Consider the following 55,440-nt stretch of genomic DNA (forward strand, 5'->3'; position numbering starts at 1 on the left):
GTTTAGTCGACGTTTCGGAAAGCGCGTGTGTAACGATCGGAAAGCGTGGGTGCAACGACCGTAAAGTGCTCGCTGCACCCACGCATGACCCTTGAGCTATACCTCAAGCCCGCTATCGATGCCAGTGACCGTGTGCCTACGCATGTTCGGGCCGGCCAACTGCACGATCTCTGCGTTCGACACGATCCGATTCAATATTGACTCCGCGACCACTGCATCATGAAGTGATTTGTACCAGTCCTCGGGATCGAACTGACTCGTCACCACGGTCGCGCCCCGGCCCTCCCTCGCGGCGAGAATATTGAGGACCTCGGCAGCGGTCTCACTACTGATCGGCGTCGTGAGAAAGTCATCCAGGACTAACGCGTCGCAGGCATGGAGGTCTTGTAAGAACTTCAACCTGGCTGGATCGGTGTGGTGATAGACCGCGAGCTGGTTCGCGAGGTCATCCAACCGGTAATACCTTGCCGTGTAATCACGGCGGCAGGCTGCATTCACCATTGCTTGCGCGAGGTATGATTTTCCCACGCTCGATGACCCGAGAATGACAAGGTTTGTGCAGTGATCTACCCATCTACATGCAGCAAGTCTGGCAATTACTTCACGGTGTAACGAGCGGCCGTCGAGGTAGTGGATGTCCTCGACACAGGCGGCAGGGTTCGGGGTGCGCGACGCTTTCAACAGTTTCAACATACGACGCTCACCCCGAGCCTCGGTCTCTTGATTCAGCGCGTGCCTGATCTTCTGCGAGAACGACCACTCATCAAACGAGGGATCGTTCGCGATGTTAATGACGGTTTCACCAAATGCTGTCAATCGCAGTTTGGTGAACAGGGGCATGTCGTCCTCAGTGAGGTGCTGCTCAAACATCGGCCCCCTCCGCTCCTGGCTGGATGCCGGTGAGTGCTTCGAGGCTGAACGCCCCGGGCCCTGCCAGATGCGCGCCGCTCGTGTCGCGGCCAGCGATTCGACGCGAGTGAGGAGATTCGGTCCCCGTTGTCCTCGCACCTGATCGTATGATTTGGGGGCGCTCGTCTTGCTCAGCTCTGACAACTGCCAGCGCGTGTTTCACGGCGGTATAACTGATCTGCCTGTGTGCGTCGTTATCGGTGAGCTGTTTGCAGGCGCGTTCGAGCTGCTGCCGGCTGCCCCGCTTCCCGAGATCGAGGATGTTCATGCATGACCGGAACCCTTGTGCCTCGATCTTCTTCCCATCGAGCAGCCTCGTGAGCGCGGCGACCGTTCCGGGCCCTACTTTCGCGGCCTGTCTGAGAAAATAGGCGCGCGTCCAGAGCCCCGCCGTTTCTTCCAGATAGGCGGGCGCATGTTCAGCATCGGTGACATACCCGTTCCGATGGCTGCCGCGCTGATGCGTCGCAATCACTGCGCCATCAGCAAGCACATCGAGTTGTTCGCCGACGATACGCACGTCGACGTTCAGGCCAGCGAACTCGTACGGAACTGAGTACTTGATGGTGTCGATCTGGACATGCCAGTCGCGATGTACTTTTGCTTTGCGCCACACCACCGGCTCCCATCTCTGAGCTGGCAACTCGAGGAGACCCGTCCTCTCGGCCTCCTCAAACCAGTCCATCCGGCTGCGCTGTTCACCCCGGAACGGGATCCTGCGGTTGATCCATTCCACACGCTCTGCGACTGCTCCGTTGAGATCATCGAGTGACGCGAACACTTGATCATTGAGGTAGTGAATGACCCAATTCGTGACGACTTTCACCCCAGCTTCGACGTTCCCTTTATCTCTTGGAGCAGCTGACCTCGTGGGAACAGCAGCGGTCCGGTAATGCTCGAGAAACTCCGCATAGGAGCCGTTCACGTCACGAGCACGCGAGGCCTTGCTGATCTGGTTCGATGCCGTCGAAGCGTTGTCGGGCACGACCAGCAGGGTGACACCGTTCACGTACTCGAATGCGCGTCGGTGAGCGTCATGCCAGGCAGGTTGTTTCTCATCGAGGTAGCCATACGCGAACACGAGTCCGGAGTACGGCAGTGACGCGACGAACACCGACACCGGGGTGGTTGCTCGACTGATCGGGTCGATGATCTGCATGCGGGTGCCCGCCCAATCGACTTGCATCGTATGCCCGGGCACATGCTTGATCGGGGCGGTGAGGTCTCTCACGCGTACATACTCAGCAATAATCTGGCAGAACCGCTCGTACCCGTAATGGCGTACCCCAGCAGGAGCATCTGTTTGCAGGTATTTGGCCCAGAGTACTTTCAACGGCGGTTTCTTCCGCCCTAACCTCGACTGGACCACCTTGTCGATGTCCACTGGCACAAACCCGTCCGCTGCGCTCTTGCGTCCGTCGGAGAAGAGCCCGTCGATTTCTTCCAGCGCCAACGCCGCAACCTGTTCACTGCCGACGAGTTGCTGCTCGTCGAGCACGCGGCGTACCTTAGCGATCGTGCGCTGCGAGCAGCCCAGCCGCGTAGCAATCTCCCGGTAAGAGCGTTTTTCTATCAAAAGCAGCATCAGCTGCCGATAATCCGTCATTAGAATTCCTCTCGCCCCAGCGAACACTCGTCGCCAGGGTAAGAGCCATCCTCAGCCAGAAGCCATCGAGAGCGCTACCCGATGCTTACATCAATGCTTTCCGATCGTTGCACACGCGCTTTCCGAAGCGCCTTCTAAACACAGGCCTTCTGCCTTCGTTCGGAACCGTCGGTGATGCGCTTGATAACGCGATGATGGAATCGTTCTGGTCCTCGATGCAGATCGAGCTGCTCAACCGGAAGAAATGGAGGACGCGGATTGAGCTCGCGAACGCGATATTCGAATACATCGAGGTGTTCTACAATCGGAAACGAAGGCATTCGTCGTTGGGATATCAAACGCCCACGGACTTCGATCTTGCCCTCTCGAAACAGTTCACATCCGCCTGAGGCTAGCGACCGGGACTGGAAACCAAACTGTGGGGCAGGTCAAGCTGTCACCTAAACGTGCATCAGACCCGCCTTGACTTCCAATACATCGGGCCTGAGAGTTAGCAAGGTGCTTCAAACTAGATTCTAGACACTGATGCGCTCCGAAGCTGGTGGGGTCTCAGAGCGCATCAGCAAATGAATTCAAGCAATAATACTCACAAAGAATGATCGGCAGAATCACCTAAAACTATATGCAAATACCTCAGCCATCTAAAGGCGTTGTAGCCTCCCACTGGGCTTCAAGCACAACAAGCCCAATTTTATTCACTGGTATGTAGGGCAGCGTTGAGCCTGGTTCAAGTAACTGTTTGGTCCCCTTGCGGCGCTTTGGCGGAGTCGCTTTGGCCTCAATCGTTCCATCATTCATCAACCAAAACCAATGATTATCAATTCGGAATCGAGCATGCCAACCTGTAAGTCTATTAACGCCAGCTTCAAACGGACTTTCCAGGATCACGCTTTCGCCATCATTGAGAAAGGTTGCGCCTACATACTCGCCTTGCAATGATCCTCTCAGAGTCGGTTTTGCTTCAAAGTCTCGATGTGCTGCCGCCCCAATTAGAGTCGCCTCAAACTTTGGGTTTCCCGAATGGAAAAGCACTCGGTACTTAATCTGTTTACGTTTCTTGTCAAACGGAGAGTGGTCAATGATACGTGCGGCTTCGACTTTGGCTTCAGACTCTTCGAGGGCACGCAGAATAAAACTCTCTGCATGAGCCTTCTCCATCGCCCATCTCTTCTTGACATCATCAAAGTCGATCTCATGTGAAAGCTCAGAGAGGAGAGTATGTCGGTTGAACCGTTGAGCTTCAAGCCCAAACGTTGTCAGAAAATTTGGCACCTTCGACCCATTACGCTCTCCCGCGAACACTTTCTTCTCAAAAATTACTGAGAAACAGCAGCCGTGAAATGAGTTGGTGAATACTGCCTCAGCATACTTAATGTAGCCCAGCCACTCTTCCATGCCGACGTCGTAGCGGGAAATACTTACTACATCCGGGTCAGCAACCAGTCCGTCCTTCATCGGTCGGTCTGATACTTCAATGATGACAAGACCATTTGCCTTCGCGTATTCCACTGCCATGCGAACCGTATCCGCGGCTCTTTCCATGACGTAATAAAGAAGAATAAAGTTCTGCTCTCGCGGCGGAACAACGAACCTATCCCAAAACTCGATGTCATGAAGCATTACTGGATCGACGACCGTCATTAGATCAGTTCGTGAACTGATCTGACCAATGTAGTCTTCGAAGTCGGCTTCTCGAACACTCACGTGATCAATATCGCCGAGATAATTCAAGAACTGCTCACGGTCCTCATTCGAGTAGTCCTTCGAGGCACCTCGGCTCGCAGCGTATGCGATCTTCGGCTTCCCCTCAAACGCCCTACTGCCGAGGAGGAAGCCCCGGTCGAACTGATGACGGTTGAGCGATTGCCAGATCACGTCTGTCACGCAAATATATGCGTCAAGGCCTGGATCTAAGATTTCAAGGCTATCGGAGTCATATTTTTGTTGAGTCAAATGTAGGTGCTCGTCCGCAAACTTTTTGAACTTGTCGTACCGAACCTCACGTTCAGTTCTGACCGACTCATATCCCTCCGAAAGCAGCTTCCATTTAGCAACTTCGGAATCTAGATTTGCATCCTTCGCTGAAGACTTCGCTGCTCGTTCAAGGGCGCGAGCATACTTAGAATTTACTGAATCTTGCGGATGGCGCATATCGAAATCTCCGAAATACACCGGTTTGTAGTCCAGAACCTTAACTGGATAGCCCCGTTGGACAAGGAACTCTTGGAATGCCAGTACATGCAAATCACAGGCAAAGTTAAGAAACTTTGCGTAAATATTGATCCCTATGAGACCAATGCTCATGTTTCTATGAGGAAGCTCCGCTTCAACGGTTTCTACTGGCGCTGGTTTGGCAAGCAGCGCCAGCTTGATCCGGCTCGTACCACGACGAACAATTGACCGCTTGTCCTGCATTTCTTGGCCTCCAAAAAAATCCACGAATCTAACCGAGTTAAGGGCCAGAAACCTATCATCGATACGACCAGGGGAACCGCGGAGCAGTTCTCAGCGTCCATCCCAATGACGACTTTCCCTAGCCCCCAGCTTAACCAGCTGTCAATTACCCAAGCGGCGCAACTTGCCCCGATCTATCTGGCGATGCACCGGTCCCATTCTATTTGGCTACCATGCCCGGGACGTTGCACTGACACGGTAGTCACCGCGCTGAGCTTCCCTCCACATACTTTTCAATCCGATTCAACTGCTTCTGATAACTCTCATACGTGCGCCGCAGCTTATTCCGAGCCTTGACTTGGTATTCCCGCGCACTCGTCCCCGCATATCGAGGCAGTGATGACTTCAGCTGTTCCGGGCTATAGGCTACGTACTTTGATTCGGGCGACAGAATTTTCTTTAGCCCTACAAAGAGAGTCCCATAAACACTGGACAGGAAGGCCTCATCCTTGACTACGCCTTCGCTCATTGCGGTTTCCAACGCCGGCAATATCTGATCAATATTCCATCTTGTAGCGTCGAATGCTCGTTCTCCGTAGCCCACTGATTCGTAAAAGAGAGGAACCTTTTCGTTCCAGTTCAGACCAATCGATGGGATCCCCAAGGCGTACGAGGTGATATTCGCGTGAAGGCGGAAGGCTATGACCCCGTCACAAGCAGACAGCTCCTTGATCAAGCCCTCTGGTGAGTTGATAACAACCGCAGCCTGCGAAGCAGGAATATTCTCGGCGCGGACAAGAGTATCTAAAAATACCTCATCCGCGAAGTGTCCAGTTGTAAAAATTCTGACATCGTAGCCTTCTTCCGCCAGCCTCGCCATCGTTTCAAGCCAGAATTGAGACTGAGCCTCTGCAGGAAAATCGATTCCATTGTCTTTGAAGATTCCCTCGCGCACGGCAACGAGGCCGATACGCTTTCTGCGTGGAGCTGCTTCTGCCGGAGTTGTCACTGGAGTCGGAACGTCTACGTTCTTGGTTGCCTGTATCAGGCTTCTCAGCTGAGCCTTGACTGGGGCCGGGATCGGCAACTGCCTCGCGGCGCTTTTGGCTCGAGACCTCAGCGTCTTCGGAGGAGCCGGCGCTGGTGCCGGTGGCTCCTTACGGAAAATAATGTCAGCGAGAACTACTGGGTCTGCAACATGTCCAATTGGAATGTTGCTTCCTTCAACGTACTTTTCCAGTGATGAAAAATCGTCGCGGGTCGTAATCTGGCGAACACAAGGGAGCTTAAGAGCCTCCTTCAGTTGCAAACATTTAGGGTTCTCTGGGTCAAACTCTTCGACCCCAATACTCGAAAAGATGACCGGAACATCATATTCTTGGGCGAGTTCAAGAGTCTTAATCGTCCTGAGATAGAAATTTTGGTATGAGTAGTTAAAGAGTGGCGAGCCACCAAAAATCAAGATATCAGCACTCGCGATAAGTTTGCGAGCTGGCTCAAGCAAAAGAGGATCTCTCGTCCTCATGTATTTCTTTGAGATGATGCCAGCCGCGCGGCTCTCGATCGAGTAATCGTTCTCCGCAATATCCAGGTTCTGCATGGCACCCTGGATCAGGGAAATTACGCTGGCCTCGATCAGTTGATCTCCGACGTTATCGGAGTCCCGATTCGTCAACAGCAGGATCTTGGTTTTTGACACGCTTTCTCCATCTATTGCGCCATCCACCGGCGATACCAATCAACACAAGCGTACCAGCGGCAAAAGAAAGCCTCCTGCGTAACGTTAAACGAGTGGGCCTTCCTCAAACGAGCGAATCGCCCTGTTCACACCCTCTGCAAGGGTTACCTCTGGCTGCCAGCCCAAGGCCATCAATCGACTTGCGTCAAGCCCGAGAGAAAGCACAGGAGAAAAAGCGCGGCTATCATCGGGGTTTACAAATTCAAGGGCAAGCTGCTTTTCCGGACGTGCATTTGCGAATGCTTCAGCCAGCTCTCGAATACTGATGTTGCCTAAGGGATCCGCGACATTGAACACTTCGACGTCTCCCAGCAGATGGGCAAAGAATGTTCCGCGGGTCGCGTCAGCCACATACGTATAGGTACGTGTCGCTGCTCCAGCACTCATCATTCGAATATTGCGGTGGTAGACCACATCTGCCAGAAAGTCTGCTTGCACACGGCCATCGTCGAGTGCCATTCCCGGTCCATAAATATGACCGAACCTCAAAACACGAGGTGAAATACCGTACTCTGCCTGATACGCAGCAAGAGCGGTTTCTGCGAGACGCTTGCCTTCAGAGTAGGCGGCACGTGGAGCAAAGTGCTGGAGCCCACCGAGTGCACTCTCAGAAATCAGTGAGTTTCCGGGTACTGCACCGTAAACCTCTGAGGACGACAAGATTACAAATGACCCGCCGCCAGAGGCAACCAGTGAGTCAAGCAAATTAATGGTTCCCAACACATTCGCTTTAAGCGTTGAAACCGGCGACTTACTGTGCAGCGAAGGTCGTGCAGGTGATGCTCCATGGAAAATGGTTGAGAAAGGGCCCACCGGGATGGTCGTGGAGTCGCTAACGTCCCCTACTTCAAGAGTAAACGCGGGATCTTCGAGCGCAGTTCCGAACCGAGATTCGGCTTTCGCGCGGTTGCGCACTAGGCCGGTGACGTGAAGATTTAGGTCATACCGCTCGTTCGCTGCGAGGAGGACTCCCGTAATATACATCGGGATCATCCCCGAGGCCCCGGTTACAAGGATGTTCGCATCTCGATACTTTTCCCACGGCAACGCCGCAGAAATAATCGAGGCGGTATCCTCCCGAAATACGGGCGAATCGAATAGCACTACATCATTATGCACCGAAAGCCTCGCGATCTTCTGCCAGTGTCATGAAGGTACGGCAGATGTAGTAATCAGACGCAGTTGTAATCTTGATATTTGTGCGTGGACCCTCTACTCGATGAAGATCATGTCCATAGTGCCGCATTAACGAACAAGAGTCGATTGAGTCATGTTCTCCGTCGGCGACAGCTTTGTCGTAAACGCCAAGGATCTCTCCGGAGCGAAAGCTCTGCGGGGCTTGAGCAGTCCAGAGTGGGTCTCTGGGAATGACTTCACCAATACCCGAACCCCGTTCAACGACAACGGTCTCGGTCATCTTGGTACAGGTGATAGCCGAACCATACTTTTGCACAGCGGCAATGTTCTTGGTCACAAGTTCTGCATCAATCAGCGGACGGACACCATCGTGAACGAGCACGACTGCGTCGGCGCCTTCGTCGGCGACCACGGCGCGCAGAGCATTGTGTCGTGATTCTTGCCCGGTGCTGCCACCGTCTACAATCCAGCGAACTTTGTCCAGTTCGTACCGTACAACCAAGCGCTCAAAATATTCATGCCACTCGGGCAGAATAGAAACCGCAATGCCGTCAATTTCTGGGTGCTGTTGAAACACTTCGAGAGTGTGCACGATAACCGGGCGGCCATGGATCTCAAGGAACTGCTTAGGGCGGGTACTGGACTTCATACGGGAGCCGACTCCACCCGCGAATACGACTGCAATGTTAGACATATTCTCATTCCCCCTGGTTGATTTTAGGGTCTGACAAGATTAGCTGATCGATCACTCGATCTGAATTCTTCGTATCTATGTAATCAAAGTTTTCATCAAGGAAAGCCTGGGCCTTGTCTATGGAAAGATTTGGCTCACGAAGTAGATCAAGCAATGTTGAAAAGTCCGTTGCTATATCACCTGGTGCTACTTCGCGATAGTCACGGTGCATGCCCCTGGTTGCGGAATATAGATCAAGATCGAAAGCAAAGAAGAGCATTGGGCGACGGAGCAAGGCAAACTCATAAATAATCGATGAGTAGTCAGTAATCAACACGTCCGTGAGCAACAATAGGTCATTCGTGTCAGGGAAGGAAGAGACGTCGATCAACCGGTCTCGAAGGTGTGAAGGGATTGGAGCCGGATCCGGTACGAAATGGTGCTGCCTGAACAGCACCACGGAGTGCTCACCACAAGCTTCGTAAAGCGCCTCGAAATCTATGTGTTCATACGGATAATGGGCGTCACCAGCCCCATGTCCGCGGAATGTCGGAGCAAAAAGAATCTTCCTCTTCCCAACTGCTGCTGGGAAATCCGCTTCGAAGCCCGGTCGAACTTCGTCGACCCGTCCCTCACGGAGAAAATTGTCAATGCGTGGTAGGCCCGTTGCAATGACGGCTTCGCGTTCAATACCAAACGCCTCACTATATACATCGCGAAGGTGCTGGGACCCGGCAATCGCATAGCTATACATCCGGTGTGAGTTGGTTAGGTGCGGTGAACCGTATTGCCCGAATCGGCTGTAGCCAATCGTTTTAAAACCGCTTCCGGCATGCCAGAGCTGGATGATTCGCTGGCTGGTCGTATCCGAAATATCCTTGAGGATCGCAAAGTAATCATCAATGAGTACGATGTCTGAGCGTCCGAGCTGCCACCCTAAATAGAAGGCAGATAATCTCGAAGTCGAGTGCAGTGTGCGGAATGAGTATCTAAACTCGAAGTCCTTATCAAGACCTCGTTCGACAAGCCGGTCATGCACGGCCTTCAAATTCCCCTGCATGTTCGGTCGGGCTTCAGACGCAAACAGGATCCGCGTCTCCTTCCCCTTCCTCGCACTCACTCCGGCTTGGAAGATCTTACGGAGCACTTTTCGTTTGGTCCGAGTCCAACGTTTACGAGCCTTGGCCTTGTTCTTCTGTAGCCAGCTACGCTTTTGGGGCCTATTGGAACGTCCAAATGCGTAGGTTCTCATCAAGAAGTCTGGAGACGTTTCATCATCGGAGATACCAAAAGTGACAGTGTATGAGGAGAAGTTTCCGTTGTAGAGGAACGCACGAGAGCGCTCCTCGAGCTCTTCGATCCGAGAAAGATCAAACTGTGCAACGAACTCATTGCCACCAGTTTCAGCACATACCAGCCAGGTTCCGTTGGGCACCTGTCGACGATTCTGGAACTGTGTGACGTTAATAGTCAGCTCAAAGCGCCCCTCTGCAACCTTTGTCGAATGCAAGAGCAGTGGCTCTTGATCCAGGTTGCGTTGGCTCCGCAGGAAGAACGAGACATCCTCTACTGCGTCCATCTTGACGTCGAACGTCAGGATGACCCTTTCCCAACGGATATCGACTATTTCAAGAATCTCGTTCAACCATTCACTCCGCGTTCCAAAGTTTGAAACACACCGTACATTTTGGGCCATTATGGCACTAGCAAGAACCTACCGAGCCTATCACCGGAAAAGCACATCGTTCCTGGCCGCGTCAACAAACAAACCGTCCGGCGGTGTTGTCGTGGCGTTCGCGAGCCTGTACTTTCTTACTTCCTCCCGCTGTTCACGTAGCGGATCCGTGATCAACAGTTTATCCAGCTGCGTACTCCAGGCCTCAGCATGTTCTGTAAATAGATACTGCCCGTCATCAAGGTGAGCATTACCCGCCGTAGCGGTAGGCACAAACAGTCCGAGTGGCTTGCCTGAATACAGGTAGTCGGTCACGACCGCTGAAACATCAGCAATCATCACATCACTTTGGTTGAAGCACTCTGTCAGGGATAATTTGCGTTCAGCCTTTTCACCAAATATGTGCGGAGTGCCGGTTTTCTCCGAGTGAGAGCGAAGGCGCTCCCTAATTCGCGCAGCCGCAGTAGCTGTTTCTGCATGCCTCAACGTAAAAGGATGCGGCCGAAAGATCAAGGTCACTTCCCTGTTGAGTAACAAATCGATGAGGCCTTCGGCAAAGGGAAGCGAACTGTGCGACGTATCAGCAAAGTCGCCCCACCAGGTCGGTGCATACAAGAGGGTTGGTGCTGCGATGGATCCAATTGGCTGTTTCGCCTGTGTGATACCTGAAACTTGAGGCCTGCCCACGCTTACAATCGTGGATTCATCCAGCTCAATTCCACTTGCATTGAAGCGATCGATACCAGCCTGACCCGAGACGTACACTCGGTCAAAAAGCCTAAAGGTACGCGTTGCGCTTGACGACTTATCGCTGTCCCCATGCCCCAATTGCACATGTTTAAAGCCTTCAAAGCGCAAGATCTGGTTGTTGCAGTCCGCATTATTCGCATAAAACACGGTCGTCGCCGAAGGTACGAGAAACTGTTCCATTTCTAACGGTGTTTGCGCCACAACAATCGGATCACCATTAACCACCTGCAGCACTCGCTCAAAACTTTCTGGATTCCGTAAAATGACCAAGAACGGAAGATCTAGTTTTTCCAGATACGGCAGCCAAGCCTCGAGTTGGTAAACAGACTCGCTCGAACCGTCCCAGTGAACCAAGAACCTAGGCTTATATGCGTTCACCGCGGCTACGGCGTTTTGGAACCCTTGTTGCAAAAGTTTCCGTTGGCGTCGATTTGAGCTCCTCACTCCCAAGATGAGTAAGAAGAACGCGCCCACTAGGAAAACAAGCACCAGTGAGCCGAACAACCCGAATGCCACAATTACAGCTGAAACAGAAATGCAGCCTAGCGCGACAACCAAAGCCGTCATTAATAGCGGTGCCACACCAGCTTTGTGACGGTTTTGGTTGCTCAGTTCACCCAGATGGGCAGTCTGCAACCGTTGGGGAGGCAACAAGACCGCTGCAATTAGAGCGAGTGCCTTTTCCGCACGAGTTCGGATGTTCACCTACCCAGCGTATCTTGAGCCACGAATTGGGTTCTCATGACGTATGGGCTCCGAGCGCTGAAGTCTTGGCCATCTTCTGTTCGAGCGGAGCCGTTAAAGAGGACGCAAAACTAGCTGTCATATGGTGCTTATCCCGGAAAACAACCATCCCGTTCTTGCTTGCATCGCACCGATCTAGCTTCGGGCAGAATGATTCCGTCATATCAATCACTTCAACGCCCTCCGTCTGTTTAGCTGCGAGCTTCTCAGGGTGCGGCACATTCAGCACCGCTTCTTCGAAGGAAGCGTTGCAGGCCCCAGGGTCATCCAGATGTTCCATAAGGCAAGCCGGCGTGTCTGAGCCGAGGTATGGAGTATCTATGATCACGACGACGTCGCTACCAACCCTCTGCAGGCTCTCCCAGGTGCGTTTGAGGCCCTCTGCGCGTACACGTTCATTAACTTCACCGTCAAGGACCGAACCCTCAACGACAACCTTTGCCCTCGAATAGTTGGATGCAATGACGACATCGTATTTCTTGTCCAGCAGCTGTTTCATCAAAGCGTCTGACCACTCCGTGCAGGCATCGTAGGCACCTTGATCACGGAATTTGGCGGTATTGTCTTCCAGGCTGCAGCCGCGCTTCCCAAAATAGGTCAGCTCCCAACCATTCTTCTCGGCAATGGCCTCTATTGGCGAAGACCAGTGCGCAGAATGAGAATCACCGACAAGAGCAACGGAGAACTCAGCACCACGATTAGTGCGAATACAGTCGTCCACTGTGCCTGCAGTTAGCACCGTGCTACTTTCACTGGCGTAGCAGTCAGATTCGTAGACCTCGGGCAGATCGTCACGTGATTGTTCGACCGCCTCAGCAGTTAACGGATCATTCCCAATCGAAAACAAACTGCTGGAGCACGCCGAAAGTGCAAGCAGTCCTGCCATCATCAGTGGAAGCAGGGTTCTCGTTGAGACAAAATATTGTCTTGGTTTGTTTCCCCTTGAAGCCTTGGTCACTAGTTCTTTATATGCGCTGAGACCTGAGAAACGGCCCATCTGCGATCTCTACAGAGTTGTTCCCCCAGAACTTGTCCCAAATTCTAGTCTGACGGTACCGCAGAATTCGGCCCAATTAGACCGTTTCAAAGGTGTCAACGGCATCAACCGGTAATGTCTACTTCTTATGCTTCAGCCGATATAGAAATGCCGCCATGGCCTGACGGGTAACCGTGCTTCCCGACTTGTACACACGTTTCCCCGGCCCATCGCTGTAACCCACCGAGATTCCAAACGATCGCATCCATGAGATTTCTCTATAGAACTGGTTTGTCTTCTTCACGTCAGTAAATGGTGAAACCGGCGGCTCCTGGTACGCCCCTGTTCCAGGAGTTAGCCGGAATAGAAACGCTGACATGGCGCCTCGGGTCACCGGAGCCATGGGCCGATACTCGTTCTTACTGCCGGGTTTCTTGTATCCGTTCGCCAGTCTCTTTTGATACATCCACACAATTTCCTTGTAAAAGGAATCGCCTCGCTTCACATCAGAGAATGGTGAATACTCTGGCAAAGTCACTTTTGGAGAACCCTCCATACGGTATAGGAACGCCGCCATCGCCCTTCGGGTCACGCCATTCATTGGTTCGAAAACTGTACTCTGCAGTTTCTCGGTACCTGTGCTGATCCCGCTCTTACCCATCCACTCGATTTCTTTGAAGTACTGGTGGCCCTCTGGCACGTCGGGAAACGTTACGTGCGTCGAGCCAAACCAGAGCTTATAGAACATATAGAAGTTTCGGTTGCCGTAGCTCGAGCACCTGTCGCCTTTACCCCACCCGGCGTTAAGCGCTGCTTGGTTGGGCCGGTATGGCGTATACGTGTACAAGCTCGCTGTAGCAAGGTTCTCGATGTAAACGTTTGACGTGCCACACTTCCGATCGGCCTTCTCATGCCATTGGATCGTATTTACTTGCTTCGGGTGATAATTCAACCCGTTGTTAGCGGCATACCACCGAAGCAGTTGACCAGCTTTATAAATTTGAACTGCAAACCCCTTTTGCTTCGGGTCGCAGTTCGCCGTGTTTCCCGGTCCCGAGTCAGGACAGTTAGCACCTGTTGCGTAATTCAGCTGACGAACGGTTGGCCAGCTGTCACCCACCAGGCTTTGTTCTTTCTCAACCATGACCAGCAGAACTTTGGGGCTGATCCCACAGGCCACACTTGTTTTCGCAATAATTTGTGCCGCGGATTCCCCTCGTGTTCCCCGGTATGGCTTACAGTATTGGCTAGTTTGGGTGGTGGTGTCGAGGCGCATATTTACTAGACAATGCGGGCCAACGATACCCACGACCATCCCGTTTTCAAGCACAGCCTTGGTCCCTGGCTTTCGTCCGGGGTCGCCGATCGTGCAGCGTGGCACCTTCTGATTGAGGAACTTCTGAATCTCAGAGACTGTCATCGCGCCGCTGTAATAGAAGTTTCCGTCAGAAATAATGTTTCCCGCTTTAAACCCGGCAATGAGCGGACTTGCAGCAGCTACGAACATGGCTGCACCGGCATCAGCGGCTTTAAGCCTTGCGCCTTCTTCCTCATCAATAAGTGGAATGTTTGTTGATCCGTTTTCTGCAGGAGCGTCAGGACCGGCGGGCCTGCTCGGTTTTTGGGAATCTGGGGCCTTGCTCGGCTCACCCTCAGCATTCGCTTGAGCAATCCCGATCACGTCATCCACTCCGGGCTCCTCAGCAATTTCGGAAGGAGGATTATCAGCCCCAGTACCGTCACCGGGGGCGCCCTCGGCCCCCGTTTGTGCGTCGGCGGCACTTGTTTCGGTGGCAAACGCTGGCTGCGCGACCGCGATCTGAGTGACCAGCCCCACAGTCAATGCGAACGCGAGAGTCGCAGAAGCGATAGTGCGGAGTGAGACAGACATGTGCTCTACCCTATGGGAGGGAACATATCGTCACCTCCCTGGGCCTGGTGCGCCTCCCAAAGCGTGCAATCGATAGACGCCCACCGTCCTTCAGGACTCAGCTGGTGGGTGTTGGCAATCGGGTCTCCAACCGGTACAAGAATGCCGCCATCGCTCCGCGTGAAACCGGGTCCTTGGGTTTATAGACCCGGCCCCCCGAGACCGACGTACCCGTCGACAGGTTTTGCGAATACATCCAAGAGATCTCTCGATAGAAGGGTGCCCCCAGACGCATGTCAAGAAATGGCGATTCCTTCGGCAGGCCGGCCTTCGCCCCCTCGAGCCGGTAAATGAATGCCGCCATCGCTGCCCGCGAGACTGCGGACGTCGGCTGATATGCGCGCCCGCCCTTCACTGAGGTCCCGTTCGAAAGTCCCGAGGTCGACATCCACGCAATCTCACGATAATACTTGTGCTTCATCGGCACGTCTACGAACGGCGAGGTCGTAGGAGGGGCGTAGTCCTTCGGCCCCGCGAGCCTGAAGAGGAACGCCGCCATCGCCGATCGAGACACCGCCGTCCGAGGCTGGTAGTGCACCTTACCGCTTGACTGCTTCACCCCTGTTGACAGTCCCGTCGTCGACATCCATGCAATCTCACGGTAGAACTTATCTCTGCTACCGACGTCATCGAACGGCTGACTCTGCGGAAGATCAGGAGTTCCGCGCAAGCGCAGCGGTGCCGAGGTACGCGACGCGGACTCGTAGGCGAGCTTCGTGCCCGTCACAGTTACCGTGATTCGGCGCCCCACATCCTCACGCACGAGCTGGTACTGCTGTTTCGTCGCGTTCCGGATCGGCTTGCCGCCCCGGTTCCACTGGTACGTCAGTGCTACATCGCCCGGGCCCCATGATCCGGCACTCGCCGTGAGCTTGGTGCCAAGCTTCGCGGTCCCTTGGATGGTGGGCACCGCGCTCGTCAGGCGTCCCTCGGCCACCTCGTGCGCAGTCGAACTGAGCGCTACTCCAGCAAACCCGGGTTTGCTCGCGCTCACTTTGAGGGCGATGTCGGTGCCAAGGTCGCTTGCGACGAGGGTGTAACTCGTGCTGCTGGCGCCCGAGATCGCCTTACCATCGCGGGTCCACTGCAGCTTGTGCGTTACGGGGGCAGGCTGCCAGGAACCAACACTTGCCGTGAGTTTCTCGCCCACACGCGCCGTGCCCTTTACCGCAGGGATAGGCCGTTTCGACAGGGTTTGCACCCCGATGCCGCGGGGGTGCTGTTCGACGCGCCAACCAGTTGCTTTGTAGCCAAACCTCTCGAGTTCAAGCTTTGACGCATTGAATCGTGACCCGCTGCTCAGTGCGGCCCTCACTCCCTCGTTGGCAAACCCCACGAGGTCGGCTCGGCCGTCACCGTTCACGTCGGTCACGTGACGAGGCTGCTGATCAGAGCGCCAGTTAGCAGACCCAAACTCGGTGCTCCACCTCGTGGACGCCTTAAAACTCGAGCCCGTACTGAGCGACACATCGGCACCCTTGGAGCTAAACCCAATGATGTCGGCTCGGCCGTCACCGTTCACATCCGCGAGCACTCGCGGGTGCACGCCAACCTTCCAACCACTCGCCACCCCGAATCCCGTCACCCACCTGGTCATCGGGCGCAGCCCGGTGCCCGAGTTAAGCATGACGTAGACGCCGCTGGCGGCGAACCCAACGACGTCTGGGAGGCCGTCACCGTTCACGTCAGCAAGCGTACGCGGGTGCTGGGTCGACCTCCAGCCGTTCGACACCCCAAAGTTGGCGGTCCAGTGGGCCGCCTGCGCAAACTTTGAGCCGTTACTCAGCGCCACATACACACCTGCGTCTGACATACCAACGACGTCGGCCTTGCCGTCACCGTTCATATCGGTGAGAAATCTTCGGGTTTTGTCAGGCGACCAACCGTTTGCGGTGCCAAACCCCTTCACCCACTGCTTGGCCTTCGCGAACGATTTGCCCGTATTTACCCCCACTTCGACGCCCCCGGCGCCAAAGCCAATCGCGTCGGGTAACCCGTCACCAGTCACGTCGGCGACCATACGCGGACGGTCTCGTACGGTGTAACCGTTTGCCGCCGCAAATTCGTTCGACCAACGCACCGGATCCTTGAATGTAGTGCCGGTGCTCAAGGAGACATTGATACCTACGGCTGCGAATCCGACGATGTCTGAGCGGCCGTCGCCGTTCACATCGATGAGTGCCCGGGGATGATCCAGGATGCTCCTCCACCCGTTGTTCACTCCATACCCGATGCCCCAGGCTTTCAAGGGCCCCAGCCCGGTACGGGTGCGTAGCGCCACCTGCGGGCCGCTGGGGTGGAAACCCACGACATCGGGTATGCCGTCGCCATTGACATCGGTATTCCAAGGCAAAAGCTCTTGAGTGTCATCGAGCCCGTTACCGTCAAGGTCGGGCATCAAGATCGTCGAGGTCGAAGCCGAACGCTTTGCGGGCGAAGTGAAACCCGCGCGAATTCCAGTCACTTCGACACTCAGATTCGCACCGATATCGGCCAACACCGGTGAGTAAGTCTTTTTCGTTGCCCCGCCTATCGCTTTACCGTTTCGCATCCACTGATACGTCATCTTCGTGGGAGCGGGCAACCAACCCGAGGTGTTCGCGGTGAGCTCGCTGTTCGCGCTGTGGGTCCCCGCAATCGTGGGCTGCGGTGACTTGGTGAAGGGCTTCGTCATGTCCTTAACGTGAATGTAACCCTGAAACTCGTTGGACTTGAGCGTGCGCGTGCCATAGCTGCCCGACCAGTTTGCGTTGTATTCCTCGATGACGATGTAGCCATTGTCGAGCACCCGCGATACCCACGCGACGTGACCGAACCCCGATGCGCCCTCGTAGAGCGGCCCGCTCCAGGCAATCGAACCGACCTCGGGCACGCTGTCGACACGAACGCCCACGCTGCGAGCCGAATTTGCCCATTGCCCCGCGTCACCCCACCTCACGAGCCCCATGTACTGATTCGAGAACTTCACGCCGTTGGCGTTGTTCATACGCCACGAGACGAAAGAAGTGCACTGCCGGTATGCAAAATTCCACTCGTCCCAGATGTTGTCGTTGACGTACGGCCACGGCAGGTTCCTGTATTTCGCGGGGTAGTCGTTGCCGAGCACCGAGCCACGCCCACCCGAGCTCATCGCCTGCACGAGTTCACGAAGCATAGCTTCTTCACCCGGCCAGGGCTTGGCGGTATCGGGCCCCGGCGAGTCCGAGGCGATTCCGCCGTTGGGGCCGCGCGGTTCCTCATCCGGCTTCGTAACCGGGGGCTGCTGAGGCGTCGGATCAGCTCCTGCGTCGGCCGCGCCGTTCACGGCGCTCTGTGCTGATGCGTCGGAGTCGGAGGCCGAGTTTGCGCTAACGCCAACCCCACCTGCCGAGCTGTCGTCGTTTCCGGAGCTATCGCTAGCAGCACCAGCAGTCTTGCCGGCGCTGTCGGTGTTACCGGCATTATCGGCACCATCGGCGTTCGCACCGGCAATCGAGTCAGCGGAACCTGAGCTGCCCGTTGATCCGGAGCCCGAGTCACCGGGAGATTCGATCGCTACCGGGCCGCGAACCTCAGCATTCGACACGAGGAGCGCTGCGGGCTGAACAACAGCGTGCGCAACGGGTGCGTTCGGCATCACCCCACAAACCATCGCTACCGCAACGATGGCCGCAACCCACGCCGTGCGGGCGCGACGGGCCCTGGCACTTCTTCGACCGACAACTGAAAATTGGCCCTGCACGTGACTCCCCCGAGTAATACGCCGCGAAGTTAGTTGACTCGCGGCTCCTGGGTCAATCTAACACTGCCGTGGCCCGGTACTGGAAGCTACGCCCGGTCTCCCGGAAGTCCCCTGCCCACGACCTCGCGAAACACGATCCTCTTCGCCCACGCCGGCATGAGCCGGTAGGCACCCTTGAGCACGACGTTTCGGAGGTACTGCCCGCGGGTGATGAAGCCCATCTTGAGCATCGCGCTCTGCAGCTTCCATTCGGTGCGCGCCTCGGTCCAGCCGCCGCGACGGGCGAAAGCCCCCGCGCCCACCCGGTATTTCACGAGCGGTTCGGCGATGTTCTCGACGCGCGCGCCTGACGCGATCACACGAATGCCCAACCAGTAGTCCTCCATCTTACCGAAGGGCTCGTACCGGCCCACCCGGTCGAGGGTGCTGCGGCGGTACATCATGGTGGGGTGGTTAAAGGGGTTGTGGCTGCGGGCGTGATCGCGAATGCGAGCCGCCCCCACCGGCGGAGTGCGCTGCGCGCCTGGCCGACCTGGGTCGCTGTCGAACTCGACCATACCGGTGCCCACGAGGTCATACCCCTCACTCATGAGCGCCCACTGTTTCTTAAAGCGACTCGGATCAGACACATCGTCGGCGTCCATCCGAGCAACGACGTCGTGCGTACACGCGTCGAGCCCCGCGTTGAGCGCGCGGGTCAGCCCGCCGTTCTCGGCGAGCTTCACGAGAGTGACCGGCACCGGGCTATAACGCTCGATGCGCGCAAGTTCTGCGGCGAGCGCGTCAGGCACTGGGCCGTCTTGCACGATCACCGCTGCAGCAGGGCGAAGCGTCTGCTCGGTCACCGAGCTCTCGAAGGCAAGGCGCAAGAAGTCGGCGCGGTCACCCGCGTACACTGGCAACAACAGGGTGAAATCGCCGCTGGGGGCGGGGGTAGTGCTTCGCTCAGACATTAGAGTTCCAGCCTACCCGCGTCGGCTATCGTTTTGAGGCGCGGTAACCTGCGGCTCGCGCTGCTCCCTCGCTGGCAAAGCACTCTTCTGGCTTCGTACGTGAATAGAAGGTGCCCGATGGCAGGTGATAGATCATGGAGCTTGCATTGCCTTTGATCGGAGCCCATGCTGGGCATGACCAGCCGCTGGGCGTGTACCGGCTGGGGTATCTCACCACGGCCGTGGCTTTTGCTGTGCGTGCTTCACTCGCGTACCCTGCCTTGGCTCCAGTCACCCTTACGGTGATGGATTTGCCAATGTCTGCGGACGCAAGCGAATAGGTCTTACCTGTTTTACCTGGCACTGCAGCACCGTTGCGGAACCACTGATACTTCAAGGCAACACCCTTCGGTCCCCAAAAGCCGGTTTTTACGATGAGTGTTTTGCCCCACTGTGTCGAGCCTGAGATCGCGGGAGTTGCAGCAGAGATTCTCCTGGGGATGGCCTTGGCTCCTGAGGTGCGTATCTCTGTGTAGTATCCGGATCGCACGCCGGTAACTTTCAAGGAAAGCCGTTTGCCAGCATCTGCAGAAGCGATCTTGTATGACGCCTTTGTAGCGCCTTTGATTGCGGCACCATCACGCAGCCACTGATAGCTAACCTTGACCGGGGCAGGCTTCCACGCAGCTGTCTTGGCCTTGACTGTGTACCCAATTTTCATGGTACCCGTGAACGATACTGAGTAACCCGAAATTACCCTTGGCACATTGCGCGACGTCGAAGTCTTTCCGACGGTCGTGTACCCCAATTTCTTGCCCGTTACCTTGACAGTGATTCTGGTTGCCGCATCTGCCGCCACGAGCTTGTAGCTGGATTTCATAGCGCCCTTGATTGCTCTTCCGTTGCGCAGCCACTGATACGTATGTGAGGTACCAGCCGTCCATTTGCCTGGATTTGCGGCGAGAGACATGCCGACCTTGACAGTGCCTGTCACAGTCGGGGTCTTTGTACTCAGCACTCCCGCTGCGATCTTCACTGTCGCCTTAGAATTCTGTGTTGCGGTGTCGTAGCCGTCTTGTTTACCAGTCACACGCACGGTGATCTGCGTGCCCAGGTCAGCAGCCACGAGCGTGTAGGACGCGCCGATGCCAACCCGAGTAATACCGTTGCGCAACCATTCGTAGCTCAGAGCAGTAATGCCGGGGCCCCACGCTTTCGTAGACACCGACAGCTTGCTTCCAACACGAGGGGTACCTGAGACAGTCGGCACGCTCTGCACCGTGAGGCTCCCCTTTGCGACGACAGTTGGTAGAGATTTCTGTTCTGCAGAAACGAAGCCATCCTTGACCGCAGTAACCGTAACGGATACCTGCTTCCCGGCGTCCATCGGCCGGGGCATAAACGTATTTGCGATCGCGCCGACAATGTCGCCACCGTTCATATGCCACTGATAGCTCAGCGCTAGACCATCAGTGACTGGTATCCCGCTCACGGCCCATGCACCGGTTTCAGCGGTGAGTTGGGCATCAACTCGAGCAGCACCAGCAATCGCGACGGGGGCCAGCGGTGCGTCAAACTCCAGCAACTCGGGCTGAGCCGATTCGCCCTGTTCTTCCTCGGCCCCATCTGAGTTGGACAAGCTTCCGGAGCCCTCATCGCCCGCAGAGCCTTCAGATTCCCCGAAGCCAGTAGTAGTGCCGTCGTCATTACCGGACTTTGTCGCGGCTTCCCCACTAGCAAGAGTCGCCTCAGTAAAGATAGGCCAAGCCTCCGCCCGAGCTGGCTCACTGGTACCGTCCAACGCCACATTCGTGAGCCCAAAGGCAACAACCAGCAGACCGACAAAAAACCGCTTCATTGAGTGCCTCGCTCGGTGTGTTTTATTGAAACAACAGCCCGGCTAGCCTATATCAATCCGCGGTGTCGACTATGCATTTTCAGTGCCGAGTAGTGACAGCTTTCCCCTTACACCTAGCGCCCCAGCACTACCGAGAATGGTCATCACGCTCGTTCGGTGCTTCCAACGCGCTCTCTGCACGAATTAGACGTCCTTCGGCCTCGAGCTTGCGTTCCTTTTTCGCGCGCTTCTCAATCTGCCGGGTGTCGCGCGGGGCCACGTGCAGGTCCTTCTCGGCCGGGACTCCCCCTTGAAGCTGCCTGCCTCGTGCGAGTTCTGAGTCAAACTCGGCCCCAAACAGGAGGGCGAGGTTTGCGATCCACAGCCACAGGAGAAAGATCACCACGCCGGCAAGTGAGCCATAGGTGCGGTCGTGGTTCGAGAAGTGCGTGACGTAGAAGCCAAACCCGACGGTCGCGACCCCCAGGATGATTATCGCGAGCAGCGCACCGGGGCTAATCCACCGAAATTTGGGCTGCTGGGCGTTGGGCGTCGCGTAGTAGAGCAGCGCGACGAGCCCTATGACGACGAACGCAAGGAGCGGCCATTTGAGCACGCTCCAGGCTGTCTGCACCGCCTGACTCGCGTTGATCACGTCGCCTAAGGCAGCAACCATTGGGCCCGAGAGCACCAGAACCAGTGCCGAGATCGCAACAGCAATCACGACGGTAATTGTCACACCGAGCTGCATTGGGCGGAGCTTCCAGAACGGGCGTCCCTCTTCAACACCGTAGATCCGGTTCATTGCCCGGCTAAACGCGCCCACGTACCCCGATGCTGACCAGAGCGCAACCGCAATGCCTGCGAACAGTGCAACACCTGCGCCCGGAGCGGTCGCGAGCTGTTGAAGTGGGCCTCGCAGCATGGTGGCAGTTTCACCGGGCGCAACCTGTTCGAGGATCCCCAAGACCGCATCTGCAGCTTTTGCGTTCTGCCCGATGACGCCAAGGAGCGAGAAAATAGCGACGAGTGCAGGGAATAGTGCGAGAACGGCGTAGTAGGTGAGGGCCGCTGCTCCGTCCAAGCACTGGTTATTTAGAAACGAGCTGATTGTGCGCTTAAGAATGTACTTCCATGAACGGCTCTCGATCTGAGTTGGGCCTTCAGGTTCATTCAAAGCGTCGAGATCTTGGCCCGACTGTAACCGCTTTTTACTTCGGTGCCGCTCTGCCATCCGCCCCTCCACTGTCCGCTGCTACTGGCCCGCATTCGACGCTACCAGCCTCGTTTCGGAAGTAGCTAGTGTTTGAGTCGATAGAGGAACGCTGCCATGGCTTGGCGTGACACCTTCGAATTAGGCTCGTATTTCGGCTTTCCAGAAGCCTGATTTATGCCACTCGACACTTTGCTATCGAACATCCATGAAATTTCTCTGTAATACACATGGTTTGCGCGAACATCAGAGAATCGGGGCGATGGGGGTAACTTGTATTTCTTATCTCGTTCCATTCGAAACAAGAATGCTGCCATTGCGGCGCGTGAAACTGCCGCTTGAGGGTTGTATCGCGGGTTACCAGCGCGTTGGGCATAGCCCTTCGAAATACCGCTCGTTGACATCCACGCTATCTCTTTGTAGAACGGGTGAGCGGTTGACACATCTGCGAACGGCGATCTAGGTGGCACTGTGTAGCCCGCCGGTACATTCGACCCTTTTGGTGTCTTAAGCCGAAACAGGAACGCTGCCATCGCCGCACGCGACACCGAGCTCTTTGGATGATAAACAGGGCCAGCCGGGGTCGCGGTCCCCTTCGATAGGCCCGACTTCTGCATCCACGTAATCTCTTTGTAGAACGGTGCTCCGGGGCTCACATCGGTGAACACCCCGGGCTCGGCGAGGCCACGCGGGTACCCGACAAACACCTGGGTGTAATAGGCCCTTCCCGTGGACGAGTACGCGATGCCGACGCCGATGTGGGTGAATTCTCTGTGCAGAATATTTGCCTTGTGGCCTTTAGAATCCCACCAGGCCTGCACGACCCTCTCCGCACTGTTTTGACCAGCTGCGACATTCTCGCCGTACCAAGACCACCCCGCCGGAATCTGCGACTTCAGGATCGGGTTGTGGAACATCTTGCCCGTCGGTCCAGTCTTGGCTTGCTCTCCACTCCAGGTTTGCGCCACCGAATGTAGGCGCGGATCGGTCTTCAGCGCGGGCAATCCCTTGGACTTACGTCGGTCGTTGGTGAGGCGCACGACCTCGGCCTGCATGGTTGCGACGCTGGAGGCCGACGGAGCATATGCCTCGCTCGCTGCGTCTACCTCTTCCTCCAGCACACTCAACACGTCTGCGGGCTCCGCGGCGGGGCGCAGTTCTGCGAACTGCTCATCCGGATCCGAGAGGCCCGCATCGTCAGCGGAGCCGTTCGCAGCCTCGTCCGAAGTGCCGTCGGCCAGGCCCTCGGAGGGTTCCTCGACTAGGTCCTCGGCCAGGTCCTCAGCGGGGCCTTCGATAGGAGCCTCACTAACTCCGTCAGCAGCGACCTCCGCGTCGTGAACGGAGCGCGTCCTGTCGGCGCTCGACACTACGGCCGAGGAATGCCCGGCGCTTGCTATATCTGCACCCAACATCATTGTTAAGGCGCACACAGCGATCAACATCTTGTTCAATTTGATTCCCCCGTCCGGCGAATCCCCCGAGACGCCGTACTCCACCACTTTACCGGAGAGAAAGAAATGCAACAGTTGTAGATTTGCCCAAAAACTGGTACGCAAAATGCTCCCACCCGCGAGCGGGTGGGAGCATCGGTCAGCGGCGGTTAGCGGCCGTTAGCGGCGGTCGAGCTTGGAGAGCCGGTCGACGGCGACCATCACGTCGACGGGCACTCCCGCGTCACGCAGCACGCGGTGCGTTGCCTTGGGGTTCTTGCGCCAGCCGTCGCGCCAGCCGCGCTTCAGGCAGTCGCGCAGTTGCGCGCGATCCTCTGACGCTTTGAACGTGCGCACCCAGCGGCGAGCGCTCGCCCCCGCGTACAGCACCTTTTCCCACCCGTAGAGCGCGTTCGAACGGCGAAACACCCACAGCTTGTTGCGCACCTCAAAGAAGAAGCGGGGGCCGGGGTCGGCGTCGCTCGATCCGCGTTTCACGGTCTTATGGGTGACGACCGAGCCCGGCACGTACAGCCCTCGCGCGCCGCGCAGTAGGCGGGCCGAGTACTCGAAGTCATCGTTCCATAGGAAGTAGGCGGCGAGCGGCAACCCGAGCTCGCGTACGCGCGCGGCCCGCAGGAAGGCCGAGACGAACGAGATCGACCGGATCTCCATGCCGCCCGCGGCAGCGGCGCGCTCGCGCTCTGCGGCAGAGGCCCGGATCTTGGCCTTCGGCGTGTTCATGGGGTGGTCTTCACCGTCGGTCCACACGACGCGCGACCCCATGACGGCGAGGTCGTCAGCGCCCAGCGCGACGTAGCGCTCGTGCGCGGTAAGAGCACCCTCGAGCGCATCCGGGCCGGGCACGGTGTCGTCGTCCATGACCCACACCCAGTCGGTGTCGTCCTCGGCGACCGCTGCGGCGATGCCGACCGCAAAGCCGCCCGCGCCACCGGTGTTTGTCGTTAGCTTGATGACGCGCACGCGGTCACCCCAAGACTCTGTCGCTTCGAGCGCGGCATCGCCGGAGCCGTCGTCTGACGCATTGTCTACTACAACGAGACGGTCGACCGGCCTCGTCTGTGCGGCGAGGGCGGCGAGCGACTCGAGCAGCAGCTCCCGCCGGTTGTACGCCACCAGTACGGCGGTTACGCGCATGCGAACACTCTCCTTCTCAAAACCTCGTCAAGTGTACCCGCCAGGATGCATGGGTGCGCTGTCAGTCCGTAAACCCGCGCCCTATTCGGCACTCCCCGAGGCCCGCAGGCGCCCTCACCGGCCACGGGGCCGGGATCGTGGTCGGGGTCGGGGTCGTGTGACGAGACTCTACCTTTGGCACTGCAGCCTATGGAATGCGCGCGCTGTGCACGATGTGATGTCTCAGGAGATCGGTGACAGTTCTGCATCAGGACATCGGTGACACTTCATGTATCAGGACATCGGTGACACTTCATCTAACGCAGGACCAGTGTCGAGTGAGTCTCGTCGGGACACAGCGACCGTTTTATGAGGCGGTCGGGCATATCGGATCAGGAATTCACCCTCCGACGTATAGAAACACACTTCTGCTGGCACCCAAACCACGTGCACCTGTCGACCAATCCACCGCTCACCGATGTAGAACATCGTCCCGATTGCTGCAGCTTGACCGTTACGCCCCACCACTTTCACAGCCTCTCCGCTCTCGTCGGGCTTGGCTCGTGTTCGCCCGCCTGGAACGAGCGGCGGTGGGGTGGGTGGGGCTGCTACCTCGGTAGCATTCCATGCCTGCAACGGAGTGATGCGGCCAGGCAAGCCCTGATGGGGGCGTTCGGTGTTGTAGATCGCATCGAACTCATCAACTAGGGCTTGGAGTTCGACGAGATCTCGGGCAAGGGGATGTTTGTCGAGCCAGCGCATGAGGGTCTGATGAAACCGTTCGTTCTTTCCCTGCGTCGTCGGCTTGTACGGCTTTCCTGTAATGGGTTCCACCCCGAGAGCGGACACGTACTCGACGAGCGCGCCGCGGCGCCCCCGCCTGGTGGGGTTCAATGCGGCACCGTTATCGGTCAATAGTCGTTGGGGCACCCCATGCCGGGCAATGCCCTGCTGGACGACTTCGATCGCGGCTTGAGAGGTTTCGCTGGCAGCCACCAAAGACGCGATCGCGAGCCGGGAATGGTCATCAATGAGTTGAAAGATGACGCATTTACGTCCGCCAGCTAACACGTACTCTGTTGCGTCAAGCTGCCAACATGCGTTCGGAAAGGGGTATACGAAGCGGCGAAACGCGGTGCGGGGTTTCTTCTTCGGTTCGACTCGGGCCACTCCTGCCGCCCGAAAGATGCGTGCCAGCGTGGCAACAGACGGGGCAGCGAGTCCCAGGGTCTTCATTTTGTCGTGCACACTAATGGGGCCGTGGTCCAGGCCCGAGTGATCGAGTGCAGCTCGAACGGCGATTGACTGTTCCCGGACGGTGTCTGGGATGCGGTTAGGGGTGGTGCGGGGTGTCCGTGGGCGAGGTTCGAGCGCCTGTGCTGGGGAGCCTACGCGTGCACGTTTCTGGATCTTGTAGAACGTGTTTCGTGAGATCTCATGTTCGTGACAGAACGCAGTGACGCTTCCGCGTGGAGCGTCTTCTGGCCATTGAACGATGGCCAGCCTGATGGAGGCCTTGATGGGGACATTGCTGCTCATGCTCCCCATTTCAGGGGAGAAGTGTCACCACCAACACTGTGAGAAGTGTCACCGATGTCCTGATGCAGAACTGTCACCGATGTCCTGCGACATAACACGCGCTGTGCACGACACAATTGTTAGTCGCAGGTGCCAACCATAGGCGCTCGTCCCCAATCCCGCACCGGTCGCCCACCGGTACCGACCGTTCATCGGGGCCACAGCACCGCAGTGCCACAGCACTGCAGCGAGCAGCCCCACGGCCGACACCTACGGGGTCGTCGCCGTTGCCTCGATCGCGTCGTTCGCCGGGGTGCCCCACAACTCCCGATAGAACTCGCTCGAGCGCGAGGTCACGACGTCGCGATAGGCCTCGTCATCGAGCTCACGGGTGGACCCGGCCGGGGTGCCGTCCTCAAACACCGAGACCCCGATCCCGGCCCGGCGATCCGGCACATTGATGCCCGCCATCTCGAGCATGGTGGCAAACATACTCAGTTGGTCGGTGCGGTCGCGGGCGATCTTGAGCCGCGCCCCCTCGGGCAGCCACAGCCGGTTGAAGATCGTGTGGCGTTCGAGCGAGCTCAGCTCGGTCTCGAAGCTGTTGGTCTCAGCGATGAACTTTTCATGGTCCCCCATCACCATCACGGCCGTGTCATCGAGGTAGCCCTGCTGGCCCAGGTAGTCGATAAACCCTGCTACCTGCTCCATCGAGCAGCGCGTGATAGCCGCCATGGGCGCCTCAGTATCGGCCTCGCAGTAGTCGTAGGCGTACGGAAATTCGTGGGTATCGAGGGTCAGCAGCGTCAGGTTGAATGGCTCACCAGCATCGTGCAGCTCGGTTACGGTCTCAGCTGCGAGCTCAAACAATCGCCGGTCAGAGAGCCCCCAGGCAGGGTTCATCTCGGTCTCTCCCGCCGCTTCCCAGGTCTCAAGGTCGCGCACTTCGTCGTAGCCGTGCCCGGTCAAGAAGGTGCCCTTGCCCGCAAACTTCGCGTCGGCCCCGCCCAGAAACACGTTACGAAAGCCGCGATCCTGGAGCACATCGCCGAGGCACACGGCCCCGGGCAGGTAGGACTCGATCGGTGCGCCGCCAGCCCCCATCAGGTTCATCTCGGTTATGTCGACGGTCGCACCTGCCGACCGGAGCGGTACGCCGCATTGGGTGCTCACGAGGCCGGCCATGGTCCAACCGCCGCCCTCATACTGCTCAAGGTTCTCGATCGATGCCCAGCCCTCGGTCGCCCGCTGCACCGGCTCGAGCATGTTGATCTCGAAGAGGGTGTCGTCGGAGAGGGCGTCTTCGGTGGATTCCAGGTAAATCACTACGAGGTTGCGGGGTTCGTCGCCCGGGGCCCGAGTGGGGGCGGTGCTGGGCGCCGCATTGGGTGTTTGCTGAGCGTCCGTGTTGCTTGCGGGGTTTGCGGGGCGCGTCTGGGTCCCGCCAGCCGCGTTAAGGAGCGGGGGTTCCACGTAGAAGTCTCCAAGGGTGGTGCCGGTGACGGCCTCGCGCACATAGGAGTTCACGTAGTCTCTGACGCCGATCGCCGAGCTGAGCGATGCCGCACCCACCGCCGGCACCGTCACCGCGAGTGCGGCAGCAAGGCCTCGCATCCAGGTTCGGCCGCGTGCCCGACCCTGTTCGGGCCGCAATACTGCACGCCTGCGCAGGCCCCGGCGCACAAACTCAACACACGCGGCGAGCGCGAGCACCGAGAGCAGCGGAACGACCAGCCCCCAATACACCCCGTCGACAACGATCTCGCTCCCGCCCGCGCCCTGCTCGCCCCCGCCTGGCAGGTTCATCATGAGCTGATCGAGCGAGACGGCCCCAAAGGTGCGCCGCACCCAGGCACCCGCTGCGGCCATCACCGCACCGGCCGACACCAGCACCCATGCCGCCGTCATTACGGCGCCCCACACCATACGTGACCGCTGCGATGGCACACCAGAGTTTCTCAGAGAGCCAGGCGTCGGCATCTTGCTGCTCGGTGGTCGTGGTGTCATTGCTCCTGCGCGTTCGAGTTGAGGGGTGGGCGTGATCCGGAGCCGCGTGGCCGCGGAGAATCAGCGCCAGGGTGTCTGTTGACACTAGCAATGCCCCGCAGCCGAAGCTGCGGGGCATTGCTGTTCTGATCGTCAGGCGCCTATTGCGCGGGCTCCTCTTCGGGCGGCGAGGCCGCCATGAGCCCCGCGTCCACGAGGGCGCGGGCGTCGGCGAAGTCGGGATTCTCGGGGTCGAACGCCGGCGGCACGAGCTCGACATTCACGGGATCATAGCCGCGGGCCTTCGCCGCGAGATCGAGGAACCGGCCGAGCATTGACTCGGGGATATCGGTCTCAACCAGCTCGGTGCCCGCCGCGGCGATGTCTTGGAACCGGGAGAGCACGTTCTGCGGGTTCATCTGCGCGAGGATCGCAGCCTGCAGAATGCGCTGCCGCTCCATGCGGTCGTAGTCGCCCCCGTCTGAGCCGTAGCGCGAACGGGCGTACCACTGGGCGGTGTAGCCGTTCATGTGCTGCTGACCGGCCTCGACCCAGCCCTCGACGCCGTTGCCGTACTGGTCGCCGCCGATGGGCAGGCGCGTCTCGACGTTAATGTCGACGCCGCCGAGCGCATCGATGAGGTTCGAGAAGGCGTCCATGTTCACGAGCACGTAGAACTGCGTTTCGAGACCGGTGATGCCCGAGACCGCGTCCTTCGTCGCTTCGATGCCGGGTGACGAACCACGCGACGCGGCGTCGGCATAGAAGCCGTCGTAATTACCCAAGTCGGTGAACTCAGTCATCTCGGCATAGAGCGCGTTGAGCTTGCACGCATCCGGGGCACCAATATTGCAGCCACCCCACTCGCTCCAGTCGTTCGGGCCCACCCCAAAGCCGTTGGGGTGCAAGGCATACATCGGGGAGTCTTCGGGGAACGGGGCGCCGACCAGGTCGCGCGGCAGACCGATGATCAGCGACTGCCCGGTCTCGGCATCCACGCTCACGAGCGAGATACTGTCGGGGCGCAGTCCCTCACGATCGGAGCCCGCGTCGGTGCCGAGCAGCAGAATGTTGTAGCGCCCGTCGACGGGGTCAACCGCTGGGGCACCCTGAAACAGGCTGCTCAACAGTGCGCGGGTGTCACCGATGGTCGAAGCCGTCCACGCGGCGCCCACGCTCGGCACCACGGTGAGGATCACCGAAAGCACCGCGATCGGCACCCGCCAGTTGCGCTTCACACGCACCAATTGGGTGAGCCGCAGGGTGTCAAACCCGAGCACGAGCCACAGGATCGCGTACGCCACGAGCAACACCTGCAGCACGAACAGCGCGACACCGTTCGTGAAGATCGTAAACGTGGCGGTGCGGGCCGTCATCAGTCCGAGCAGCGTGAGAAGGACGCCCGCGATCAGCACCAGCGTCGCCACATGCCCCACGCGCCCCAGCTTGCGTTTGCCCGCAAGCATCTGCGCGCTGCCAGGCAGCACGAAGCCAATGACCACGAGCCACCAGGCCCGTTTGGTCATGAACGGTTCAGAAGTCGTGTCTGGATTGCGCAGCGGGCGCTCGAGGTCGAGGCTCATTCGCCGTATCCGTCGGGGTTAGCCGACTGCCACGCCCACGAATCCGTGCAGGCCTCGGCCAGGCTACGGGTGGTCTGCCACTCAAGCTCGCGATTGGCGAGTGCCGGATCAGCCACCAGCTCAGCGACGTCACCCGCGCGCGGAGGCACCACTTCGTAGGGCACGGGGCGGCCTGAGGCCGCCTCGAATGCGCGCACAGCATCGAGCACGCTCGAGCCCACGCCGGATCCCAGGTTGTACGTCTTGACGCCCGCCGCGATGCGCTCGAGCGCGGCGACGTGCCCTTCGGCGAGGTCCATCACGTGAATGTAGTCGCGCACGCCGGTGCCATCGGGCGTCGGGTAGCTGTCACCAAACACGGCGAGCTTTTCGCGCTTGCCCACTGCGACCTGCGCGATAAACGGCATCAGGTTGTTCGGGATGCCCAGCGGGTCCTCGCCTATCTTCCCCGACGGGTGCGCCCCCACAGGGTTGAAGTAGCGCAGCAGCACGGCGCCCAGCTCGGGCCAGGCGGTCTGCGCGTCACGAATGATCTGCTCGTTCATGAACTTGGTCCAACCGTAGGGGTTGGTCACGCCAATGCCCGCTGGTGCCTGCTCGTTGACGGGCACAATGTCGGGGTCGCCGTACACGGTTGCCGACGAGCTGAACACGAGCTTGTCGACGCCACGCTCCTGCATCAGATCGAGCAGCACGAGCGTCGAATCAATGTTCACCCGGTAGTAGCGGGTGGGCTGTGCCACCGACTCGCCGACGGCCTTCAGACCCGCAAAATGAATTACCGAATCGAACTCGACGCCCTCGAGGGCCGCACGTGTCTCGTAACGATCAGCGAGGTCGGCCTCGATCAACGGGATCGCGTGGTCAGTGAGCTGCTCGACGCGGCGAACCGCTTCAGCGCTGCTGTTCGAAAAGTCATCAAGCACCACTACCTCGTGGCCTCGTTCAAGAAGTACCAGGGCAGTGTGGGTACCGATGTAGCCGGCACCGCCGGTCAGCAAAACACGCATGCCCCTAGAGTACTGGGCGTTTCGTGGATGCGGCATTCAGCCTTATGCCTCTCGAGCGACGCGCTAGTCATGAAATTCCGCTTCACTTTGCTCGGTGGTCACGGTCGACCGGGACGACGCCAGATTTGTCTCAGTTGAGTCTCATCTCGGTAACACGGCGTCTTCATAGATGAGTTTCCCGGTCGACTCTTCCGTAGACTGGTCGCAGACGCACGGCTAGACGTGTGCGCAGCGTTAAGGAGCGGAGGGGACCGATGGCATCACTCACGCTCATCGCCGAACCATTTCCAGATTGGGAATCCCAGGTACAACAGGCCGCCGCGCTAGACCTCATTAAAGCCATAGGCGAGACGGCTCCCCGCAGCTGCAGCGCCCGGTTGTTGATCGCCAAGGGATCACCCGAGCCGTCGTTCTCATCGGCCAAGATTCAGGTAGAGCAGCTGCCGCTTCGGGCCGGGCTGCTGCCACTGATCTGGCAGAGCGGCACGACCGCGCGCCCGCTCGACGGCGAGTTTGTGCACTCTCTCACCCCGATGCTGCCGTTGCGCACGCGTGGCGATGATGACGGTACCCAGGCCTCGGTCTCGATCCCCCATTCACTTTCGTGGGATGCCCCGCAGCTGATGGGCGCAGCCCAGGCCCGGGTCTATCGCAGCTACGTACGGCGTGCGGTGAAGCTCGCCGACGTGCTGATCACGAACACGCACGCGACCGCTCGCGCGCTCCAGAGCCAGTATGGCGAGGACATCCCCGTGCAGGTGCTGCAGCTCGCACCCCCGACGGCTTTCCTGCCCGGCGCAGACGCGGCCGAACGCCGTGCCGAGCTCGAGCTGCCTGCGATGTACGTGCTAACGACCGCAATGCCCGGAGAATTGGGTCGGCTCGATTGGGTCTTTGAGGCGCTTCGCCTGACCCCCTCGCTGCCCCGCCTGGTCGTGCTCGAGGGTCTCGACCCGTTGCCCGCGGTGCGCGACGCCAACGAGCCCTCCGTGCAGGTACCCGAGGACCTGCAGCACCGTGTCACCGTTGTGCGCGCGCGTGAGCTCGCCGACGTCGGCGCGATTCTCGATGGCGCGGCCCTGCTCGCGCAGCCCCAGGCGTACACCGGCACCGGTTACACGCTGCTCGCGGCGCTCGCCACCGGCGTGCCCGTGCTGCACTCGGGCCACGAGGTTGCCGCTGAGATCGTGCTCGATGCCGGAGTAGAAGCCACCGAGATCGGCGAGTTCACGGCCGAGTACGCCCGCCTGTTTCGCGACATCGAGTCGCTCCACACACTGTCGGTGCTGGCTCTCGACCGCAGCCGCGGCTACTCGTGGCAGACCGCCGCGTGGCAGCTGTGGGAGACTCACGCGAACCTGTAGCCCACAGGCTCCTTCGCGCCCGGGCCCATGGATCCGGATCAAAAATGCGCGGGTACTTCCGTTCATAACATCGTTATGAGCAGAAGCACCCGCGCATCTTTTACATTCGGGGCCTCGGGCTGAATTACTCGGCTGCGACCCGCGCCTTCAGCGCATCATTCTTCTCGGCCACCATGTCGGTGAGGCCCTGCGCGTAGTCGGCGAGCTTCGCCGCAACCGCCGGGTCGCTCGCGCCAAGGATGCGGGTCGCGAGAATGCCGGCGTTCTTCGCGCCGCCGATCGAGACCGTGGCGACCGGAATGCCGCCGGGCATCTGCACGATCGAGAGTAGCGAGTCCATACCGTCGAGCGTGGCGAGCGGCACGGGCACACCGATCACGGGCAGCGTCGTCATCGAGGCAACCATGCCAGGCAGGTGCGCAGCACCGCCGGCCCCCGCGATGATGACCTTGAGACCGCGACCTGCCGCATCACGCGCATAGTCGACCATCTTGTCAGGAGTGCGGTGTGCGCTCACGACCTCGACCTCGTGCGGTACGTCAAACTCACGCAGCATGGCAACGGCATCGGCCATCACCCGGTAGTCAGAATCGGATCCCATGATCACGCCAACGAGGGGCGCTGCAGTCTCACTCATGCATAAATCGTACCGTCAGATGTAGTAAAAATTTCCGCTTAGGTGGCTCCCAGAATAGGCTCAGTAGCAGTACAGCTGCGGCACTGAGGAATCGTGTGTTGCGAAACCCGAGAGAATCCGGAGCAGAACATGGCGAATCTCCCTCCCAGGCAGCCCTCCCCGTGGGACGATCCCGCGTTTGATCGGTCGGGTCCTCGGTCGGCTGGTCAGCCGACTTCTCAGCCGGCTGACCTTGGCGTGCCGCTGCCACCCGTGCCCCCGCTCCCCCCGATGCCCGGAATTTCTGCGGCACCAGGGGTAGCTGGGGCACCTGGTTCGGCTGGTTTTCCCGCCGGATCAGTGCCGCCCCCGGGCTTCCCACCCGCACCGCCGGCACCACCCGCGCCACCCGCGCCACCCGCGCAGGCCGCGCCTCCGATGCCGCCCACCGGCCCCGCCCAGGCCGTTCCCCCGGCACCGTCGCCGGGCTTCCCGCAGGCACCGGCATTAGGGTTCCCCCCGCCTCCAGGATTTCCCTCAGCACCGGGATTCCCGCCTGCACAGGGGTTTCCCCCGGCACCGCCCGCACCTTCCATGCCGCCCATGCCTCCTGCCGCTCCCGCGTTTGCGCCTGGCCAGCCCGCTCCCCCGGCACCAGGTTTCCCGCCAGCGCCGAGCTTTCCGTCTGCGCCGGGCGTTCCGTCAGCGCAGGGGTTGCCCCTGGCGCCAAGCGCTCCCCCGGTAGCGAACGGTCAACTCGCACCCGCGCAGCTGCCCACTCAGCAGCATGCGCAGCAGCCCGTTCTCGGAACACCGCCTGTCCCCGGAGCACCCTATGGGGCCCCTCCGGCCCCGCCCGCGCAGACCGCCGCGCCAGTTCCGCCGGCCCCGGCAAGCGCGCCAGGCTTTGCGCCGGCACCCCCGCAGCCCGGCACACCGCAGCAGACCCCCGCGGCGATCAACCTTCCGCCCGCACCACCTGCGCCGCCCGCATCGCCCGCTCAGCCTGCGCCCGCTGCACCGCCCGCTTCCCCGCCGGGTGCATCGCAGCAGACACCGCCAGCTCCAGCTCCAGCTCCAGCTCCAGCTCCAGCTCCAGCTCCAGCTCCAGCTCCAGCTGAGGATATTGCCGCAGGGTCAGCAGATCTATCGATGTTCGACGTGTCTCCGGTTGAAGCGGAGCTTTCCCCCGCAGCTGCCCCTGCGACCGGTGCGGAGCAACCACGGCAAGCCGATCCAGTATCGATCTTTGCCCCGTCCGCCGCCTCGAGTTCCGACAAGTTCGACGTCTTCGAAGGCATCGACGACGATGACGACGAGTTCGAGTCAACGGTTGTAATTGCGCGTGCGAAGTCCACGACTGACTGGAGCCTCGTCGACATCGACGGCACTAAGTTTCCGCTGGCCCCACAAAACGTACTCGGCCGCAAGCCAAAGTCGGGCCCCGACGGCGCACAATTTATCGCGCTGTCCGATCCCGAGCGCGTGCTGTCACGCACCCACCTGCTGATCGAAGTGGAGGACGACCAGTTGTGGATTACCGACCTCAAGTCCACCAACGGCACTGAGATCATCATGAGCGATCAGGGTGATTCTGAGCCGGGCAAGGACACCGACTTCCGGCCCTGCAAGGCGCTCAGCAGGTATGCAGTGACCGCAGACCAGAGTCTCAGCCTGGGCGGGCGCAGCATCACCTTCGACGGCCCCGCTTCTTCATAAACGCAAAGCAGTGGGCATTTGTGGCGGAATCTCCCCGGAGTTGCCACCACAACTGCCCACTACTTTTTTGTTCGTGGAGGGCGAGCGACGCGGCGCTCAGCCCAGATTCCTACTCCCCTGAGCCGAATGCGGCGGCCGCGGCACGTGCCTCGGCGAGCACCTCTTCGAGGTTGTCGCCCGTCACGGTGACGTGGCCGACCTTGCGGCCGGGGCGGGGCATCTTGTCGTAGCTGTGCACCTTCGCGCGGGGGTGCTCAGCCAGCACCTTCGCGTAGCGCACAGGCATCGGGCCTTCGGCGGGGCCGCCGAGCACGTTGACCATCACGGCAGCCGGAGCCGTCATTGACGTATCACCCAGCGGCAGATCTGCGACTGCACGCAGGTGCTGTTCGAACTGGCTCGTGACCGAGCCCTCGATCGAGAAGTGACCCGAGTTGTGCGGGCGCATCGCAAGTTCGTTCACGAGCACGCGTCCGTCACGCGTCTCAAACATCTCGACCGCGAGCACGCCGGTCACGGCGACGCCGTCGGCAACGATCGCGCCGATCCGGGCCGCTTCGTCGAGCGTCGCCGCGTTCTGCACGGGAGCGGGCGCAATGACCTCGGCACAGACACCATCGAGCTGAATCGTCTCGACCACCGGCCAGGTACGGGTCTCGCCGCTCGGGCGGCGTGCCACGAGCTGCGAGAGCTCGCGCGTAAAGTCAACAAGCTCCTCGACGAGCAGGTGCCCGCCGCGGGCGTCTTCGGCGAGCGCGGTGAACCAGTCGCTCACCTCTGACGCGTCAGAGATGACCCGCACACCCTTGCCGTCGTAACCACCGCGGGCAGTCTTCACGACCGCGCGGCCGCCATTGGCGTCAATGAACTTCTGCAGTTCAGCCTCGTCGGCCACGGCCGCCCAGTTCGGGATAGGCACGCCCAGCTCAGCGAGCTTCGTGCGCATCACGATCTTGTCCTGCGCGTACTGCAGCGAATCGGGGCGTGGGTGCACCGCGACACCTCGCTCTTCGAGGCCGTACAGGATCTCCTGCGGAACATGCTCGTGGTCGAAGGTGATCACATCGACGGTCTCGGCAAACGCGTACACCGTCTCGGCGTCGCGGTAGTCACCCACCATGTCAGCGGCACGCTCGGCGCTCGACCCCTCGGTTTCGGCGAGCACGCTGATGCGCAGCCCCAGGTGAATCGCCGGCGGCACCATCATGCGCGCGAGCTGCCCGCCACCGATCACGCCAACTCGAATGCTGCCACTGTTGAGACTCATGGGTTCTATTCTGCCGTACTCGCTTGCATGCTGCGTTCGGCCCCATCCACCAGCAAGTGCGGTCTTGACGAGCAGACGTACGAAATACGCAGCTGTTGCTCCCCTGCACCAGGTCGATACCCACTCGTTATTACAGACGGCCCCTCACCCGGGATACCGAAATGACGAGTCCATACGAGAATGGCGCAACTATCGTATCCTCCCGCCATTTCGATATGCCCCATTGGCGGCGGAGGGCTCGAAGCCTCGGCGCACCTAGCCCCGCGACTCGAGCCCACCGGGCCGAAACCTACTGCTCGGGCTCATCCTCGTCGTCGTCATCATCGTCGCGGCGCACCTCAATGATTTTCACCCCGTCGATGTCGTGCAGCGCGGGCAGCAGCGTGTTCAGCGGTGCGCGGCCCTTGAACCGCACCTCGAGCTCAACAAGATCCGAGTCCTCGCGTCGCCGGTTCGCCAGAATATACGTGGCAAACCCCGTCGCCGAGGCCTCCGCGAGTACCCGACGCAGCACTCCGGCACCGTCCACGTAGACCATGCGCACGATGCGGTTCGAGTCGCGATTGGGCAAGAGCGCTGCGAGCGGCCCCAACACCACCAGGGTGAGCAGGTGGACTCCAGTGAGCCCGATCGCGAGCGACACCATGCCCGCGCCTGCGGCCATGCCCACGGCAGCCGCTACCCAAATGGTCGCGGCCGTCGTCAGCCCGCGCACCACGTCGCGTCGCGTGAAGATCACGCCGGCACCGAGGAAGCCGATACCCGTCACGATCTGTGCGGCGATGCGCGAGGGGTCGAGCGTCACGTCTGGGCTGAGCAGCGTCTCAAAGCCGTACGCCGACACCAGGGTGAACGCGGTCGCCCCGGTGCCGACCAGCACGTGCGTGCGAAACCCCGCGGCCTTCTGGCGGTACTGTCGCTCAATGCCGATCAGCGCGCAGAGCACAAAGGAGAGCCCCAGTAGTTGGAGCTGGAGCCCCGAGGTCGCCATCCACCATTGCATGCCCCTCATCCTACGTTGGCTCCCCCGCGTGCCTAGCTCCGGCTCCAGCACCACTTAGTTGACAAACATCAACGATCAACATACAGTTGATCTTTGTCAACAACATTTGGGCTCCCGTCGACCCGCAACAGTCGCTTCACTGCGACTGCACGAGGACCACGAAGACCGCAAGGACCGCGAGGACCGCGAGCTCACCACGCAACAGCCCGCGCACGACTGGGCACATCAACCCGCAAGGATCATCACGCGAATGACGCAGAATTCCAGCGACACCAAACACAGCCAAGGCAAGCAGCCCAAGCAGAAGCGGCAGGGCGCTCCGCGATCCGGAGCCCGCAACATCCCCGCCGACGGCCTCCTCACGGGCCGCGCCAAGAACCTCGCCCTCACGGGCCTGTTCATGTCGATGGCCGTGTCGATGCTATCCATGACGGTCGTCGGTACGTCGATGCCCGTGATCCTCGCCGACCTCGGCGGCGACCAGGCCGCGTTCACCTGGGTCATGACCGCGACGATGCTCGCGTCGGCCGTCTCGACCCCGATCTGGGGCAAGCTCGCCGACCTCACGAGTAAGAAGGTGCTGCTACAGCTCTCCCTCGTGCTCTTCACGCTCGGCTCAGTGCTCGCGGGCACCGCGGCTGATCCGGGCTGGCTCATTGGGTTCCGCGTGATCCAGGGCCTCGGCGCCGGCGGCCTCGGCGCGCTCGGCCAGATCGTGCTCGCCGAAATCATCAGCCCGCGCGAGCGTGGCAAGTACATGGGCATCATGGGCGCGATCATGGCGGTCTCGACCGTCGGCGGCCCGCTGCTCGGCGGCTGGATCACCGACGCCCTCGGCTGGCGCTGGAACTTCTACGTCGCAGTCCCGATCGCCATCATCGCGATCGTGATGCTGCAGAAGACCCTGCACCTGCACGTCGTGAAGCGCAAGATCAAGATCGACTACTGGGGCGCTGTGCTCATCTCGCTGGGCTTCTCGAGCCTGCTGATCTGGGTGACGCTCGGCGGCACGAACTTTGACTGGTGGTCATGGCAGTCCCTCGCGATGGTCGGTGGTGGCGTGCTGGTGCTCGTGGCCGCGGTGATCGTCGAGCTCAAGGTCGAAGAGCCGCTGATTCCGATGACCCTATTCAAGAACCGCACGTTCACGCTCTCGGTCGTTGCGTCGCTCGCGGTCGGCCTCGCCATGTTTGGCACCTCAGTGTTCCTGGGCCAGTACATGCAGCTCGCACGCGGCAAGACCCCGACCGAGTCGGGCCTGCTCACGATCCCCATGATGGCTGGCGTGCTCATCGCATCGACCCTCGCGGGCCAGATCATCACGCGCACCGGTAAGTGGAAGCGCTACATGGTTGCGGGCTCGTTCCTGCTGCTCGCGGGCCTGCTCATGATGGGCCAGCTGCGCTACGACACGAACTTCTGGTACGTGGGCATCTCGATGTTCGTGCTGGGCGTGGGCGTGGGTCTGTGCATGCAGAACCTCGTGCTCGTCGTGCAGAACACGGTCAGCCCCACCCAGCTGGGCGCATCGACCTCGGCCGTTACGTTCTTCCGCACGATCGGCGGCACGGCCGGCATGAGCGCCATGGGTGCAATGCTTGGCAACCTCGTCGTGACGTACATCAAGGACGGCATGAAGGCCCTGGACCCCGAGACGCTTGCGAGCGCCGGAGGCCTCGCTTCGAGCGCGATCCCCAAAATTTCCGAGCTGCCGGTGCCGCTGCAGGTCATCGTGGAGAGCGCTTACGGTCACGGCATCGGCAACGTGTTCCTCGCCGCCTCGCCCGTCGCGATCCTCGCCATCCTCGCGATCGCGTTCCTGCCGAACGTTCCGCTGAGCACCAAGAGCAATGCGCAGAAGCTCGCCGAGATGCGCGCGGCCGCGGAAGCCGCAGGGGGCGGTGTCGCCACCGGCTCGATCGAAGTTGTGGCCAATGCTGATCCGGATCATGCTGCGAACCGTGCCGGTTCGCCCGCAGCCTCAGATGCCCCGGCCGCAGAGGGGCCGAGCGGCCCCGAGACCGGCCAGCTCGCCGCGGTCAGGAGCTAGTAATGCCGGATCAATTCGCGCTCACCCCCGAGCGCTCCGAACAAATTTCCCAGATCATCGCCGAATTTTCGGAGGTATTCGCGTTCGTGCGCACACGCTGGGCGCGCTTCGCGGAGGAGACCCATCCTGATCTGCGGGGCAGCGGAATCCTGGTGTTGCAGATTGTGCTGCGCAAGGGGCCGGTCACGGTGACGGGGCTAAGCCAGCTGCTCGGCATGGACAAGGCGATGGTCAGCCGGCAGGTGTCGAAGCTGCGCGAGCTCGGTTTTGTGGAGTCGGCTCCGGCCGCCGAGGATCGTCGCGTGACGCTCATCACCGCAACCGACAAAGCCCGTTCGGTCATCGATCAGTTGCGGGCGCGCGCCGCTCACGACTACCACCTGCGGTTTGCGGACTGGGACGACGCGGAGCTCGACGATCTGGGTGCGAGCCTGCACCGGTTCAACTCGTCCGCCCCCGAGCAGGCCGCCGGCCCGGCCGTGCGCTGCGCGCGGGACCACGGCGGGGGCGCCGAGACCGCGTCGTAGGCTCCCGGCCCTGCGCGCGCAGCGCGGGGCCGGGAGCCTAGCGCCTAGTGCTCGGCGCGGTACAGGAACGCGGCCATCGCCTCACGGGTGACCGAGCTCTTCGACTCGTACTTCGGCTTGCCCGAGGGCTGCTTGGTGCCGGTCGACACGCCCTCCTCGTGCATCCACGCGATCTGCGTGAAGAACTTGTCGCTTGTCTTGACGTCGGCAAATGGCGACTTCTTGGGGGCCTGGTAGCCCTTCGGGGCGTCCTTGCGGAACAAGAACGCCGCCATCGCCTCACGCGTGATGCTCGCCTTCGGCTCGTACTTCGGCTTGCCCGTGCGCTGCTTGGTGCCGGTCGAGACGCCCTCCTCGTGCATCCACGCGATCTGCGTGAAGAACTTGTCGGTCGTCTTGACGTCGGCGAACGGTGACACCTTCGGGGCCTGGTAGCCCTTCGGCGCCTCGAGGCGGTAGAGGAACGCCGCCATCGCCTCGCGCGTCACCGGGCTCTTCGGCCGGTACTCGAGCACCTGCTTGCCTGCGGCATCGGTCGTTTTCACGCCGGTCGTCAGGCCTGACTCCGCCATCCACATGATCTCGCGGGAGAACTTCGAGGTCTTGGTGATGTCTGCGAACGTGATCGCGGGCTTGGTCGGCTTCTCGGGGTCAGTCGGCACCTCCGGCTCGGTGGGCCCCTCGGTTGCCTCCGTGGGAAGCGCGATGTCGACGTGCTTCAGCTCGGTCGGCTGGGCCTGGCCGTCAAAGCCGTAGACGGTTGCGCGGAGGCGATCCTCGTAGAGTGAGATGCGCATGCCCGCGGGGTCGGCCCCGCCGACGCCCGCCTCGCCCCAGTCGCCGCTCGGGCCGTACTGCGTGGTGACGGCGGCCGTGTTGATGATCGTGGGCGCCTGCTTGGTCGTGGGGTCGAACCGCTGCTCGACGCTCCAGTCGTTGAGCTTCGGGTTCCAGTGCGTGTGCGAGCTCATTACCGTGACGTTCGGGTAGCCGGCCAGCAGTTGCTCCATGCGTTCCTGGTCATTGCCGAACTCGCGCTTGTAAAGGTTCGCGTATGAACCCGAGACCGAGTTCTCGAACACGTGGTGCAGGCTCAGCAGCACGGGGGTGTTGCTGTCGCGGTAGTGGTCGAGGCGGTCGCGCAACCAGTTGAATTGGCCTGGGTTTAGTTCCGACCGGTTTGTCCGTTACCGGATGAGTTCCGGCACCGGTTCAGTGTCAGCGTAGTACGCCGCTTCCACTTCTGCAGGGGTGCGCATATCGAGTTCCCCATGCAAACGTTGTTGTTCCACCACCACACGTACTTCAACGTGGCGAATTCAACCTGCTCGACCGTTCTCCAGGGTCCTTGCTGCCGGATAAGTTCAGCCTTGTAGAGCGCGTTCACTGCTTCAGCCATCGAATTGTCGTAGCTATCGCCGACCGTCCCGGTTGACGGGATCGCGCCGAGCTCAGCGACCCGGTTCGTGTAGACCATCGACATGTAGTTCGAGCCGTGATCGCTGTGATGCACGAGCCCCTCAAGACTGCCGCCGGCCTGCCATGCTGCCATCTCGAGGGCTTGTAACGGCAACACTTCAGCCTTCAGCGTCGCAGCTACGTTCCAGCCCACGATCCGACGCGAGTACACGTCAGTTACGAACGACACATATGCGAACCCAGACCACGTCGCGACGTATGTGATGTCGACGACCCAGAGCCGCTTGGGAGCTGTCGCAGTGAAGTTCCGGTTGACGAGATCACCTGGCAGCCGGTTTGCCGGGTCACTCTTCGTCGTAAAAGCCTGCCGAGAACGTCGCACGCCCCGCAATCCAGCGAGTTTCATGAGCCGCTCGCAGGCGTCACGGCCAATCTCCCAGCCCTCGCGTCGCAGCAGGGCATGCATTTTGCGGCGCCCGTAGACACCGTAATGCTGATGGTGGAGTCGCTTGATCTCGGGAACAAGGATCTCGTCACGGAGCTGACGGGGCGGAGGGGAGTCGTTTCTTCGCTGCCCGATATCCGCGTGACGTGAGGAATCCACGAACTGCCGCACGCAGCGTACGGCAGAGGAACTGGACCCCGAAACGATCACGATGCTCGTCGATGAATCGGATCATTTCGTTCGTGGCTGGTCGAGTTCCTTCGCGAAAAATATGCTCGCGGCTTTGAGGACTTCGTTCGCTTTGCGCAGTTCCGTGTTTTCTTTCTGGAGGCGACGGTTCTCGGCAGCGATATCAGTCGTCACGCCGGGCTTTGAGCCGGTATCGATCTGCGCTTGTCGATGCCAGATTCTGAGCGTGTCAGGTGAGATGCCGAGCAGCCCTCCGACATGCTTGCTCGCAGCGTGCACGCTCGCATGCTCGGGGAGCGCTTCGGCGAGCATGCGGAGTGCGCGTTCTTTGAACTCTGGTTCGTATGGTTTGGGCATGATGTTCCAATCTTCCTTGATGAAAGGTCGGAACTAAACCCAGGCCAAATCAGTTGTACTGCTCGTCCCAGATTTCGACGAACGGACCCGATCCACCGTGGTACTCGTGGCGTTCGCTGCCGACCCAGAGCACGGGCAGCTTGTCGTCGACGACGACCTCGCCCCACAGGCCCTTGTTGGGCGACTGCGACTCGGCAACGCCCAGGTCGGTCATACCGGTCTTGGCGAGGAACCGCTTGATGTAGTTCGCGGAACCGTCTGAGCCGTAAAACTCGTGGTTGCCAATGGTCGAGATGCGCGTGGCGTAGTCGTTGCCGCCGCCGGCCTCGAACGCTGCAAGGTATGAGTCGTACTGGCCCACAGTGCCGTTGCCGGTGAGGTCACCGTTCGAGATCACAACGTCGGCGCGGCCGCCCTCGAGGTTGCGGAAGCCGGGAAGCACCTGGTTCTGCAGCTTCGCGTTCGCGCCCTGCACGTCGCTGAAGACGTCGACGATGGCCTCGGGCTTGGTGCCTTCGGCGAGGGGCGCGAGGGGCTTGACGATCTGCACGTCGTCGAGCATCCACGATCCGGCCCCCGCCGGGGCCTCATAGTCAAACGCGACCGACACCTGCTTGGCGCCCGCGGGCACGGTGAACGGCAGGCGCGGCTGCGCCGATTCCTCTTCCTTCGTCAGGGCGCGCAGCTCGACGGTCTCGCCTTTGTCGAATGCCAGGGTCACGGCGCCCGCGTGGGCTCCCCCACCCCGCACACGGAAGTGGCTGTCGAACCGCAGCTCAAGCTCATCGCCCGCCTTGACCGTGATGGGTGCCGAGGTCAGCGTGCCAGCGAACGCGGCGTCCTTGGTCTCGGCGACCGCGATCACGCCCGAGGCACGGGTGAAGGTGTGGCGGCGGTCGAGCCCGGAACCGTCGATGACCTGCTGGCGGGACATGAACTCCCAGTCGCCCTCGGCGGTCCACTGATCGCTCGTGCCGTCGAAGCCGTCCCACCAGACCTGAGGTTCGGTCGTTGCAGCCTGCTCACCGATGGGGTTCAGCACCGTTACCGTCACCGTCACCGGCGTGATGCCCGTGCCTGAGATCGTGAGTGGCAGGGTGCCCGGCGTCTGCGAGGCGGGGACCGTCACGTCGAACGCGACGGTGCCGTCGGCTGCAGCGGCGGGGATGCCCGCAATGGGGGCGGCCGCACCACTCGCACCCAGCGCGGCTTCGGCCTGCTGGCCAGCGCGCAGCCCCGAGAGCTTCACGGTGGTCGTTGCGCCGGGCGTCACCACGGGCTTCACCAGCGAGGTGACCTTCGGGGTCACGTCGGCGGGGGCCGCCTCAGCCACCTCGACGTTGTCGATCATCCAGAACCAGTTGTTCGTGCTCTCGAGGTACTGCCAGCCGATCTGCACCTTTTGGGTGCCGGCGGGCACGTCGACGCCGTGCGACATCGCCTTGTTGAGCTGTTGCGCGCTGTAGTTCGCGACGACGACCGGGGCGCCGCCATCAAACTTCGCGACGAGCGCGGCGGTCTGCGGGGCTTGGCCCTGCTTGTAGTGGGTGTCGAACTTCACCTGCACTGCACCGGTGTGCTCGACGAGTGCCACCTCGGGCGCCCACAGTGTCGAGCTGAACGTACCCGTGGTGGGCCGGTTCGTGTCGGACTGCACGACCGCGAACTTGCCGTTGCCGCGCGCGAACGATCCGCGATCGCCGCCCGATCCGAACGCACCGGTCACCTCGGCCGTCGTGTGGAACGTCCAGCCGCCCCAGTCCGGCTTCATGCCACCGATGTTCTTGTGCTCGAGCGACCACCCGGCGGGCGCTCCCGCGGCGGTCGCGGAGTCGAACGACTCGCTGAGCAGGGCGGCTGCGGCGTCGGCCGCCACGGCCTCTGCCTTGGCAGCGGCGGGTGCCCGGTCGCCTGAGGTTTCGGGGGCTTCGGGGGTTCCGGATCCGGATCCCGCTTCGCCAGCAGCCTCGGTGCCCGTGGTCCCCTCGGGTGCCGCGGGTGCTTGCTCGGCCTCGGGCGCCGCGGGCCCGGGCATGACTGGGGCCTCGATGACGGGGGCGTTCTGCTGGGCGTACGCCGCGAGCACTGCGAGGCCGCCGGTGAGCGCGAGGAGGGTTCCGCCGGCGAGCGCGACCGTGAGGCAACGCTGGGTACGGCGTGCGAAGGATGGCTGCATGATCTTCTTTCTGTCGGGTAAAACAACTGAGATGTCTCGGAGGTGAAGATTTCGTGCGCAAACACCAAAGTCGATGTGACAACGCTCGGGGGCGCTGTCACATCGACTGTGAGTGAGGTGTTTCGGGGTGTTGCGGGTGCGGGTTATACGGCCGTGCCGCTACGCGAGTTTCTTGCGGATCCAGGCCGAGGCGAGGTCGACCGCCACGATCACCACCAGGATGATGATCAGGTAGGTGAGCATCTCGTCGAACTGGAAGGTCTTGATCGCCTTGTTGATCAGCAGGCCGATGCCGCCGGCGCCCACGAGGCCGAGCACGAGCGACGAGCGCACGTTCACGTCGAAGCGGTAGAGCAGCAGGCCCGTGAGCTGGGGCATGACGCTCGGGATCGTCGCGTTCGCGACAACCTGCCAGCGCGAGGCACCCGCGGTGCGAAGTGCCTGCTCAGGCCCCGGATCAATGTCCTCCATCGCCTCGGACCACAGCTTGCCCATGACGCCGGTGTTGTGGCAGATCAGGGCGAGCACGCCAGCGAACGGGCCGAGGCCCACGGCGGTCACGAAAATTAGGGCGAAGACGATGTCGGGCACCGCGCGGAAGAACGAGAGGATGCCGCGGGCGATCTGATAGACGAATGTGTTGGGCGTGGTGGTGCGCGCCCCGAACACGGCCAGCAGCAGCGCGAACGGCACCGAGACTGTTGTGCCGAGCAGGCCGATCCAGAGGGTGGTCATCGCGCCCGAAAGGCCCTTAGAGAGCACCTCGCTGCTCAGGTCGGGCGGAAACGCCTCTGAGACGAAGTTCGCCATACCCTTCGCGCCGGTCACGAGCTTCTCGGGGCGGAAGTCGGTGGCGCTAAACGCCACGAAGTGCAGCAGCACCAGGACCACGATGATGACGGTCCAGGATCCGGCACGGTACGGGACCCGCGGGTCGCGCGGAACCGGGAGGCTGCGAGTGGGCGCCGCCTTGGGTGTGGCGCTCTCGCGCACGAGGGTGTTGGTCACGATGATCCTTTAGTGAATTCGGGGTTCGAAGGGCTAGACGTAGAGCGACGCGAGTTGCGCGTCGTCGATCTCGGCGGTGGGGGCATCGAACACGAGGTGTCCGTCACGCAGCCCGATCACGCGGTCGGCGTAGGCGCGGGCGAGGTGGGGCTGGTGCAGCACCGCGGCGACGCCCAGGCCCTCCTTGCTGGCGAGGTCGTGCAACAGCTGCATGACATCGTCGGCTGCCTTGGGGTCGAGCGCCGAGACGGGCTCGTCGGCCAGGATCATGCGGGGGCGCTGGCAGAGGGCCCGAGCGATGGCGACCCGCTGCTGCTGGCCGCCTGAGAGGCTGCCGGCACGGTCGTGCGCACGGTCCGCAAGCCCCACGCGCTCGAGGCAGGCCATGGCCTCCTCCTTCAGCTCCTGGCCGAACAGCGCCGGCACCGAGCGCCACGCGGGCAGCCGCGAGAAGCCGCCAGCGCAGACGTTCTGCAGCACCGAGCGGCGCTGCACGAGGTGAATCTTCTGAAACACCGTGGCGGCCGAGCGGCGGGCTTCAGCCCGCCGCTGGGCGCTTGCCTCGTTGAGCTTGACCCCGGCGATCGTGACGTCGCCCGAGTCGGCCTCGATGAGGCCGTTCACCGCGCGCAGCGTGGTCGACTTGCCCGAGCCGTTGGCCCCGAGAAAGGCGACGACTTCGCCGGCGTGCACGCGCATGCTCATGTCCTGCAGCACGACGCGGTCTCCAAAGCTCTTGGAGATGGCGCGCACGTCGAGCAGTACCTCGCCCCGTTCGGGGGCGGGTGATTCGGAGTCCTGGTCAAAGGCCATGATGGCGTTTTGCGCGGTGAGAACGGTCATTGGTTTAGACGTCTTCCTCGGTGAGGCCCATGGTCTTGGCAAGATCAAAGAGCGGCTGGTAGGTGTCGACGGTCACGGGGATGAGGGGCCCGGCGGGGTCCACTCCCAGGAAAGCGCTGACCTGCTCGACGTCGGCTGCGTCCAGGCTGAGCAGCGCGTCTGCGACCGCGTCCTTGAACTCCTGCGGCAGGTTGCCGCGCACCGTGATCGGGTCGTTCGGAATGGCCTCCGACTCCCAGATCTGGCGGAACTGCGAGGCGTCGAACGTTCCCGCTTCGGTCGCCGTGCCCAGCGTCTGCGAGTTGATCTGAGCGGCGTCGACCGTGCCGTTGACGAGCGCGAGCAGCGCCTCGGGGTGACCGCCCGAGTAGTCGGCGGTGACCTCGTCCTCGAGACCGGCATCGATGATTGCCGACATGGGCAGGGCGTCGCCCGAGGTCGATCCGGGGCTGCCCAGTGCGAGGGTCTTGCCCTTCAGATCTTCGAGCGTCTTGACGGGCGAATCCTTGGGGACCCAGATGCCGCCGGTGTAGGTGGTGGGCTGGCCCTCGGCGTCACCGAACGAGGCGAGCGGAATCGCGTCGGCACGCTCGCTCGCGAACACGAAGCCGAGCGGACCGAACTGGGCCAGATCGAGCGAGTCGTTCTCCATTGCGAGTACCTCGGCGGCGTAGTCCTCGGTGATGAGCACCTCGACGGGGCAATCAAGCTTCTCGGAGAGCGCCTCAGCCAGCAGCTGGTAGGCGGGCTCGAGGGCCTCGGGATCCTCGTAGGGCAGGATGCCGAAGTTGATCTTGCCGTTGGGGCAGGTCGCGCTTGCGGCACTTGCGGCGTCCTCAGACGGGCCGGTCGAGCACGCAGCGAGGCCGAGACCGAGGCCGACGACTGCGACCGTTGAAGCGGCGCGGATCAGGTTCTTCTTCACGATTCTCCTTGTGTGATGGTTAGGTGATGCGTAGGTGTGAAGCCGGGCGGTTTAGAAACTTGCGACCGTGCGGGCGCCGAGGCCGAGGCCCGCGGTCATGCCGATGCCGGTGGTGATACTCACGACGTGGACGCCGGGCTCGGGCTCCGCGATCAAGAAGTTCTGCTTCTTGCTGACCGCGTAGACGCCCTGCCAGCGTTCGAGCACCTCGAGGCGTTCGGTGCCGAGCAGCGCGGCTGCCTCGGCGAGCAGGATCTCGCTCCAGCGCTCGTCGAGAAACGGCGGTGCGGCGTCGTGCGTGATGTGGGAGTCACCGACGAGCAGGGTGCCGTCAGCCTGCTGTGTGAACATCACGTTGGCGTCGATCTCGATGAACTCGGGGCGCTCGGCGGTGAGCTCTGCGCGCAGTGCATCGGCTGCGGTCCCAGCGAAGGCGCCGTAGCGCAGCATCGAGGTGCCGGTCACGACCGCGGGTCCCAGGCCCATGTCGCGGGGTGCCCGCACGCGGGTCATCTGCAGCGCGCACTCGCGCACCTCGCCGGCCGCTGCCAGCTCGGGGAACAGGCGCCCCACGAGGTGCCCGGTCGCGACCACGACGTGGTCGCAGTCGATGCGACCGCGGCTCGTCTCGACCGCGCCCGTCGTGGCGCCGTACACGGTGGTGCCGAAGCGCACATCACCGCGCTCGTGCGCCCCTACCCATGCGGCAATCTGCGCGACGGCGGTGCGCGGGTTTGCGGTGAGGTCGTTTGGCATCAGGAGGCCTGCGCGCGGGGTGGCGTGATCCGGCAGCCGCAGCCGCGTTGCGGTCTCGGCGCCCGTGAGCAGTGCGGCTCCCTCGGGAGCGCGCTCGGAGGCGAGCTCGGTGATCACGGCTTCCTCGGCCGCGCTGCGGGCGACCGCAATGGTGCCGGATCGCCGGCCCTCGACCCCGGCCCGCGTGATGAGCGACTCCCAGATGGGCAGTGAGGCGCGGGCGAGATCGCCGATCTCACCGGCCTGGAGTGAGGCGCAGACGTGGCCGAAGTTGCGCACGCTGGCGGTCACGGCCTGGGCGTCCTGCTCGATCACGGTGACTCGGAAGCCGGCGTCGAGGGCGGCGACGGCGTGGCCGAGGCCGACGATGCCTGCGCCGACGATAACGACGTGCTGCGGAGTAGTTGTGGTGGTCATGCTTCGATCATGCGGCCCGAAAAGTAGTCATGACAACTTCTCGCGGCGGTGTTTTTGAGTCGTTCACGGAAGACATAATTGGGCCATTTTTCTTCATTGTGTGTTCACTATTCGGCCACCGCTTGGCCCCCGAAAGCAGTCAATACAACTTGTAATCTGGCCCGTATGACCCTGCATTCACCCCTCCATGCCCAGCTGTATGAGGAGATGCTTCGGCGCATTCGTTCGGGTGAATGGTGCGCTGGCGAGAAGGTGCCGAGCGAGAAGTCACTCATCGCCGAGTTCGGTACTTCTCGCGGCCCGGTGCGCCAGGCGCTCGCGACGTTACGCGCCGAGGGCATGATCGTCGGCGGCCGCGGCGCACCGCCCCGCGTGCACCGCACCGCACCGCACCAGTCGTTTGACACGTTTATGTCGTTCACCGAGTGGGCGCGCGAGCTCGGCATGACGCCCGGCCAGAAGGTGATCGAGCGGGTGAAGCTGCCCGCTACCGAGGAGATCGCGCGCGAGCTGCAGATCGCCCCCGACGATCCCATCGTCGAGATCATTCGCGTACGGCTACTCGGTGACAAACCGGCCATGCTCGAGCGTTCGCTGTTTCCCTACGAGGTGGGGCGCCACCTGCTGCGCGTCGACCTCGACAACGGCAGCATCTACCAAACACTCGCCCGCGCCGAGGTGGTGCCCGTGCGTGCCAAGCACATCATCGACGCGATCCCCGCGCACCCGCTCGAGGCCGAGCAGCTGCACGTCGATCAGGGGGCGCCGCTGTTGCGCGTGCGGCGCATCGCCTACGGCTCGACGGGGGCCGTCATCGAAACCGCCGACGACCGGTACCTGCCCGCGATGACGAGCTTCGTCGTCGAAAACAGCGCCGACCATAGCATGCCGCTCGCCCGCCAGGCGGTCGGTGCCGCGTAGGCGCCCAGTCTTGTCACTCTCCGCTGTACCTCGATACCCACACCCCTACATCTAGGAGCTTCATGCTTTCCCTCGCCGTATTCGACATGGCCGGCACCACCGTAAACGACGGCGGCGCCGTCTACCGCGCGCTCGAGCAGGCCGTCACCGAGACGGGCGCCACGGTCTCGGCCGAAGACCTGCAGACCTGGATGGGCACCGAGAAGCGCGCCGCCATCACCGCACTGATTCGCCTGGGCGGCGGCGACCCCGAGCCCGCCAGCAAGATCGACGCCACCTTTGATCGGTTCCAGGAGATCCTCGCGGAGGTCTACGCCGCCGAGCCCCCGACCGCGATCGACGGGGTGCCCGAGGCGATTACGGCCCTGCGCGAGCGCGGCATGAAGGTCGGCCTGACCACCGGGTTCTCGCGCGACGTCGCCCACGCGCTGCTCGCGCAGCTCGGCTGGGTCGTGGGAGAGACCGCAGCACCCGGCGTGACCCGCATCGACGCCATCACCTGCGGCGACGAGGTGCCCGCGGGCCGCCCTGCGCCCTACATGATCCACCGCGTCATGGAGGCCACGGGCACCCTCAACGTCAACGAGGTGCTCGTCGCTGGCGACACCATCGTCGACGTGCAGGCGGGCGCCGCCTCGGGCGCCGCCGTGACGATCGGGGTGCTTTCGGGCAAGCTCGAGCGCGCGGCCTTCGACGGGCAGCCGTTCACCGCGGTGCTCGGCTCGGTGGCCGAGATTCCCGCGTTCCTGGACGCACGCTAACCCGGCGTCAGTGCGGCCCGCTTCAGGGCCAAGCCCCCGCAGCTTCACGCATCAATCCCGCGAAACCCATCAAAAATCTCGGATTTCTGTATGTTTTTCGCGGGATTGATGTCTGTGGCGTGGTGCTCAATGGGCTCAATGGAGCCCCCGGGTGTCACGCACGGCATTTTGATCCGGATCAAGACGCACGGTGGATTTAGTCCTCCTAAATGTTGATCCGCACAAGGCGGTGCTTTGCGTGATGCTTCGGGAAAGCGCACACTGGTTTGACAGGCCGCCAGTGTGGGCGGCCGTGCGTCGAGAAAGGTTCGCCGTGCACTCCCGAGGCTCCGTTCCCCCTTCCGCTGGCACCATCACGGCCCGGCCGCAGCAGCTCGCCGATGCGGCCGTCGCACTCACCCGGCGCTGGCTGACCGAGGCCGCGAGCTACCCCATCGACCCCGCAGCGGCCCGGCTCGCGGGTGTGCTCCGCGACCCGACGGGCCTCGACTTCACCGTCGGATTCGTCGACGGTGTCGTGCGCCCCGAAGACCTGCGCGTTGCCGCCAAGCACCTCTCCGAGCTGGTGCCCCTCACCCCCGCGTTTCTCCCGGCGCCCATGCGCGCCGCCATGAGGGCTGGCGGCGCTTTCGCGAAGCCACTCCCCCGCGTTGTCGTGCCGATCACCCGCCGCGTACTCCGCGAAATGGTGAGCCATCTCATCGTGGATGCCACCGACGCGAATCTCGGCCCCGCAATCGCGCAGATCAAGCGTGACGGAGTGCATCTAAATATCAATCTCCTGGGCGAAGCGATCCTCGGTGAGCACGAGGCCGAGCGCCGCATTGCCGGCACTCAAAAACTGCTCGACCACCCCGACGTTGATTACGTCTCCATCAAAGTCTCCTCGACCGTCGCCCCGCATAACCACTGGTCGTTCGACGAGGCGATCGACAAGATCGAACGGCACCTCGTAGCGCTGTTCCGTCAGGCCGCGGCGGCTGCTCCGCCCAAATTCATCAACCTCGACATGGAGGAGTACAAGGACCTCGATCTCACCCTCGCGGTCTTCACCCGAATGCTCGACCGCCCCGAGTTCTCGCAGCTCGAGGCCGGAATCGTGCTCCAGGCCTACCTGCCCGACACGCTCGGTGCGGTGATCCGGCTCCAGGAGTGGGCCGCGGTTCGCGTCGCGGGCGGCGGCGCACCCATCAAGGTGCGCCTCGTAAAGGGCGCAAACCTGCCGATGGAACTCGTCGAGGCCGCCATCCATGGCTGGCCCACCGCCACCTGGGGTACCAAGCAAGAGACTGACACGAACTACAAGGCCGTGCTCGACTACGCACTGCACCCCGAGCGCACTCGGAATGTGCGCATTGGAATTGCAGGCCACAACCTGTTCGACATCGCGCTCGCGTGGCTTCTCGCCCAGGCCCGCGGCACCACCGAAGGCATCGAGTTCGAGATGCTGCTCGGCATGGCCACGGGGCAGGCCGAGGCCGTTCGCCGCGAGGTCGGGCACCTCCTGCTCTACACCCCCGTCGTCCACCCCGGCGAGTTCGACGTCGCCATCGCCTACTTGATTCGGCGCCTCGAGGAGGGCGCGAGCCAAGAGAACTTCATGTCTGCCGTGTTCGAGCTGCACGATGACGCTTCGCTGTTCTCGCGCGAGGAGGCCCGCTTCCGCGCCTCGCTCGCGGGCCTCGAGGCGATCACCGGCGACGGCAGCGACGGCGCTCTGCGAGTGCCGCACCCCAATCGCACGCAGGATCGGGCCCGGGTCAAAGCCATGCCGCTGGATCCGGATCCGGACACCAGTTTCGCAAACACCCCAGACACCGACCCCGACCTGCCCGCGAACCGGGCCTGGGGCCGCGAGATCGCGGGCCGCATGCTGGCGTCCACGCTTGGCGAGGCGGCCACGCTGGAAGCACGCATCGAGACTCGTGAGGGTCTGGACGCCACGATCGAACGGGCCACCGCTGCATCGGTGGCCTGGCGCGAATTGGGGGCAGACGGCCGAGCACGGGTACTGCACCGCGCAGGTGACCTACTCGAGGAGAGCCGTGACCAGCTGCTCGAGGTCATGGGATCCGAGTGTGGCAAGACCCTCGATCAGGGTGACCCCGAAGTGAGCGAGGCCATCGATTTCGCGCACTACTACGCCGAGCTCGGGCGTGAACTCGAGCAGGTCAGCGGCGCGACGCACACGCCGCAGCAGCTCATCGCGGTGATTCCGCCATGGAACTTTCCCGTCGCCATTCCCGCGGGCGGCACTTGCGCGGGGCTCGCTTCGGGCGCCGCGGTGATCATCAAGCCCGCCACGCAGGCCGCGCGCTCTGGCGCCGTGATGATCGAGGCGATCTGGCGGGCGTTCGACGAGGCGGGGGTGTCGCGCGACGTGCTGCAGCTCGTGCAGTTTCCAGAGCGCGAACTCGGGTCGCAGCTGGTGGCCGACCCGCGGGTGGGTCGAGTGATTCTGACGAGCGCGTACGAGACTGCCCACGCATTTCGTCAGCTGAGGCAGGACCTGCCACTCCTCGCCGAGACGAGCGGTAAGAACGCGATCATCGTCGCCCCCACGGCAGACCTCGACCTCGCAGCGCGCGACGTCGTGCAATCGGCGTTTGGGCACGCGGGCCAGAAGTGCTCGGCCGCGTCACTCGTGATCTTGGTCGGCTCGGTTGCACAATCGCGCCGGTTCCACGACCAACTGCTCGACGCGGTACGCTCCCTCACCGTCGGCACCCCCGAGCACCTCGACACGCAGATGGGGCCCGTCATTGCGGCCCCCCGGGGCAAACTCAGGCGCGGGCTCACGACCCTCTCACCCGGCGAGACCTGGGTGGTCAAGCCCGAGCCAGTAACCAGCTCGAGCCCGCTCGCCGCCTCAGATACTGAGCGTGCCGCGGGCGCCACTCGACTGTGGAGCCCCGGTGTGCGAGCGGGCGTGCGGAGCGGCTCCGAGTTCCACCTCACCGAGTACTTTGGGCCGGTGCTCGGTGTGATGACGGCCGACAGCCTCGACGAGGCGATCGACATCGTCAACGACATCGAATACGGCCTCACCAGTGGGCTACAGTCCCTCGACCGAAACGAGATCGCACGCTGGCTCGACCGCATCGAAGCTGGCAACCTCTACGTCAACCGCGGCATCACCGGGGCCATCGTGCGCCGCCAACCCTTCGGCGGATGGAAGAAGTCGGCCATCGGCACAGGCACGAAGGCCGGCGGGCCGAGCTACCTCATGGGCCTCGTCGACTGGCACGATGCACCCGAGCCCAGCACGAGCGAGAGCAGGGATGAGACCGGATCCGGGCCAACAAGCCTCGCGTGGCCCATCGAAGCAGACTGGTCGTGGGCAACTGCAACCGAGCGTGCCTGGCTGAACACGGCGCTCGAGAGTGACGCGGCCGCCTGGCGGGCAGAGTTTGGCGTCGCGCGCGATGTTTCAGCGCTTGGCATCGAACGCAATGTGCTGCGCTACCTCCCGGTTCCGGTCACTATTCGAGTCACCGCAGATGCCCTGGTGATTCAGGCGGCCCGTGAAATTGCTGCCGCCCTCACCGCTGGTGCTCCCCTCACCGTCAGTTCCGAGGCGCCGCTACCCCCGGCGCTCGTCTCGGCCATTGGTTCCCGGGCTACCGTCACGACTGAGTCAGAAGCGGTGTGGCTCAGCCGGGTCGCCGAGCTCGCGCGGGCGACCGGGCCCGACGCTGGGGCACGGATCCGGCTAGTTGCTGGTCGTTCTCGTGCCTCTGCTGCCTCCGCAGTTTATGCGGCGACCGCGGGCAAGCCTGACGTCGCGGTCTACGATGGTTTCACGATCACCGCTGGTCGCGTTGCGATACTCCCCTATCTGCGGGAGCAGGCCGTCGCGATCACGGCACACCGGTTCGGCACCCCGAACCGGCTCACTGAGGGTCTCCTGTAGCGAGGTCACCACTATTGGAGAGTCACCGATGTCTGATCAGATTTACCTATATATGGCCCTCGGTATATATTTCGCTGGAATGATCGCGATCGGCTACAGCGCCTTCCGTAAGACCAAAAACCACGAGGACTACATGCTCGGCGGGCGCAACCTACCACCGTGGGTTGCCGCGCTCAGCGCCGGTGCGTCAGACATGTCGGGCTGGCTCATCATGGGTTTGCCCGGAGCCATCTATGCCACCGGCCTTATCGAGGGCTGGATCGCCGTCGGCCTCTTCATTGGCGCGTACTTCAACTGGCGCTTGGTCGCGCCGCGTCTGCGCGCGTACACCGAGGTGGCGCAGAACTCGATCACGCTGCCGAGCTTCTTTGAGAACCGGCTTCACGATCGCACGCGCCTGCTGCGCACCATCGCCAGCGTCGTGATTCTTGTATTTTTTACCCTGTATGCCTCATCGGGCATGGTGGCCGGTGGCAAGTTCTTCGAGAGTGCATTTGGTGGCGAGTATCTCGTCGGTATGGTCATTGTGACCGCGGTCACGCTTTCGTACACGCTGTTCGGAGGGTTCTTGGGTGCGTCTCTCACCGACGTGGCTCAGGGAATCATGATGTTCGTCGCGCTGATTCTCGTGCCCATGATTGGCATCATCAAGATCGGTAGTCTCGACGAAACTGTCTCGCTCGTTGAGACCGTGGGCGCGGCAAATCTGTCCCTGTTTGGCGGCCCCGAGATGACCGCCGGTGCGGTCACGCTCGTGATCCTCTCGGGTCTGGCGTGGGGCCTCGGCTACTTCGGGCAGCCACATATCGTGGTGCGATTCATGGCGCTGCGGTCACCGGGTGAGGCCGCTGCAGCGCGCCGGATCGGCATGAGCTGGATGGGTGTCTCGCTTCTCGGCGCACTCGCTTCGGGGTTCGTCGGCATCGCCTACTTCTCGAAGTTTGGCGGTGCCCCCGAAGACCCCGAAACCATCGTTCTGTTGATGGCACAGGTGCTGCTGCATCCGCTCGTTGCGGGGCTCGTACTCGCTGCCGTGCTCGCAGCCATCATGAGCACGCTGTCGAGCCAGCTCATCGTGTGTTCGTCGGCGTTGGTTGAGGATCTCTATCGGGTGGTCAAGAAGCCGTCACCGAGCCAGAAGAACCTCGTGCGGCTCGGCCGGGCGGGCGTTCTCGCGATCGCGGTCATCGCGGCGCTGCTCGCCATCTCGCCGAACGACAACATTCTTGGCCTGGTGGGGTTCGCCTGGGCCGGATTCGGCGCAGCCTTTGGCCCGATCGTGATCCTGAGCCTGTTCTGGCGTCGCCTCACCAACTGGGGTGCCTTCTCGGGCATGGTCGTCGGCTCCGTCATGGTGTTCGTCTGGAAGGCGCTCGACACGGGGCTCTACGAGCTACTGCCCGCCTTTGCTGCGGCGATGATCGCGGCCGTCGTGGTCAGCCTCCTGACGTCGCGTGGATCCGCTGCGACCGTCGCCGAGATCGAGCGTGAGTTTGCCGAGACCGGCTCAATGGTGGTGAACGGTGCCACGTCGCAGACATCGCGCGCGGCTATCGCTGACCGCAGCGACATGCCCTAGCGGGCTGCGCATGCGCGAATGCCCGAGCCGCAGCCGCACAGTATCCGCGAAGCGCGAAGGCTAGGATCAGCGGGCGGCAGCCGCAGGCGACGAACGTCTACGTTTGGGACCCAAGACCATGGGATGCGCGCCCTGAATGCGTTGTTATGTCGCAGGACATCGGTGACAGTTCTGCATCAGGACATCGGTGACACTTCTCACAGTGTTGGTGGTGACACTTCTCCCCTGAAATGGGGAGCATGAGCAGCAATGTCCCCATCAAGGCCTCCATCAGGCTGGCCAT

37 protein-coding genes and 2 pseudogenes are annotated in these 55,440 nt (G+C 61.5%); 9 read left to right on the forward strand and 30 right to left on the reverse strand.

Annotation, left to right across the window (positions count from 1 at the left end; translation table 11 throughout):
• Positions 1-96: 96 nt before the first annotated feature.
• Together C795_RS0102790 and istA are read right to left on the reverse strand one after the other, a co-directional pair.
• A complete protein-coding gene (locus C795_RS0102790; RefSeq protein ID WP_017791934.1) occupies positions 97-870 on the reverse strand; it encodes an ATP-binding protein in 774 nt (257 codons plus the stop codon).
• Positions 863-2,515 carry an IS21 family transposase gene (gene istA, locus C795_RS0102795; protein ID WP_017791933.1) on the reverse strand — a complete coding sequence of 551 codons (1,653 nt, stop codon included), beginning with the start codon at positions 2,513-2,515 and terminating at the stop codon, positions 863-865. The genes C795_RS0102790 and istA overlap by 8 nt, the downstream gene beginning before the upstream one ends.
• Positions 2,516-2,655: 140 nt before the next feature.
• Here istA and C795_RS0102800 point away from each other — a divergent pair.
• Positions 2,656-2,904: pseudogene (locus C795_RS0102800) on the forward strand (integrase core domain-containing protein); the annotation flags it as partial.
• Between the two features lie 244 nt (positions 2,905-3,148).
• Here C795_RS0102800 and C795_RS0102805 read toward each other — a convergent pair.
• From C795_RS0102805 to galE, 18 genes are all read right to left on the reverse strand, one after another.
• Positions 3,149-4,954, reverse strand: coding sequence for a polysaccharide pyruvyl transferase family protein (locus tag C795_RS0102805; protein ID WP_157486932.1), 1,806 nt, complete (start codon positions 4,952-4,954; stop codon positions 3,149-3,151).
• Between the two features lie 217 nt (positions 4,955-5,171).
• On the reverse strand, positions 5,172-6,608 hold the full coding sequence (locus C795_RS0102815; protein ID WP_017792243.1) for a polysaccharide pyruvyl transferase family protein: 1,437 nt from the start codon (positions 6,606-6,608) through the stop codon (positions 5,172-5,174).
• 84 nt (positions 6,609-6,692) lie between these two features.
• Positions 6,693-7,751, reverse strand: coding sequence for an NAD-dependent epimerase/dehydratase family protein (locus C795_RS0102820; protein WP_026139404.1), 1,059 nt, complete (start codon positions 7,749-7,751; stop codon positions 6,693-6,695).
• 7 nt (positions 7,752-7,758) lie between these two features.
• Complete coding sequence (locus tag C795_RS0102825) at positions 7,759-8,478, reverse strand: IspD/TarI family cytidylyltransferase (RefSeq protein ID WP_017792245.1); 720 nt, start codon at positions 8,476-8,478, stop codon at positions 7,759-7,761.
• 4 nt (positions 8,479-8,482) lie between these two features.
• On the reverse strand, positions 8,483-10,102 hold the full coding sequence (locus C795_RS0102830; RefSeq protein ID WP_017792246.1) for a CDP-glycerol glycerophosphotransferase family protein: 1,620 nt from the start codon (positions 10,100-10,102) through the stop codon (positions 8,483-8,485).
• An 81-nt stretch (positions 10,103-10,183) separates the two neighbouring features.
• Positions 10,184-11,587 carry a CDP-glycerol glycerophosphotransferase family protein gene (locus C795_RS14970; RefSeq protein WP_157486934.1) on the reverse strand — a complete coding sequence of 468 codons (1,404 nt, stop codon included), beginning with the start codon at positions 11,585-11,587 and terminating at the stop codon, positions 10,184-10,186.
• Positions 11,588-11,621: 34 nt separating this feature from the next.
• Complete coding sequence (locus C795_RS0102840) at positions 11,622-12,584, reverse strand: SGNH hydrolase domain-containing protein (protein WP_157486935.1); 963 nt, start codon at positions 12,582-12,584, stop codon at positions 11,622-11,624.
• Positions 12,585-12,741: 157 nt separating this feature from the next.
• Positions 12,742-14,493 (reverse strand): S-layer homology domain-containing protein, encoded by a 1,752-nt coding sequence (locus C795_RS16445; RefSeq protein WP_017792249.1) that lies wholly within the window; start codon positions 14,491-14,493, stop codon positions 12,742-12,744.
• Positions 14,494-14,590: 97 nt separating this feature from the next.
• Positions 14,591-18,148 (reverse strand): FG-GAP-like repeat-containing protein, encoded by a 3,558-nt coding sequence (locus tag C795_RS16450; RefSeq protein WP_198008417.1) that lies wholly within the window; start codon positions 18,146-18,148, stop codon positions 14,591-14,593.
• Positions 18,149-18,339: 191 nt separating this feature from the next.
• The gene (locus C795_RS0102855) at positions 18,340-19,206 is read right to left on the reverse strand and encodes a glycosyltransferase (RefSeq protein ID WP_017792251.1); all 867 of its coding nucleotides are present in this window, start codon (positions 19,204-19,206) and stop codon (positions 18,340-18,342) included.
• A 25-nt stretch (positions 19,207-19,231) separates the two neighbouring features.
• Positions 19,232-21,043 (reverse strand): sunset domain-containing protein, encoded by a 1,812-nt coding sequence (locus tag C795_RS17385; RefSeq protein WP_051053741.1) that lies wholly within the window; start codon positions 21,041-21,043, stop codon positions 19,232-19,234.
• 127 nt (positions 21,044-21,170) lie between these two features.
• Positions 21,171-22,256, reverse strand: coding sequence for a YihY/virulence factor BrkB family protein (locus C795_RS14995; protein WP_033348948.1), 1,086 nt, complete (start codon positions 22,254-22,256; stop codon positions 21,171-21,173).
• A gap of 65 nt (positions 22,257-22,321) precedes the next feature.
• Positions 22,322-23,605 carry a CAP and S-layer homology domain-containing protein gene (locus C795_RS16460; RefSeq protein WP_198008418.1) on the reverse strand — a complete coding sequence of 428 codons (1,284 nt, stop codon included), beginning with the start codon at positions 23,603-23,605 and terminating at the stop codon, positions 22,322-22,324.
• Positions 23,606-23,848: 243 nt separating this feature from the next.
• Positions 23,849-24,826 (reverse strand): glycosyltransferase, encoded by a 978-nt coding sequence (locus tag C795_RS0102875; RefSeq protein ID WP_017792255.1) that lies wholly within the window; start codon positions 24,824-24,826, stop codon positions 23,849-23,851.
• Between the two features lie 273 nt (positions 24,827-25,099).
• The gene (locus C795_RS15005; protein ID WP_051053742.1) at positions 25,100-26,344 is read right to left on the reverse strand and encodes an IS481 family transposase; all 1,245 of its coding nucleotides are present in this window, start codon (positions 26,342-26,344) and stop codon (positions 25,100-25,102) included.
• Positions 26,345-26,593: 249 nt separating this feature from the next.
• Positions 26,594-28,270: a sulfatase-like hydrolase/transferase gene (locus C795_RS16465; RefSeq protein WP_198008419.1), complete on the reverse strand. Its 1,677-nt coding sequence runs from the start codon at positions 28,268-28,270 to the stop codon at positions 26,594-26,596.
• 200 nt (positions 28,271-28,470) lie between these two features.
• Complete coding sequence (locus tag C795_RS0102890) at positions 28,471-29,892, reverse strand: LCP family protein (protein WP_017792257.1); 1,422 nt, start codon at positions 29,890-29,892, stop codon at positions 28,471-28,473.
• Complete coding sequence (gene galE / locus C795_RS0102895; protein WP_017792258.1) at positions 29,889-30,902, reverse strand: UDP-glucose 4-epimerase GalE; 1,014 nt, start codon at positions 30,900-30,902, stop codon at positions 29,889-29,891. Before galE ends, C795_RS0102890 begins: the two co-directional genes overlap by 4 nt.
• 254 nt (positions 30,903-31,156) lie before the next feature.
• Here galE and C795_RS0102900 point away from each other — a divergent pair, with 254 nt between their 5' ends.
• A complete protein-coding gene (locus C795_RS0102900) occupies positions 31,157-32,266 on the forward strand; it encodes a glycosyltransferase family protein (RefSeq protein WP_017792259.1) in 1,110 nt (369 codons plus the stop codon).
• A gap of 124 nt (positions 32,267-32,390) precedes the next feature.
• Here C795_RS0102900 and purE read toward each other — a convergent pair whose 3' ends face one another.
• Entirely contained in the window at positions 32,391-32,903 is a 513-nt protein-coding gene (gene purE / locus C795_RS0102905; RefSeq protein WP_017792260.1) for a 5-(carboxyamino)imidazole ribonucleotide mutase, read from the reverse strand.
• 1,131 nt (positions 32,904-34,034) lie between these two features.
• Here purE and C795_RS16470 point away from each other — a divergent pair.
• Entirely contained in the window at positions 34,035-34,601 is a 567-nt protein-coding gene (locus C795_RS16470; RefSeq protein ID WP_083879113.1) for an FHA domain-containing protein, read from the forward strand.
• Between the two features lie 109 nt (positions 34,602-34,710).
• Here the strand turns inward: C795_RS16470 and C795_RS0102920 are convergent, their stop codons facing one another.
• Complete coding sequence (locus tag C795_RS0102920) at positions 34,711-35,868, reverse strand: 5-(carboxyamino)imidazole ribonucleotide synthase (protein ID WP_017792263.1); 1,158 nt, start codon at positions 35,866-35,868, stop codon at positions 34,711-34,713.
• A gap of 289 nt (positions 35,869-36,157) precedes the next feature.
• Positions 36,158-36,871: an MgtC/SapB family protein gene (locus tag C795_RS0102925; protein ID WP_232225415.1), complete on the reverse strand. Its 714-nt coding sequence runs from the start codon at positions 36,869-36,871 to the stop codon at positions 36,158-36,160.
• A 250-nt stretch (positions 36,872-37,121) separates the two neighbouring features.
• On the opposite strand from C795_RS0102925, the gene C795_RS0102935 reads away from it, so the two are divergent.
• On the forward strand, positions 37,122-38,921 hold the full coding sequence (locus C795_RS0102935; protein WP_017792266.1) for an MDR family MFS transporter: 1,800 nt from the start codon (positions 37,122-37,124) through the stop codon (positions 38,919-38,921).
• A 2-nt stretch (positions 38,922-38,923) separates the two neighbouring features.
• A complete protein-coding gene (locus C795_RS0102940) occupies positions 38,924-39,448 on the forward strand; it encodes a MarR family winged helix-turn-helix transcriptional regulator (protein ID WP_017792267.1) in 525 nt (174 codons plus the stop codon).
• 44 nt (positions 39,449-39,492) lie between these two features.
• Here C795_RS0102940 and C795_RS16475 read toward each other — a convergent pair whose 3' ends face one another.
• From C795_RS16475 to C795_RS0102985, 7 genes and pseudogenes are all read right to left on the reverse strand, one after another.
• Positions 39,493-40,593, reverse strand: a complete 1,101-nt coding sequence (locus tag C795_RS16475; protein ID WP_017792268.1) for an S-layer homology domain-containing protein — start codon at positions 40,591-40,593, stop codon at positions 39,493-39,495.
• Between the two features lie 42 nt (positions 40,594-40,635).
• Positions 40,636-41,858 (reverse strand): annotated as a pseudogene (locus C795_RS17110) (IS3 family transposase).
• A gap of 49 nt (positions 41,859-41,907) precedes the next feature.
• Complete coding sequence (locus C795_RS0102965; RefSeq protein ID WP_017792271.1) at positions 41,908-44,034, reverse strand: metallophosphoesterase family protein; 2,127 nt, start codon at positions 44,032-44,034, stop codon at positions 41,908-41,910.
• A 159-nt stretch (positions 44,035-44,193) separates the two neighbouring features.
• Positions 44,194-45,042 (reverse strand): phosphonate ABC transporter, permease protein PhnE, encoded by an 849-nt coding sequence (gene phnE, locus C795_RS0102970; RefSeq protein ID WP_017792272.1) that lies wholly within the window; start codon positions 45,040-45,042, stop codon positions 44,194-44,196.
• Positions 45,043-45,075: 33 nt separating this feature from the next.
• Entirely contained in the window at positions 45,076-45,885 is an 810-nt protein-coding gene (locus tag C795_RS0102975; protein WP_017792273.1) for a phosphonate ABC transporter ATP-binding protein, read from the reverse strand.
• A gap of 4 nt (positions 45,886-45,889) precedes the next feature.
• Entirely contained in the window at positions 45,890-46,810 is a 921-nt protein-coding gene (locus C795_RS0102980; protein ID WP_017792274.1) for a phosphate/phosphite/phosphonate ABC transporter substrate-binding protein, read from the reverse strand.
• Between the two features lie 51 nt (positions 46,811-46,861).
• On the reverse strand, positions 46,862-47,983 hold the full coding sequence (locus tag C795_RS0102985; RefSeq protein WP_017792275.1) for a TIGR03364 family FAD-dependent oxidoreductase: 1,122 nt from the start codon (positions 47,981-47,983) through the stop codon (positions 46,862-46,864).
• Positions 47,984-48,148: 165 nt separating this feature from the next.
• On the opposite strand from C795_RS0102985, the gene C795_RS0102990 reads away from it, so the two are divergent.
• The 4 genes from C795_RS0102990 to putP all read left to right on the forward strand — a co-directional run bounded on the left by C795_RS0102990 (position 48,149) and on the right by putP (position 55,157).
• On the forward strand, positions 48,149-48,904 hold the full coding sequence (locus C795_RS0102990; RefSeq protein WP_026139407.1) for a GntR family transcriptional regulator: 756 nt from the start codon (positions 48,149-48,151) through the stop codon (positions 48,902-48,904).
• A gap of 62 nt (positions 48,905-48,966) precedes the next feature.
• Positions 48,967-49,665, forward strand: a complete 699-nt coding sequence (locus C795_RS0102995) for a phosphonatase-like hydrolase (RefSeq protein ID WP_017792277.1) — start codon at positions 48,967-48,969, stop codon at positions 49,663-49,665.
• Between the two features lie 241 nt (positions 49,666-49,906).
• Positions 49,907-53,578, forward strand: coding sequence for a bifunctional proline dehydrogenase/L-glutamate gamma-semialdehyde dehydrogenase (locus C795_RS0103000; RefSeq protein WP_157486938.1), 3,672 nt, complete (start codon positions 49,907-49,909; stop codon positions 53,576-53,578).
• 28 nt (positions 53,579-53,606) lie between these two features.
• The gene (gene putP / locus C795_RS0103005; protein WP_026139409.1) at positions 53,607-55,157 is read left to right on the forward strand and encodes a sodium/proline symporter PutP; all 1,551 of its coding nucleotides are present in this window, start codon (positions 53,607-53,609) and stop codon (positions 55,155-55,157) included.
• Positions 55,158-55,440 lie beyond the last annotated feature (283 nt).

The sequence above is a fragment of the Leucobacter salsicius M1-8 genome (assembly GCF_000350525.1).
GTDB classification, from domain to species: domain Bacteria; phylum Actinomycetota; class Actinomycetes; order Actinomycetales; family Microbacteriaceae; genus Leucobacter; species Leucobacter salsicius.

What these genes read in the sequence shown, in the direction of transcription:
- C795_RS0102790 (WP_017791934.1), bottom strand. Translation starts at nt 870, where the DNA reads ATGTTTGAGCAGCACCTCACTGAGGACGACATGCCCCTGTTCACCAAA.
- istA (WP_017791933.1), bottom strand. Translation starts at nt 2,515, where the DNA reads ATGACGGATTATCGGCAGCTGATGCTGCTTTTGATAGAAAAACGCTCT.
- C795_RS0102825 (WP_017792245.1), bottom strand. Translation starts at nt 8,478, where the DNA reads ATGTCTAACATTGCAGTCGTATTCGCGGGTGGAGTCGGCTCCCGTATG.
- C795_RS16445 (WP_017792249.1), bottom strand. Translation starts at nt 14,493, where the DNA reads ATGTCTGTCTCACTCCGCACTATCGCTTCTGCGACTCTCGCGTTCGCA.
- C795_RS16450 (WP_198008417.1), bottom strand. Translation starts at nt 18,148, where the DNA reads ATGCCGAACGCACCCGTTGCGCACGCTGTTGTTCAGCCCGCAGCGCTC.
- C795_RS0102855 (WP_017792251.1), bottom strand. Translation starts at nt 19,206, where the DNA reads ATGTCTGAGCGAAGCACTACCCCCGCCCCCAGCGGCGATTTCACCCTG.
- C795_RS17385 (WP_051053741.1), bottom strand. Translation starts at nt 21,043, where the DNA reads ATGAAGCGGTTTTTTGTCGGTCTGCTGGTTGTTGCCTTTGGGCTCACG.
- C795_RS14995 (WP_033348948.1), bottom strand. Translation starts at nt 22,256, where the DNA reads ATGGCAGAGCGGCACCGAAGTAAAAAGCGGTTACAGTCGGGCCAAGAT.
- C795_RS0102875 (WP_017792255.1), bottom strand. Translation starts at nt 24,826, where the DNA reads ATGCGCGTAACCGCCGTACTGGTGGCGTACAACCGGCGGGAGCTGCTG.
- C795_RS15005 (WP_051053742.1), bottom strand. Translation starts at nt 26,344, where the DNA reads ATGAGCAGCAATGTCCCCATCAAGGCCTCCATCAGGCTGGCCATCGTT.
- C795_RS0102890 (WP_017792257.1), bottom strand. Translation starts at nt 29,892, where the DNA reads ATGAGCCTCGACCTCGAGCGCCCGCTGCGCAATCCAGACACGACTTCT.
- galE (WP_017792258.1), bottom strand. Translation starts at nt 30,902, where the DNA reads ATGCGTGTTTTGCTGACCGGCGGTGCCGGCTACATCGGTACCCACACT.
- C795_RS0102900 (WP_017792259.1), top strand. Translation starts at nt 31,157, where the DNA reads ATGGCATCACTCACGCTCATCGCCGAACCATTTCCAGATTGGGAATCC.
- purE (WP_017792260.1), bottom strand. Translation starts at nt 32,903, where the DNA reads ATGAGTGAGACTGCAGCGCCCCTCGTTGGCGTGATCATGGGATCCGAT.
- C795_RS16470 (WP_083879113.1), top strand. Translation starts at nt 34,035, where the DNA reads ATGTTCGACGTGTCTCCGGTTGAAGCGGAGCTTTCCCCCGCAGCTGCC.
- C795_RS0102920 (WP_017792263.1), bottom strand. Translation starts at nt 35,868, where the DNA reads ATGAGTCTCAACAGTGGCAGCATTCGAGTTGGCGTGATCGGTGGCGGG.
- C795_RS0102925 (WP_232225415.1), bottom strand. Translation starts at nt 36,871, where the DNA reads ATGCAATGGTGGATGGCGACCTCGGGGCTCCAGCTCCAACTACTGGGG.
- C795_RS0102935 (WP_017792266.1), top strand. Translation starts at nt 37,122, where the DNA reads ATGACGCAGAATTCCAGCGACACCAAACACAGCCAAGGCAAGCAGCCC.
- C795_RS0102940 (WP_017792267.1), top strand. Translation starts at nt 38,924, where the DNA reads ATGCCGGATCAATTCGCGCTCACCCCCGAGCGCTCCGAACAAATTTCC.
- C795_RS0102965 (WP_017792271.1), bottom strand. Translation starts at nt 44,034, where the DNA reads ATGCAGCCATCCTTCGCACGCCGTACCCAGCGTTGCCTCACGGTCGCG.
- C795_RS0102975 (WP_017792273.1), bottom strand. Translation starts at nt 45,885, where the DNA reads ATGACCGTTCTCACCGCGCAAAACGCCATCATGGCCTTTGACCAGGAC.
- C795_RS0102985 (WP_017792275.1), bottom strand. Translation starts at nt 47,983, where the DNA reads ATGACCACCACAACTACTCCGCAGCACGTCGTTATCGTCGGCGCAGGC.
- C795_RS0102990 (WP_026139407.1), top strand. Translation starts at nt 48,149, where the DNA reads ATGACCCTGCATTCACCCCTCCATGCCCAGCTGTATGAGGAGATGCTT.
- C795_RS0102995 (WP_017792277.1), top strand. Translation starts at nt 48,967, where the DNA reads ATGCTTTCCCTCGCCGTATTCGACATGGCCGGCACCACCGTAAACGAC.
- C795_RS0103000 (WP_157486938.1), top strand. Translation starts at nt 49,907, where the DNA reads ATGCTTCGGGAAAGCGCACACTGGTTTGACAGGCCGCCAGTGTGGGCG.
- putP (WP_026139409.1), top strand. Translation starts at nt 53,607, where the DNA reads ATGTCTGATCAGATTTACCTATATATGGCCCTCGGTATATATTTCGCT.